This window comes from Candidatus Amarolinea aalborgensis, assembly GCF_900491745.1.
GTDB classification, from domain to species: domain Bacteria; phylum Chloroflexota; class Anaerolineae; order SSC4; family Amarolineaceae; genus Amarolinea; species Amarolinea aalborgensis.
In genome coordinates, this window is the sequence record NZ_UETR01000005.1 from 1 (window position 1) to 57,671 (window position 57,671).

Sequence of the window (57,671 nt, forward strand, 5' to 3'; positions counted from 1 at the left end):
TGTCGGCGCGCAGCCGGTCCGGATGTTGAAGCTGTTGAATGTGTTCCAGAGCTGGGAGCACGTCTTGCCCCGGTTGCGCAGGTTCTGCCAGAATTCCTCGTAGATATTGTCGGCGTGCGTTCCCTGGTTGTAGGCGCCAATCTCTATCGGGTGGTCGCCGTATCCATTCCTGATCTCATTGACCGTCAGTTGGATATCGTCATTCTCCGCCGGATTGACAGGATCGAACAGATCCCACAGCAACCCCGCCACCGAGCCTTCGACATTGGCGCCAAGAACCCAATTGTGGGGGTCCGTCTCCAGGTTGATGGAGAAACCGCCTCCTGAATTACTGTCTACATAATTGCCCTCATTCTGCACCATGGCCTGGTAGAAATCAGGCCAGCCCTCGGACCAGGCAAAATTGGGATCGATGACCCTATTCCAGGGATGTGCTCGGTAACATGGGGGAAGACCAGGGATTGGGATACCACACGGCCAATAGCCAAAGTCGCCCCACATCTTGGTGTGGGCATATTCGTGCAGGATCACATCGGGGTCATGCTGATCTTGCTCATCGCCTCCACGCAGCCACAAGGAGCAGCCGTAGGCATAGGGTTGGCTTATCAGACTGGGCCAGTAGATTGTCACATCCGTACAGCCAGGATCCCACTGCGTCTCTATCGTACGCATGATCATCCACGGGCCGGCATCCAAGACCGGGATCCGTAAGTCAACCGTTTGTTGAATACTGGTGGAAACGGTGTAATCATCCCCGTCTTTCGAATAGACCGATCCAAAGGGATCCGTGCCGATGGTCAGATGGTCGTTGCCGGTTTCGCCGCGCACATGAACCTGGCTGCCGGGCTGGAGAGATACGGCAGGAAAGACATAATGACCGTTGGCGTCGGACCAACCTGTCCGTAAGGTGCCGCCGGTGGCGTTGTCTATCAAGTAAACTTTGACATAAGGCACCCTGTAGGATACGCCGCCATCCAGGTAGGTGACATCTCCTGAAAACGTGATGGGCACCGGTGTGGGCGTGGGCGTTCTGCTCGGTGTGGGAGTGTTGGTGGGGACGGGCGTACGCGTCGGGGTGCGCGTGAACGTGGGCGTCCAGGTCGGTGTGGGGGTGTTGGTAGGGATGGGCTTACGCGTGGGGGTGCGCGTGAACGTGGGCGTCCAGGTCGCAGTGGGTGGGATGAGGGTTCGGGTATTGGTTGACGTTGGAGTAGGTGTAGGCGCCATCACATCCTTTTCGATATTGATGTTATCCATAAAAGGGCCATCGTCAACGATGGTGTTATCACTGTGAAAGAGCCACGCAACCCAAACCCTGCTCCTTCCCTGCCAATCAGGGTAGCTGATGATTTCTTGTCTCCAATCAACGCTCCCATCCCACCTCCATCCATAGAAGTTTGTGAAGTCATCAGACACCCCAAAGAAGAGATAATCATAGTCTGGTGCGATTTGGCGCCACAAGTGAAATGATGTCTTGGCATCCACGGCATCACTCAGATCGAATGGCCCGTAGATCATCCACGAGTCAACGTTATTGGGATAATACGTGTAGCGCGGATCCACACCATTGGCTCCGCCACTGGCCGGCCACCCTGACCAGGTACCGGCGCTTGCAATCCAGGTGGTTCTGCCCCAGAGGCGTTCGTTTCCATCGGGGCTGGCATCCCACAAGGTCCAACCAGAATTAGGAAATTCATCCTCGAAGCCCTCGGACTTGATCGTGTTCCAACCAACGATTGCGTCTGCGGCGGTCAAGGGACCCACAAGCACCTTCTCTTGACTCTCATTCTCTCCCGGGCCTCCCGTGAGCGGCTTTGGCGATTTTCTGATGACTTCGGGTAGGCGTTCGATGGCCGGGAATGCTTGATCGTCAGGCGATTCAAGGGTTGGAAAGCGGTCAGTAGTCGTGTACAAAATGCGCAATGAAACAGCGGCGGTACTTCCGACCAGGTCTGGCGTACGGGGAACCAGTTTGACCATCCAGGTACCTGGGGCCGCCAACCCATCGAACAGGTGGATGGTCTGGGCCGTGGCCATGAGGCCAAGCTTTTCCGCCGGTTGTGGGTCGGGAATGGTCTTGATGCCGACTTCGACGGTGATAGGGCGTAGCGGCACTTGCTGCCAGGGAGCGCCCGGTGCGGCCAGATAGACATCCAAGGCTGGTTCAACCATCGTCTCGACGCTGACCTTGAGGTCAATGCCGGCGACCAGGGCGTCACCGGTAACGTCAGTAACCAAAATCTGGCCTTCCGTACCTTCGGGTTGTAGAATCAGGCCGACGACTGCGCCCTGCGCCATGGCGGTCACAATCGGCCTCGGATCGTGCGGCGCAACCGCGGCCGCAGGCGGAGCCGGCGCCGCACCCGGCAGACTCTGATCAACGCTCTGTGCATAGGACGGCGCGGCCAAAGCCGAACGCCCCGCTTGTATACCAACCAGCACAATGACAACACCCCAACTCACGGCCATTGTGGCCGCACGTGCCCTCCGCAAGAACAAGATTGACATGGCAACTTCCTTTCAAGTACATTGTGAAGCATCAACGCACCAACGACGGCGAATATCAGGAACACAAGCATCATGCTTAGTCTAACCCTTTGCCGTTGTGCTTTCAAGCGGAAAAGTCTCATCTTAGTCTCATCTTAGTCTCACGCTTAGTCTCACGCTTACGTCTTGAAAACGGCTGATCCGCCTCCCCAGGGCATTTGCAGCGCATTTGCGTAAGCGGATTGGATACAGTAAAATGGTGCAACGTCATCTTTCTTGACGCCTGCGACGACGCGCCAAAACCAGAACGCATCATCCCATGAGGTGAATCCTGTGTCACCCGCCACCTTGATTCTCGATGCCGACGCTGTTCGCAACTTGCTCAACCATTTGTACGATTTTGCCTACCTGCGCCATCATCCGCTGGCAACTGCGATCCGGCCTCCAATCACGCAGACAACCGAGGCAGACCCTGGCCCTGGCCTGCACGCCTACCTGCTGGCTGTCCTTGAGCAGTTGCAGCCGGTCGGTGTGACAGCTGGCGTTGAAGCCGCCTGGCGCCGCTATCGCTTGCTGCGCCTGATCTATGTCGAACGTCAACCACCGTCCCAGGTCATGGCCAAACTCAACCTCAGTCGCAGCACCTTTTTCCGTGAGCAGCGCACCGCCCTGTCTCTGCTGGCCGCCCAGCTGGGCGATTCCGCAGCCGAGTCGAACGCGTGGACAATGCCCCCCACGGTCGGCAGCTCGATCCCGTACACGGCCGACCTGGTTGGACGCCAGCGCGAGTTACAGGCTTGCAGGACGCTCCTGGCGCAACAAGGCTTGCTGGCGATCACAGGGCTGGCCGGCGCAGGCAAAACGACCCTGGCCGCGGCGCTTGCGCAGCAGGCGACGGAGCAGATGCCCGTTCTGTGGCTGCAATTCCAACCGGGATACCCCACCAGCTTGAACAGCGTCCTGCACGAGTTCGCCGTACACCTGGCCAATCACGGCATCACGGACTTCCGTACGCTGCTTGCTGCCTCGGCTGCGCATGACGCGCCAAGATCAACCCCGTCTGGCTCGCATGCCTTCCTGACGCCACAGGTTCACTTTCTACTCCGCCGGTTGCAAACCAGGCCAACATTCATCGTGGTGGACAATAGTCACCTGGTAAATGATGCTTCTCTCAGTGGTTTCCTGGGGTTACTCTGCCGCCAGGCATCTCCAGACGGTGTACAAATCCTACTGGTTGGCCGCACGCAGCCAACCTGGGTGCAGCACGGCGTCAGTTTCCCGCTGCCGGGCCTGAGTTGCGAAGAAATGCAAAGCCTGCTCGAGCGCGCGGGCCTCACTGAATTGGACCCAGATCTTGGTCGCCGTCTGCACGCCAAGACCGACGGTAATCCCATGTTCCTCCGTTTTTTCATGGCCCAGGTCCAGTCCACGCAAGCCGCACCAGGGGCAGCACCATCGGTCGAGATGCTCATTGCGCATCTTGAGAAGACGCCCGATGTGCGCCACTACTTATTGGAAAACATCTTTCAGGAACTCACGCCCCCCGAACGTGCGCTGCTTGAGGTTGCGGCGATTTTCCGCACGCCCTTCGATGAGTATGACCATGATCTACAGCAACTTCTGGCGGCTGTGGGGGTGCTCGATGTGGGCGCAACACTCGACCGCCTGGTGACCCGTCACATCGTCACGCGGCTTTATCCTTCGGCTGACGTGCACATCCACCAGTTGTTGCGCGATGATGCTTTCAGCCGGCTGCAGGCGCGCCCGGCCGACCGCCAGCGCATTCATGCGGCCGCGGCCAGTTATTACGATCGGCGTCGTGATTACCTGGAAGCAGCCTATCATGACTGGCAGGCGGGTGCTTGTGAACATGCCGCCCAACGACTTGCAGAACAGATCGAGAGCGTGTTGAACAGGGGTCAAGCCATGGCGGCGCAGACGATGCTCGAGGATCTGTTGGAGACTGGCCTGTCGCCGGCGCGTCGCGGCCTGGCGTACCAGGCGCTCGGAGAAATTGCCCTGATACAAGGAAACTATGCGCCTGCGCTGGCTTACTTTCAGCGCGCCCTGGACCTGAATGGGACAGAGGCGCCGTCTGTTATTCTTTGTGTCAAAATGGGGCGCGTCTACCAGGAACAGGGTGAATTCAAGACGAGCCTGGAGTGGCTGCTAAGGGCGGAGCAGCACGTGAGGACCACAAACGATGTGCGTTTGCAGGCCCAGGTGACCAACGCCATCGCCTGGCTGTACCATCAACAGGGCGAGTACGATCGTGCGCAGCGCTGGGTTGAGTCCAGCCTGGCCGTTATCGAACATTCACCCTATGGACGTGAGCTGGCTGCGGCGCTCTCGATCCTGGCAGGAATCATGTTCATCCACGGTCAATGGGAAGAGGCGCGAACTCTCACGCAGCGGGTCCTTCACTTTCGTATGCAATCCGGCGACTTGATCGGTCAGGCGGCCGCGCGTGGCAACCTGGCCATCCTCGATTTCCACCTGGGCGACCTGATCGCCGCACGGGATGGTCACCTGGCGGCCCTGGAACTCGACGCGGCGTTGGGAAATCGGCCAGGGATGTGCGCGACGGAATTCAACCTGGGAGAAGTATTTTTTTACCTGGGAGAATGGACGCAAGCCCAAGCCCATTACGGCCAGGCGCTGACCCTTGCTCATGACACCGGCCAACGGGGGATGGCGGCGCGCAGTCATCTTGGCCTGGCCGAACTGCACCTGACCCTGGGAGACCGGGAAGCGGCGGGTGTCCATCTGCAGGCGTCACGGGCGTTGCAGGACGAACTCAACACAGCACGCTTGCAAAGCGATGCCTGTCGTATGCAGGCGGCGCTCTTGCTGGCGTTGGATCAAGCGCCTGCCGCGGCCGCCTGGATCGAGCATTCTTTGAGTGCAGCGCAGGCCACCGGGCAAACCATCGCCGGCCTGCGCGCCCGGCGCGTGGCCGCGCAGGTGGAGGCGGCGCGCGGAGATGGCGACGCAGCAGAGGCGCACCTGGAAAAGGCGTATACCCAGAGTAGGGCCCTGCGCAGTCGCCTGGAAGAGGCCGAAACCCTGCTCGTGCGCGCCAGAATCCAAGCGGCTCACGGGAATCTACCTGAGGCTGCGACGACGGCAGCGTCGGCGGCCACACTCTATCAGGGCATGGGCGCCGCCGCGCGCGCGGCAGTCTGCCGGCAAATGGCGACGGTGGCAGGCGATAGTAGAAGCAGAGGGCGGAATCAGATGGATCGAGGAGAGGGTGCGAACGGTCAGCTCAGTTATGTCAGAACGACGGAGTTGTCCGTGCCCTGCTGATTAGGCACGTACGCGTCTGCGCTCCAATCATTGTGCCAATCGGTGCCGTTCACCAGGTAGCGGAACTGGTACTGGCGGCCCACTTCCAGGTCGAGGGTAATTCGCCAGACTGCGTCACTGCGATCCTGGATCAAGAAATCAAGCTGTTTATTCCAATCGTTGAACTCGCCCACCAGGGCTACCTGCTCAGCCCAAACGGTTGAGGGTAGTTCAAAGGTGACACTGAGAAATCCAGGTTTGGAGGAAGGTGACTTTCGGATCATGATGGCGCTTCCACGAGTTTGATTTAACATGCACAGATCTGCTTTCATTATACAGGAACTTGACGAAAACCACAACCTCTTGTAGAATCGCGCCACTGTAGGCGCGAGGAGCTTCCGAAGTCCGTTGGGCTTCGGAAGTCTGTTGTATAAGCCAGGACGAACAGTGAGCTAAACTGTGTTCGAGACACTGACCGACAAGTTACAGGCCATTTTCGACAAACTGTCGAGCCAGGGCCGCCTGAGCGAAGCTGATGTAGACAAGGCGCTGCGCGAAGTGCGCATGGCCTTGCTCGAAGCTGACGTCAACTTCAAGGTGGTCAAGGCGTTCGTGGCGCGCATCCGCGAACGGGCCGTCGGCGTCGAGGTGATGCAGAGTCTGACCCCAGCGCAGCAGGTGGTCAAGATCGTGCATGAAGAGCTGATCACCATGCTGGGGGAACCTGGCAAGCTCACCATGGCCTCCAACCCGCCGACAGTGATCATGATGGTGGGTCTGCAAGGCTCCGGCAAGACGACCACGGCGGCCAAGCTGGCTCTGCGCCTGCGCAAGGCCGGCCAACGACCGCTGTTGGTGGCCGCAGACACCTACCGGCCGGCTGCCATCACACAGTTGGAAGTGCTGGGCAAGCAGTTGGACATCCCGGTGCACAGCGAGGGCAACAAGCTGCCCCCGCCTCAGATTTGCGCCAACGCCGTGCAACGCGCCAAAGAGGGCGCGTACAACGTCGTCATCCTCGACACCGCCGGTCGTCTGCAAATTGACGATACCATGATGGCGGAGTTAGAACAGGTCAAGGCGCGCACCAAGCCGAACGACATTTTGCTCGTGGTGGACGCCATGACCGGCCAGGAAGCGGTGCGCGTGGCGGAAGGGTTCCATACACGCGTTGGCATCACCGGCCTGATCTTGACCAAAGTAGACGGCGATGCACGCGGCGGCGCGGCCCTTTCGATCCGTGAAGTAACCGGCGTGCCGATCAAATTCCTGGGCATTGGCGAAAAAACGGATGCCCTGGAGCCGTACCATCCCGACCGCCTGGCCTCGCGCATCCTGGGCATGGGCGATGTGCTGACCCTCATCGAGAAGGCTGAATCGTCGCTTGACAAGACGAAGGCTGAGGCGATGGGCAAACGCCTGATGAAGGGCGACTTCGACCTGGAAGATTTCCTGGGCCAGATGCGTGAAATCAGGAAACTGGGACCGCTCAGCCAGTTGATGGACATGATTCCGGGCATGTCGCGCATGAGCAAGGAGATTGCCCCCGAAGTGACCGATGGTCAAATGAAATCCATCGAAGCCATGATTTGTTCGATGACCACAGCCGAGCGTCGAGATCCCGACATCATCAACGGGAGTCGCAAGCGGCGCATCGCGCGTGGGTCAGGGACGACCGTGGCCGAGTTGAACGATCTGCTCTCGCAATTCCGGCAGATGCAGCGCCTGATGAAACAGATGTCAAACCAACGACGCGGGCGCGGCGGATTGCAGGGGCTTTTGGGTATGTTGCGTTAAGCAGCACACACGCTGCTAAGGGTAGAAAAGGAGTCGGAAGAGTCACATGGTTCGTATTCGTATGCGCCGCATGGGCGCCAAAAGGCAGCCAACCTATCGTATTGTCGTCGCTGACAGTCGCTCACCACGCGATGGTCGCTTCATCGAATCCCTGGGCTATTTCAATCCGCGCACCGAGCCGGAAACCGTGGTGCTCGATAAGGAGCGCGCAAGCTATTGGATCGGCGTCGGCGCCCAGCCGTCAGAGGCAGTGGCGCGCGTCCTGTTTCGCCAGGGCGTGCTCGCCACGGCGCCGTGGGAAGCGTGACCACTACTGAACCAGGAGTCCCTGGCATGAAAGAACTGGTCGAGTACATTGCGCAAGGGTTGGTGGATGAGCCAGAGCAGGTGCGGGTGCGTGAACACGTAACTCCGCAGGAGATTGCCCTGGAGCTGCACGTGGCGCCGTCCGACATGGGCCGCATCATTGGCAAGAGTGGACGCGTGGTCAACGCGATGCGCATTCTGCTCCGAGTCGCGGCCGTACGCCGCGGTAAACGGGCTTCGTTGGAAGTGCACTAAGCAGGCAGCCGATACGGCGGCAGCAGGCTGTGCGCCTCTACGCCGCGCCGCAACTGCCCGCCGGCCAACAGGCTGCTTTTCATCGCCGCTTGAAACAAAGGACGAACCCGTTTGATTCGTCCTTTGTTTTTTGCCTATCGGTTCTGGCGCCCACCCATCATGTCAATATCATCATCACAGCAACCCGCCATCCCCGCGCCTGAGTATATCGTGATCGGGCGCGTGACCCGCGCGCACGGTTTGCGCGGGCAGGTCATCGTGGCCTACCAAACTCATTGGCCGGAGCGTTTTCTCAGCTTGCAGCGCGTCTTTGTGGGCGATGCCAATTTGCCGGTTGGGGTGGCCGCCGTGCGCCTGACGCCGCGCTACGCCCTGCTCAGCCTGATCGGCGTGGAGACGCGCAGCGACGCCGAAGCCCTGCGCGGGCTGTGGGTCAAGGTGCCGCGGGCCGAAGCGATGCGCCTGGGTGAGGGCGAGTTCTTCGTCCACCAGGTTGTGGGGCTGGCGGTGGTCACACAGGCCGGCGAGCTGATCGGACATGTCACCGACGTGCTGTTCACCGGCGCCAATGATGTCTACGTGGTCCAAACCGCGACCGGCGAGCTGCTGCTGCCGGCCGTCGAGGATGTCATCCATGCGGTTCTTGTGGACGACGGCCGGATGGTCGTCAGCGTGCCGCCTGGGCTGGAAGCCGCGTAACCGCGTGCCCAGCGCAGGCGCAGCAACATGAGGTGGTGGCGTGGGCGATTTGCGTTATTGGCTTGGCTTCAACAGTGTCAACGGCATTGGGCCGGCGCGCTTGCGTGCGCTGCTTGACTTTTTCGGCGACATCGAACGCGCCTGGCGCGGATCGTTCGACGACCTGCGCGAGGCTGGGCTGGATCGCCGTTCGCTGACCAACCTGGTGGAGGCGCGCCAGCATCTTGATCTCGATCAGCTGCTGCGGCGCCTGGAACAGAGCGGCGCGCACGCGTTGACCTGGGACGACGACGATTATCCCGCCAGCCTACGCACCGTCTATGACCCGCCGCCGGTGCTCTTCGTCAAAGGCGCCATCACGGAAGATGATGCCTGGAGCGTGGCCGTCGTCGGCACGCGCAACCCCACAGCCTACGGCCGCGAGGTGGCCCGCCAGTTGGCCGCGGACCTGGTGCGCAACCGCGTCACCGTGGTCAGCGGCCTGGCGCGGGGCGTGGATGCCCAGGCGCACCGCGCCGCGCTAGATGGCGGCGGACGGACGCTGGCGGTGCTCGGCTGCGGCGTGGATGTCATTTATCCGTATGAACACCGGCGCCTGGCGCAAGAAATCACCGAGGCCGGCGCGCTGATCTCCGACTATCCACTGGGTACGCTGCCAGAGGCGGGTAATTTTCCGCCGCGCAATCGCATCATCAGTGGGTTGTCGTTGGGCGTGGTGGTGGTTGAAGCAGGCGTCACCAGCGGCGCCTTGATCACGGCGCAGTTTGCCACCGAGCAGGGGCGCGAGGTGTTTGCCGTGCCTGGCTCCATTTTGCAGCGCAGCAGCGAAGGCACGAACCGCCTGATTCGCGACGGCGCGCGGCCCGTCTTGAGCGTCGAGGACATCCTGCAGGAGTTGAACCTGAAGCAGGTGGCGCAGCAGGCCGAGGCGCGCACGCTGTTCCCGGCCGATGAGACCGAGGCGCTGCTCGTGAGTCACCTGTCGAGCGAGCCGCGTCACATTGATGACGTGGCCCATGCGACCGGCCTGCCGATGGCGACGGTGGCAAGCACGCTGACGCTGATGGAACTGAAGGGACTCGTGCGCCAGGTTGGCGGCATGAGTTACGTCTTGAGCCGCGACACGCGTTTGCGTGACGGCTGAACCGGCCGCTGGCGGGCTGGGCATCATCTTTTCTATGGAGTTAGTTCGTCATGACCGACGATTCAGTCACGTCTCCCGCGCCCGTCGTTGAGGCATACTGTGTCAAATGCCGCACCAAACGCGAGATTCAGCATGCGCAGGCCGTTTTCAATGTGCGCGGCCAGCCTGTGACGCGCGGCGAATGCCCGGTGTGCAGCACCACGCTGTATCGGCTGGGAGAAACCGCCGGCCACGCCGGCTTGACGCGCCCGGCGCCGGTCAAGATCGAGAAGCCGGCCACGCCAACCGCGCCCAGCGGCCCCACCTCTGCGCCCGCCGGCCTGCCTGATGGCGCCAGCGCCTACTGCGTCAAGTGCAAAGAGCGGCGCCCGCTGAGCGAGGCGCAGGCGGTCTTCACGGCGCGTGGCGTGCCGGCCGTACGCGGCGTTTGCCCGGTGTGCGGCACTGCGCTCTTTCGCATGGGTGAAGCGCCCGGTCATGCCGGCCTGACGCGCCCCAGCGCGGCGCAGCTCAAGGCGGCGGCGCAGGCCAAGGCCGCGGCTGAACGCCAGGCAGCGCCAGCGCAAAAGCGCGGCGGCAAGCAGGCGGCGGCATTACAGGCCAAACCCGGCCCCGCCGCCCGTTCCGGCAACGGCAGCGCCGCCGGTCCGGCGACGCGCACGCGGCTGGTGATCGTGGAATCGCCGGCCAAGGCCAAAACCGTGGAACGCATCCTGGGGCGCGGTTACCGCGTGCGCGCCTCGGTCGGCCATGTGCGAGACCTGCTGCGCTCGCAGCTTTCGGTGGACACGGACCACGACTTCCGCCCCACCTATCGCGTGCCCAATGAAAAGAAAGAGGTCGTGAAGCAGATCAAGGCGGAGGCCGCGCAGGCCGCCCAGGTTTTCCTGGCGACCGACCCGGATCGAGAGGGCGAGGCCATTGCCTGGCACCTGATGGAAGCCGCAGCGATTGACCCGAGCCGCGCGCAGCGCGTGGTTTTCCACGAGATCACCCAAGATGCCGTACGCGCAGCCTTCGACCACGCGCGCACCGTGGACATGGACCTGGTCAACGCGCAGCAGACGCGGCGCATCCTGGATCGCCTGGTGGGCTACAAGATCAGCCCCTTGCTGTGGGATCGAGTGCGCAGCCGCACGTCGGCCGGACGGGTGCAATCCGTGGCCGTGCGCCTGGTAGTGGAGCGCGAGCGCGAGATTCAAGCCTTTGTGGCCGAAGAATACTGGTCCATCGAAGCGGAACTGGCGCAGAAGCTCGTCCAGGGTAAGCGCGCGCCCAAGGAACGGCCCAGTTTCAGGGCGCGGCTGGTGCGCATTCGCGGGGAAGAGGCCGATCTGCCGAACGAGGCGGACACGCTGGGCATCGTGGCCGCGCTGGAACAGTCCACCTACCAGGTGAGCAAGGTGAAGCTAGGGGAGCGACGCCGCAAACCCGCGCCGCCGTTTACCACCAGCACCTTGCAGCAGGAGGCCTCGCGGCGGTTGTCCTTCACGGCCCGCCAGACCATGGCCAACGCGCAAATCCTGTACGAAGGGGTGGAATTGGGCAGCGAGGGCAACGTAGGCCTGATTACCTACATGCGCACCGACAGCATGACGGTGGCCGAAGTGGCGCAGAACCAGGCGCGCGATTTCATTCGCCAGCGTTACGGGGCCGAATTCGTGCCGGAGACGCCGCCCCAGTACAAGACCCGCGCCAAGGGCGCGCAGGAGGCGCATGAGGCCATTCGCCCCACCTCCGTGCTGCGCACGCCCGACCAGGTGCGCCCGTATCTCAAGCGCGAGCTGTTTCGCCTCTACGAGATGATTTGGCAGCGCTTCGTCGCCAGCCAGATGGAGCCGGCCGTGATAGACACGATCAGCGTGGACATCGAAGCCGGGCCAACGGCCGACGAGCGCCCGTATCTGTTCCGCGCCACGGGCGCGCGTGTGCGCTTTGCCGGCTTCCTTGTGGTCTATGAAGAGACGCGCGACGAAGATGCCCTGGGCGATGGCGATGAACGCTGGCTGCCGGCGTTGCAGGAAGGCGAATGGCTCGATCTGCTGCGCCTGCTGCCCGAACAGCACTTCACGCAGCCGCCGCCGCGTTACACCGAAGCGACCCTGGTGCGCACCCTGGAAGAGAACGGCATTGGCCGTCCCAGCACCTATGCGCCGATCATCTCCACCATCCAGCAGCGCGGCTATGTCGAACGGCGGGAGAAACGCCTGTTCCCCACGGAGCTGGGCTTTGTGGTCAATGACCTCCTGGTCAAGCACTTCCCCGACATCATTGACGTTGGCTTCACGGCGCAGATGGAAGAGCATCTCGACCGCATCGCAGACGGCGAGGAGGCGTGGGTGCCGGTCCTGCGCCGCTTCTGGGAGCCGTTCGTCCACAGCTTGTCGCAGGCCGAGGCCAGCATGGAACAGGTCCAGGTGGACAACGAGCCGACCGGCGAGATGTGCGAGAAGTGCGGCCATGCCCTGGTGTTCAAGCACGGGCGCTTTGGCAAGTTCATCGCCTGCAGCAACTTCCCGGAATGTCGCAACACCAAACCGATCCTGCTCAAAGTAGGCGTGGCCTGTCCAGAGTGCGGCGGCGACCTGGTGGAGCGCAAGACGCGGCGTAATCGCATTTTTTACGGCTGCGTCAACTACCCCGACTGCAAGTTCAGCAGTTGGACGCGGCCGCTGCCCACGCCCTGTCCGCAGTGCGGCGGCCTGTTGACCGTGGCGAGCAAGACCACGGCCAAATGTATTCGCTGCGGCGCGGTGACGCCGATCAGCGAATAAGGCGCCGGGCGTCTGAACAGCGAGGGAGGTGCGCTGTCGCAATCGAGAGCGATTCACATCGCGCCTGAAGGGCGTTCCGCCGGGCGTCCACCGGCGTGGACGCAGTGCTGGTCGGCGTGGGCCGACCTTGCGGCGGAACGCCCTTTCGCCCCGAATTCATTCGGCGGCGGCAGACGCGGGATGCCTGAGCAGTCACCTACGGAGGGAGATCCATGTCCGACCGATTGACACGCATGCGCGCCGCGTTGACGGCGCACCAACTCGACGCTTGCCTGATCAGCGAAGGAGCGAACCGGCGCTATCTCAGCGGCTTCAGCGGATCGAATGGCTGGCTCTTCATCACCGCCGACGCGGCCACCCTCATCACCGACGGGCGCTACATCGAGCAGGCCAGTCGGGAATGTCCGGGGTTTGCCGTGCTCAAAATCGCGCGCGGGGAAGATGCCGAAGGTTTCCGGCGCCTGCTGGAGCCGTTGCGGCGCAAACGGATTGCGCTGGAGTCAGAGCAGGTCACGCTGGAGCAGTGGCGGCGCTGGTTCCAACCGTTGGACATGGATTGGGCCTTTACCACCGGCCTGGTGGAAGGGCTGCGCAGCCAGAAAGAAGCGGGCGAGTTGGCAGCCATCCAGGAAGCCGCGCAGTTGGCCGACGCCGCCATGGCCTATGCCTACACCGTGGCGCAGCCGGGCATGAGCGAAGCCGAGCTGGCCTGGCGCCTGGAGGTCTACCTGCGCCAGCATGGCGCGCGCGCGGTGGCCTTTGAAATCATCGTCGCCAGCGGGCCGAACAGCGCCTTGCCCCACGCCCGGCCGACCGAGCGCCCCATCGAGGCCGGCGAACCGCTGACGATTGACCTGGGCGCGCGCTTGCCCAACGGCTACCACTCTGATCTGACGCGCACCTTCTGCCTGGGCCAGCCGGCCAGCGAGACCTTCCACACGGTGTACCAGGCCGTGGCTGCAGCGCATCAACAGGCCGCGACCCATCTGCGGCCAGGGCTAACCGGTGCGGAGGCGGATCGGCTGGCGCGTGACGTCATCGAACAGGCTGGCTTTGGCGACAAGTTCGTCCATTCGTTGGGACATGGCGTGGGCCTGGCCGTACACGAAAAGCCGTCCCTGGGGCCGCAAAGCCAGGATGTCATCCAGGCCGGCAACGTCGTCACGGTGGAGCCGGGCATCTACCTGCCCGGCTGGGGCGGTGTGCGCATCGAAGACCTCTTCTTCATCCGGCCGGACGGCGCACAGTGGCTGAGCCATGTGCAGGAGATGGGCATCCTCAGCTTGTAAACGCTGAGTGCTGAGTACAAAGTGATGAGTGCAAAGTGATGAGTGCAAAATGCAGAGCGCGTGGGACATTCTGCGTTTTGTACTTTGTACTCAGCACTTTGCACTTTCTTAACTCAGCGCGCCAATGATGGTGAATACAGGCTGAGGGCCAGGGATTGACCTGCGTCGATGATCGGCTGTGATACCGAGTCAACCGATCCGATTTCCATTACGCCCGCTCGCACACCTCCTTGTCCACCGGCCGCGGCTTCTAGGGTCAGATAGAACGAATAGGTCTGCTGGCTTTTCATGGGCCCAGTCCAGTAGTACATGCCCTCTCCAGAACTGGAGAATTTGAGAACGGCCGTCAGGGTAGCGTCGGCCGCTTCCACGTGCGGCTCGCTCGATCGTAAGCCGCCGCTTGAGGCCGCCATGCCAACCGATGCGTGCTGCAAATCCACCAACGGCGTCACTTCGTAAATTACCGTCACCGGTTGGTTCAAGGCCAGCGTGCCCGACAGATACAGGCGGTTCTGAATCAACTCAGGTTGGAGCGGTGTTGCTCCCGGAACTTCTTGACCTGGTGACTCCCAATGATTGGGTGGCGGGTCATGGCTGGCCCACGTGTCTTCGCCTTCCACCAGGAGGTATAGCGCATCGAAACCGGTGAAAAAGCCCCCACTGGGATAATCCTTCCGGCCGATACCACTCAATTTGTAGTATCCGTTCTCTTGCACACGTGCGGTGGCGGTAAAAACGTAAGTCTGGTTCGAATTCATGTCGATTTGCCACTGTCCAGGCGCGCTGACCAGTCCCACCCCAGTCGGCAAAATGAAACTCACCGCGACGTCGGTCATGTCCATCGAGGTGCGCAGTTCCAGGCGCAGCACGAAAGGTTCACCCAGGGCGGGTCTTCCCTCCAGCGCTAACGTTCCCGTCAACGCCGAACTGCCCGCCGTACACGCAGCCAGCAACAGCACCGTACACAGCCCGACGGCCACTACCGCGGCCGTGATCCAATGTCGTACCTGCACGATCCGCAGGTCCTTGTTCCACAACGTTGTCATGAGATCCTCCTTGCATCGAACTCGCTTCCTTGTCCCTTTTCAGGTCTTTGAGTCACCCACGTTTCGGGGATTGCTTTATCAGCCGGCCACACCGCCGGGCGGTTGTGCGCCTGTCTTCCCCTTGCTACACGGGCAAGCGCGGCCGCTAAGGGCAAGAAATAGCATCAGGATTGACCTTGAACTGGTTGGCGGACACCCGGCAGAAGTAGAAGCCGGGGTGGTTGTCCATCTCCTGCGCCACATCCCCCCAGTTGCTCCACGCTCCCTGGGTCCACTGCAGTTCCTGGAACGTCGTCCCTGCCTGGTCGCACGTGTTGCGCGCACGGCCCACGGCCAGCGGGCGCAGATTCGTCAGGTTCAAGGTGGTGGCCGCTGCCGGCAGCCCGGCCACATCCACCCCATCTACCCGGTAATGCCACACACTGCTCTCTTTGACGATCTCGAAGCGCGGCATCGTTCCCGCCGCCAGCGCGGCGCCCACGTAGCTGTTGCTCGCCCCGTTTACCTGCCATTGCACCAAAATCTGCGGACTGCCGTTGCTCAGGCGCCGCCAGCCCAACTGCATCCCGTTGCTGTCGTCTTGACGCAGCCACAGCAGCCGCTGCAACTCACTCCCCGTCGTGATGACCTGGTCATTCTGGCGCACCAGGATGCGGCCCGCCACCCCGGTCACCTGGCTGATACTCGGGTCTTTCCCGGATACCACATAATCGCCCGCCACACACGCTGACGTGGCCGTCGGGGTGGCCGTTGGCGCCGCGGTCGGCGTGCGGGTTGTCGTCGCCGTTGCCGTTGGTGTACTGGTTGGCGCAGGTGTCGGCGTGCGGGTTGGCGTGGGCGTTGCGGTTGGTGTGCGCGTCCGCGTCGGTGTGGGTGTCCAGGTGCGAGTCGCCGTTGGCGTGGCCGTAGGCGCCATGGTCGGCGTGTTCGTTGGCGTCGGCGCGCAGCCGGTCTGGATATTGAAGCGGTTGAATGTGTTCCAGAGCTGGGAGCACGTCTTGCCCCGGTTGCGCAGATTCTGCCAGAATTCCTCATAGATGTTGTCGGTGTGCGCTCCCTGGTTGTAGGCGCCCGTCGCAATCAGGTCGCTGTATCCATTCCTGATCTCATTGACCGTCAGTTGGATATCGTCATTCTCCGCCGGATTGACAGGATCGAACAGATCCCACAGCAACCCCGCTACCGAGCCTTCGACATTGGTGCCAAGAACCCAATTGTGGGGGTCCGTCTCCAGGTTGATGGCGAAACCGCCTCCTGAACTACTGTCTACATAATTGCCCTCATTCTGCACCATGCCCTGATAGAAATCCGGCCAGCCCTCGAACCAGGCGAAATTGGGATCAGAGTAGACATTCCAGGGATGTTGTAAACGATAACAGAAACCGCCACACGGCCAATAGCCGTACTCAGGTCCCATTTTGGTATGCGCGTACTCATGCAGGATTACGTCGGGATCCCGCTGATCCTGATCGTCGCCTCCGCGCAGATGGATCGAGCACCCAATGGTTGAGGGGCCAAGCACACTAGGCCAGTAGACTGTCACACCCGTACAACCAGGATCCCAATGCGTCTCTAGCGTGCGCATGATCATCCATGAACCCGTGTCGTCTTCGGGCGTGTTGGGATTATCTTCAATCTTCAGGTGAACTGTCTGTTGAGGGTTTGCGGTAACCCCCTGCGTACGTCCGTCTTTCGAGTAGACCGATCCAAACGGATCCGCGCCGATGGTCAGATGGTCGTTGCTGGCTTTGCCATGTACATAAACATTGCCGCCAGGCTGGAGGGACACGGCAGGAAAGACGTAATGACCGTTGATGTCGGCCCACCCCGTCCGCAGGATGCCGTTGTTAGCCGCATCCTTCAGGAAGACTTCGACATAGGGCACCGGGTAGGATACGCCGCCATCCACATAGGTGACATCTCCTGAAAACGTGATCGTCACCGGCGTCGGCGTGGGCGTTCTGCTCGGTGTGGGGGTGTTGGTGGGGACGGGCGTGCGCGTGGGGGTGCGCGTGAACGTGGGCGTCCGGGTCGCAGTAGGTGGGATCGGGGTGCGCGTGGGGGTGGAAGTCGCTGTCGGTTCGGGCATCACGCGCCAGATGTGAACCTCATCCACCCAGGGACCGTCATAAACGACACTTGAATCGCTGTGGAAGCGCCAGGCCAGCCAGACCGTGCTATCTCCCACGTAATGGCTGAAGTAGATGTCCTGATAACCAAAGCCCGGATACCCGGGGTTAGTCCCGGTCCAGCGCTGCAGCTCGGTCCATGCCCCCCAGCCGTCTGGAGATACTTCCAGGGTCAGGTAATCCCAGCCGTTCTCGATCTGATATGACAGCTGGAAGTCCACATCGCCTTGGGTAGCGCCCAACAAGGAAAACGGGCCATAGATCATGCGTGTGTCCTGATTGTACAAATAATCGTCTTTGCCAAAGATTGGATCATAACCATTCGTTCCCTCATTCGTGGGCCAGGCCGCCCAGGAGCCAGCGTAGGAACGGTAATCGTCATCGTCCCAGCACGCATTGCCACAACCGGTGACGCTCCAGCCGGGACCAGGCCAGACGTACTCGAAGGTTTCGTACTCGATCAGGACTAAAGAGTCCGGCTTGGCCGGGGCGAGGCTTGCTGCAAGCGTGGGCGCCGCTTCGCCTGAGAGGGGAAGCGGCGCCGTGGGTTTGGGTGACTTGGTCTCCGCTGGCCTCGGCCCTGCCACCGAACTCGAGACCGCGCGTGTTGCCAAATCACTCGGCCCTGTGAATGGGTGGGTTGACGCGCTGGCGGTTTGCATGACCCCAGTCATTAGCGCGATCACACCAAGGGTGTAAGACAGTATGGTCGTGCAGAATCTCTGATACGAACAACGAGGGCGCATCATTTCCTCCTGTTGCACTGGTCTTGCGTTGGCGTTCAGCGCGCCAACGACGGCGAATATCACGAACACAGGCATCATACTTAGTCTAACCCTTTGCCGTTGTGATTTCAAGCGGAAAAGTCTCATCTTAGTCTCATCTTAGTCTCACGCTTACGTCTTGAAAACGGCTGATCCGCCTCCCCAGGGCGGCGCCCACATAGCTGTTGCTCGCTCCGTTTACCTGTCATTGCACCAAAATCTGCGGACTGCCGTTACGCAGGCGCCGCCGCCCCGGTGCATCCAGCCGCTGGCGTCCTGGCGCAGCGACGGGCTGGTTATCATCATCGAACAACAGCAGCCAGTCGTCAGCCAACGATGGCCCAAAGAAGGCATGAACGCAGAGTCTACATCAGGGCAGCGGGCGCACACTTGCTTTGTTCTTGGAGAGTCTCTTTTGACATTCTCCATCCTTCCTTGTACCATTAGCGCACGGCGCTGAAGCACGGCAGCGCGACGCCCAAACCGACAATTCCCATTCTTGAGGTGATCATGACAATGACGTCTACTTCACGCCTGCCGACCGCGATTGTGGCCGTAGGCGGCAACTCGCTGATTGCGGACACCAAGCACCAAAAGGTTGACGACCAGTGGGATGCGGTGCGCACGACCACGACGCACATCGCCGGCATGATCGAGCGCGGCTGGAACCTGATCGTAACGCACGGCAACGGCCCGCAGGTCGGCTTCATCCTGCGTCGCAACGAGCTGGCCAGCCACGAGGTTCACACCACCCCGCTTGATCTGATCGGCGCGGATACCCAAGGCTCCATCGGTTACATGCTGGCGCAGGCGCTGGACAACGAGTTTCACCGCCGCCAGATGCAACGCCAGTGCGTGGCCGTCGTCACCCAGGTCGTGGTAGACGCCAACGATCCGGGCTTCAAGAATCCCAGCAAAGGCATTGGCGGCTTCGCCGACGAAGCCAGCGCGCGCCAGTTCGAATCGGATGGCTGGGTTGTGCAAGAGGATGCCGGGCGCGGTTGGCGCCGCGTGATAGCCTCTCCCATCCCCCGGCGCATCGTGGAGTTGGATGCGATCCGCAGCCTGGTGGACATGGGCTACGTCGTGGTCAGCGTAGGCGGCGGCGGCATTCCGGTGTTCGAGAATCAAAAAGGTGAGCTGCGCGGCTGCGTGGGCGCGATGGGCGCGGTGATTGACAAGGACCGGGCCAGCGGCCTGCTGGCGGCTGAGCTGGGCGTTGACCTCTTCCTGATCTCGACCGGCGTGGAGAAGGTCGCGATCAACTTCAACAAGCCGAATCAGCAGTGGCTAGACCGCTTAACCCTGGCCGAGGCCAAGCGCTACTACGCGGAGGGGCATTTCCTCAAGGGCAGCATGGGCCCAAAGATCGAAGCGGCCATTGAGTACCTGGAAAAAACGCCGCACGGCCAGACCCTCATCACCAACCCGGAGAACATCGAACGGGCGCTGAATGGCGAAACCGGGACATGGATTGTAAACGAATAAGAAGAGAAGACTTCCGAATGCGTATCATCGTCGTGGGTGCGGCCTCCTGGCCGGACAACACCGTCACGCCGGAGTCGTGAACTACCAGCACGCACTCATTGTCGTGGGTGCGGCATCCGGGCCGGACAATGCCGTCACGTTGGCAAGGTCTTTGACCTGCAATGGTTCTGATGTTACAATGGCGTCCTCTCAGTCTGCAGAAGAATGAAAGGACGCCATTTCATGCCGCCAAACCAGTCTTTTGGTCGTTACCTTGTTACTCGTCGCCTGGGTCGCGGGGGAATGGCAGAGGTCTATGCAGCCAATGACCCACTGCTCAATCGCCAGGTCGCGATCAAAGTGATCTATGCGCACCTGGCGAGCCAGGAGGGCTTCGATCAGCGGTTCCGCCGCGAAGCACAGCTCGTCGCCTCGCTGCGCCATCCCCATATCGTGCAGCTCTACGACTTTGGCATCGAAAACGAGCAGCCGTTCATGGTCATGGAATACCTGAACGGCGGCACGCTGCAGGATCGCCTGGCGCAGTGGCGCAGCCGGGGGGCTGTCATGCCGCTGGCCGAAGCGTCGGGCCTGCTGACGAAGCTGGCCTCAGCCCTGGACTATGCGCACGAGCGTGACGCCATCCATCGCGACATCAAGTCGTCCAACATCATGTTTACGGCCGAGGGTGAGCCGGTTTTGACCGATTTCGGCATCGCCAAGATTCTGAGCGATGCGGCGCAGTTGAGCGCCACCGGCAGCGTGATGGGTTCGCCCGCGTACATGGCACCAGAGCAAGCCGCCGGTCAGCCAGTGGACGCACGCAGCGACCTGTACGCGCTGGGGATTGTGTTGTACGAGATGGTCTGCGGCCGCGTCCCATTTCAAGGAGATTCACCAACGGCGGTGATGATGCAGCATCTCACCCAGCCGCCGCCGCCGCCAAGCCAGTTCAACCCGCAGCTGCCGGCGGCCGCCGAAGCGGTCATTCAAAAGGCGCTGGCCAAAGACCCCGCGGCCCGCTTCAGCCGCGTCAGCGAGATGGCGGCCGCGTTCCAGGCGGCCGTGACCAGTTCGGAGACTACACTGGTGAACTCGATGGCCGCGTTCGATCCAGCGGCGACCCTGGTATCAGGCGAGCCAACGGCGCGGCCGGCCGCGGTCGCATCCACGGCGAGCAGAACAACCCCGGCGAGTCAAACGCCCGCCCCGGTTCCTGCCAGAGCTGCGCCCAGTTGGCTGGCGCCCGCGCTGGCGGCCGTGGCGTTGATCATCATCGTCGGCGCCTTTTTGGCGCTGCGCGGCCGTCAAGGGGGTGGGATGGCGATGCCAACGGACGACCTGTCCCTCGTACGCTTCAGCGACGGCGCATCGTTGTCCGATCAGGCCGAGGCGACGTTGACCGGCCTTCCCACGCCAGCGGCTGGGACACAGGTTGAGGTCTGGCTGTTGCGCGGCGATGAGCGCCGCCAGAGCATGGGCGTTGTCACGTTCAACAACGGCCAGGGCACTGTCAAATTCGCCGAGCCAAACAGCGGCATCCTGGTGGCTGATTTCGACGCCGCCGCGGTCACCCTGGAACCCGCGCCAGACAACAACCCGCTGCCGTCGGCGACGGTTCTGCTGCAAGGAGCGCTGCCGCCCCAAGCCTTGATGCACATCGGCCATCTGCTGGTGGCGCGAGAAGACACCCCGGATAATATCGGCTACGTGGTGGGCCTCCGCGGCCAGACCGAGCGCTTGCAGGAAACCGCGGCCGCGCAACTCGCCGCGCTGCAGGCGCAGGACCTGGGGCAGGTCAAACAGGCGGCTGAGGGGATCATCAACCTGATCGAGGGCAATGGCGGTGAGCATGCGGGCGATCTCGACGGCGACGGCGTGGTGTACAACCCTGGCGATGGCTTCGGCCTGTTTCCCAACGGTGTCCATGTTGGCTACATCCAGGGCACGCTGGAACATGCCGCTTTGGCTGCCGGCGCCCCGGATGCCACCCCTAACATCAAGCTCCATGCGGCGCATGTTCAAATCGCGGCCCGCAACGTGAGCGAGTGGGTCACCAGTTTGCGTGACTTATCGCTGAAGATTGCCCAGGCGTCGAACCTGAACGACGTGAACGCGCAGATACGCGAGGCCGCTTCGCTGGCGAAACGCGTTTTAGACGGTCAAGATGTCAATGGCAATGAGCAAATCGAGCCGATTCCAAACGAAGGCGCTGCGCAGATAGCCTATCTGCACGCCCAGTTCATGGCCGACATCATCCTGACCAAGCCATAGGCGGTCGGTGGACCAATCCTGGCTAAGGGCCAGTGAATGAAAGCACTTGATCGGCCAATCGCACAACGGCCAAAGCGACTTCGACGGGAGCAATCCATGATAGCACGACCTCTGTCTGACACCCATCGGACATAGAGCGCTTGCACTTGGCGTTAATGCGCAACGCACCATCGTGGCGCAAGGCGGAGATGGTGGGCCAAATGTTCGAGCCCATGAAACAGTTGGCTCTGAGCGGCTTGCGTCAACGCCATCCCCAGGCGGACGAGACCGAGTTGCGCCGTCGCCTGGCAGACCTGTTATTGGGATCGGAGCTAGCGTGCAAAGTCTATGGGCCACTGTCCGAGTTGGAGACAGAACAAGATTGAACCGATTACTTGGCTGGCGCTGCAGCGTGTGCGGCGCAACCTACGCGCCAGACGAAATCGAGTATGTCTGCCCGCGCCACGGTGATGCGGGCATCGTGGATGCCGTTTACGACTACGCCGGCATGGCGGCCGCCACACCGCGGGCCGCGCTGGCTGCCAGTGGCAACCTGTCCATGTGGCGCTACCGGCCGCTGCTGCCGATTGCCGCAGACGCGGCCGCGCCGCCGCTGCATGTCGGCGGCACGCCGCTCTACCAGGCGCAGGCGTTGGGCGCATGGCTCGGCCTGCCCAATCTGTTCGTCAAGGACGATGGTCGCAATCCCACGGCCTCGTTCAAGGATCGCGCCAGCGCGCTGGTCTTGATGAAAGCGCAAGAGCAAGGCGCGTCCATTGTGACCACAGCCAGCACCGGCAACGCCGGCGCCGCGCTGGCTGGTCTGGCGGCCAGCATCGGGCAGCCGACGGTGATTTTTGCGCCCAAAACCGCGCCCTCAGCCAAGGTGGCGCAGCTGTTGACCTACGGCGCGACCGTGCTCCTGGTGGATGGCAATTACGACGCCGCGTTCGAGCTCTGCCTGGCCGCGTCGAAGGAGTTCGGCTGGTACTGTCGCAACACCGGCTACAACCCTTATACCGTAGAAGGCAAGAAAACGGCTGCGTTCGAGATCTGCGAACAGCTGCAGTGGCGGGCGCCAGACGCTATTTTCGTCTCCGTGGGCGACGGCAATATCATCACCGGGCTGCACCGCGGCTTGCAGGACTTGCTGGCGCTGGGCTGGATTGACAGGCTGCCGAAGCTGATGGCCGTACAGGCCAGCGGCTCGTCGGCGATTTACAACGCGTGGGCCAGCGGCGCGGACGACATCACCCCGGTGCAGGCGACCACCGTAGCCGACAGCATTGCGGCGGACCTGCCGCGCGACGGCTTGCGCGCGCTGCGCGCCATCCGGCAGACGGGCGGCAAGGCCATCCAGGTAACGGACGCCGAAATCCTGGCCGCCATCCCGCTCTTGGCGCGGCTGACAGGCGTCTTTGCCGAGCCGGCCGGCGCCGCGGCATTGGCGGGGCTGCAGGCGGCGATGCGAGATCAGGGATCGGCCATCGCGCCGGAGGCGACCGTGGTGCTGATGATTACGGGCAATGGGTTGAAGGATATCGGCAGCGCGATGAAAGCCAGCGGGCAAGCAACCATCATCGAGCCGACGCTGGCCGCGGTGAAAAAAGCGCTCAAGACAATCCAGGTCAGGTGAGGGATGAACGAACCAGAGGAAATTGATCTTCTCCAAGGGCCAAGCGCTGAGCCAACGCCCACGCAGCGGGTGGCCGAACCTGCTCCGCACACGATTTACCGACTGGATGAACTGGAGCGCGAGATGGAGACCGTCACGGATCAGCTCGATGGCCTGATCAAGCGCTACGATCCGGCAGGTGGTTTGGTTGGCAACAAGGAGATGGTGCGCGCCTGGCAGCGGATGTATTCCCTGTGGAACCAGGCCGAATTGATGGACCAGTCGCTCAACGCCGGCAGCCGGTCATACTTGGAGACGTGGCAGCAGTACGTTGCTCTGTGGGAGTTCTGCATGCGCACCGCACCACCAGACGAATACGATCGGACACAAAAGATAAGAGAGTGGGAAACCTATCATGCGAATGTCCAAAAAGTAAACGCCCGAAGACGCGCACAGGGGGTCGGAAATGGAAGCACACCTTATTGCCCCACTGCGTAAAGCCGTTCAGTTCCTGGAAGGAGCGGGCCACCGTTACGCCATCATTGGCGGGATTGCGCTGGCCCAATGGGGCTTTGTGCGCGCCACGCGTGACGTTGACATTCGCGTCCTGGTGCCCGATACAGATTATGCAAGGACGCGTGCGGCCATCCGCGCCGCATTTCCTGAACCCGCCAGAGCGCATCTTAAGGCGCATCCGTTTGTCGTTGCGGTGGAGATTGATCAGGTTATTGTTGATTTCTTGTTGGCCGGACCCGGCTACGAGGAACAGATCGTTGAAAGAGCTGTGCGCAAGGACATGGGCGGATGGTCGGCGTGGGTTTGCTCAGCCGACGACCTGTTGATTCAGAAAGTCTACAGCCAACGAGAGAAGGATTGGCTCGACATCGAGGCCTTGCTCATCGAACAAGGGAGTCAACTGGATCAGGACTACATTCGCTTTTGGATCGAGCAATTTGCCGAAGCCCTGGAAGTCCCTGAAATTCTGGAACGTTATCAGAAACTGGTGGCGAAAGTCGGACGACTGCCACGCACGACCAAATAAGACCCAAAGAAAGACCAGGCAAACCGCTTCATGACGAACAAATCAATGATCACCGGCCCCACCTTCGACGAAATGCTGCACCCTGACACCATTGCGCCGGCGACGCGCGCGCGCGCGCTGCGCATGAAGACCGAGGACCCGCTCGATCCAATCAATTTGTTCAACATCACCTGGAAGGATGCGGCCAATACGCCCTACTACCAGGTGCTGCCCAAGGCCCTGACCGGCGTGGACGCGAACATCGTGGTCCTGTATGGCAAGGAGTTCCCCACCGGCGCGCACAAAGTGGGCGCGGCCTACTCAGTGCTGGTGGAGAAGGAGTTGTTCGGCGAGGTGGACCCCAGCCAGCACACGCTGGTCTGGCCCAGCACGGGCAATTACGGCATTGGCGGCGCGTGGGTGGGCTGCCGCATGGGCTTCGATGGCATCGTGGTGCTGCCAGCCGAGATGAGCCAGGAGCGCTTCGACCGCATCAAGAGCTACGGCGCGCGCGTCATCGCCACGCCCGGCTCGGAATCGAATGTCAAGGAAATCTACGACAAGACCTGGGAGCTGCGCCGCGATCCCAAGGTGCGCGTGCTCAACCAGTTCGAGGTGATGGGCAACTACCGTTTCCACTATTATGTCACTGGCAATACGATTGTGGAGTTGGCCGCGCTCCTGCACAGCCAGGGCATCGGCAACGGGAAGGTGGCCGCGTACTGTTCGGCCATGGGCTCGGCCGGCACGATTGCCGCGGGCGATCGGCTCAAGCAGGTGTGGCCCGATCATCGCATCATCGGCCTGGAACCGGTGCAGTGCCCCACGATGTACGACAACGGTTACGGCAGCCACGACATTCAGGGCATCGGCGACAAGCACGTCACCTGGATTCACAACGTCCTCAACATGGACGCGATCATGTGCATAGATGACATCGAGTGCAAAAAGGGATTGCAGCTGCTGACCGAGCCGGCCGGCTGGGAAACCCTTAGCGGGCGCTACGGCATCCCGGCAGAAACCGTGCAGAATCTCTCGACGATCTTTGGCATCAGCGGCGTGTGCAACGTGCTGGGTGCGATCAAAACGGCCAAGTTCTACGGTCTGGGCAGTCAGGAGACGGTGGTGACCATCTGCACCGACGCGATTGACCGCTATTACTCCGTCATGTCTTCGATGACCGAATGTTACGGGCGCATGGATGAAACCGAGGCGGCCGTGCGCGTCGAGTCCATCTTCCACGGTCAAAAGACCGATTGGATCCGCGAGGGCACGCAGCACGCCCGCGCCTGCTGGCACAACCTGAAGTATTACACCTGGGTGGAACAGCAGGGCAAGACCGTGCAAGAACTGGATGCGCAGAGGGACCCGGCCTGGTGGCTTGCGCATCAGGCGATGGTCGCCGACATTGATGCCAGGATTCGCGCCGCGCGGGGATGATATCAGATCAAGACCTCTGAATCGTACCGATGGAATTTTCAGGCTGAAGATTAGGAGGACACTCCTTGATGAAAAGCGCACTCATGAACCTCACCTACGAGGTCGAGCTGGAACCGGGCGAGCAACTGACTTTGCCAGAGTGGCTGATTGACAGCGTTGGATCCGGACGTTGGGTATTGATCATCAAGCCACTCGACGCCCCTCTGGAATCGCCGCCGATTCGTGATCACGCTGCGTTTCTGAACGCCTACGCGCCAGAAGACGAGGGGCTTTATGATGACTATGCGCCCCGGTGAATTCTGGATCGCCGACATTCCCTTTACCAACGCCAGGGCATCCAAGAGGCGTCCCACTCTGATCTTGTGGCTCGATGCCGAGGACGCCATTGTGGCCCTGGTCACATCGGCAAGCCCGCGTTCCTCAACTGACGTGGGTCTGCAGGAATGGAGCACCAGTGGACTGCGAGTTCCTTCCACGGTGCGCTTGTCACGTCTCGATTGCCTTGAGCAATCTCTATTCCTGTTCCCGTTGGGAGTCATGGTAGAGGCCGATGACTCCGTCTCAAGAAGGTTTGGGCATCAGACATCAGGCTTCAGTTTTGAGCCGCGAATTTTCCTGAAGAATGAGGATATTTATCCATGCAGGTTCGTGATTCCGACGCGCAGTTCCGTGCGCACGAGGCGGCGGGGGCGTATGTCGCCGTCAACGGGGAACGCATTTTCTACCGCACCGAAGGCGACCGCGGGGACGGCAGCCCGGTGGTCATGCTGCACGGCGTGCCGACCAGTTCGTACCTCTACCGGAAGCTGATCTCCTTGACCGTCGGGCGTCATTTTGTGCTGGCGCCTGATTTCCCTGGGCTGGGACTTTCGGCCAAGCCGGCGGATCGCGACTACACGTGGCACGCGCTGGCTCAATTCGTGAGCGATTTCGTGGCCGCCATGAAGCTCCAACCGGTTCACCTAGTCATGCACGACATCGGCGGGCCGATTGGCCTGGAGTTCGCGATTCGCAACCCCGACAAGGTCGCCAGCCTCACGCTGCTGAACGCGCCGACACAGGTCAGCGCGTTCAAAAAACCGTTCGTCATGCAGATGCTGGCAACCGGCGGTTTGAACAGCCTGGCCTTTGCCATGCTGCAGCCGCGGCTGATGCTTTCGACCTGGCAAAGCATGGGCACCACCGGCAAGTACAGCGTCAGCCTGACCGACATGCAGGTTTACCGGCGCCTGCTGGTGCACAACAACGGGCAGCAGAGCTTCTTCAAAATCATGCAGGGCTTCGAGACAACCGTCGAAAAGGAGCGCTTCCTGGACGAGGGCCTGCGCCAGCTCCACAAACCGGCGCTGGTAATTTGGGGTAGGCACGACCCGGCCATCGCCGTCGCGCATGGCGAGTGGTTTGCGCAGCGCGTTCCAGGCACGCAGATGCATCTGCTCGAGGCCAAGCATTTCTTGATGGAAGACCATGCTGAGGAAATGGCTGGTCTGATGACGCCGTTTTGGGATCAGGTGGACGGCGTGCAGAGCGAGAGCAAAATCGCCCGCGACCGCCTGGGCGAACGTCCAGAGATGAGAGGCTGGCACAAACAAGAGGGCTAATGAGGTTCACCGTGCAAACACTGATTACGAACGGCGCCGTCATCACGCTGGGCGCGGCCAATCAAATCATCGAGCAGGGCGCCGTCCTGGTGGAAGGCGACGAAATCAAGGCCGTGGGGCAGGCGCGTGATCTGGAAGCGGCAAACCCGGACGCGCCGCGCCTCGACGCCCACGGCCAGCTCATCATGCCGGGGCAAATCTGCGCACACACGCACTTCTACGGCGCGTTTGCGCGCGGCCTCTACATTCCCGGCGAGCCGCCCAAGGACTTCCCCGAGATTCTGCGCCGCCTGTGGTGGACGCTGGATAAGGCGCTGGACGCGGACGGTGTGACCTTCAGTGCGTTGGTTTGCCTGGTGGACGCCATTCGGCATGGCACCACGACCCTGATTGACCATCACGCCAGCCCCAATGTCATCGCCGGCTCGCTCGACCTGATCGCCGACGCGGTGACTCAATCTGGCCTGCGCGCCTGCCTCTGCTACGAAGTGACGGATCGGGACGGCCAAGAGAAGGCGCAGGCTGGTATCGCAGAGAATGTACGTTTCCTAGGTAGGATCAGAGACCAGAGATCAGAGACTAGAGATCAGAGACCTGAGATCAGAGATCAGGAGACGGCGCGAGATGCGTCTTCCCTAGGTTCGATCTCCAATCTCCAATCTCCAAACTCCTTCTCCTCCCGCCTGGCCGCCACTTTTGGGCTGCATGCCTCGCTCACCTTGTCGGACGAGACCCTGGCGGCGTGCGTGGACGCGGCCGCAGGGCTGGACACCGGCTTTCACATCCACGCCGCGGAAGGAATGGCCGATCAGAATGACAGCCTGAGCAAATACGGTCAGCGCACGATTGACCGCCTCGCCAGCCGCGGCATCCTGGGACTGCGGACGATTGTGGCGCATGCCATCGCCGTGGACGCGTGGGAGATGGCGCTGCTGCGTGAGACCGGCGCCTGGGTTTCACACCAGCCGCGGTCGAACATGAACAACGCGGTGGGCGTAGCCGATGTGCCAGCCATGCTGCGCGGCGGCATGAAGGTCGTTCTGGGCAACGATGGCTTTTCCAATAATATGTTCACCGAGATGAAAACCGCGTACCTGCTGCACAAAGCCTGGCGCGGCGATCCGCGCGTCGCCACCGGCAGTGAGATTGCGCAGATGGCGTGGACGAACAACGCAGCCCTGGCGCGCCAGTTCTTCCCCAAGCCGATTGGGGAACTGACGCCCGGCGCCTATGCCGACATCATCTTGCTCGATTACGTGCCGATCACCCCGCTAACCCCGGCCAACCTGCCCTGGCACGTCCTCTTTGGCGCGGACGGCAGTCACGTCACCACCACGATGGTCGCCGGCCAGGTGCTGATGCGCGACCGCAAGCTGCTCTTCCTGGACGAACAAGCCATTGGCGCGGCCAGCCGTGAGGTTGCAAGCCAGACGTGGCAGCGTTTCTGGGCGCTGTCCTGACAGCATGAAGGAGATCAGCGTGCCCAACCAACAACCGTCCAGCCCGCCTGTGTGGGCAGCCTGGATGGCGAGCTTGACCAACGGCCTGGTGGGCGACCATCTGCATGCCAGCCAGAATGGTCTGGCGATTGACATGGCTTTCTACCACCTGGGCCGGCCGCTGCCGTTGACGGCCGAGGCCGTTCTGACCGCGCACCCGCAGCCGACAAGCAGACTTTGCATCCTGGTGCATGGCCTGAGCTGCCACGAAGGCATCTGGCTCTATCCTGACCCCGCCAACCCTGGGCATGACACCTCCTACGGCGCTTTGCTGCAGCAGGATTTTGGCTATACGCCGTTTTTTGTGCGCTACAACACCGGGCTGGCGCTGGCAGACAACGGCGCGCGCCTGGCAGCTCTGCTGGACGACCTGATGGCGTGCTATCCGATGCCTGTGGAAGACATTCTGCTCATCGGGCACAGTATGGGCGGCCTGATTCTGCGCAGCGCCTGCCATATCGGCGCCCAACAACGGGCAGCCTGGGTCATGCGCGTGAGCCAGGTCTTCTATCTTGGCACGCCGCACGAAGGCGCCCGCCTGGCCCGCCTGGGTCAGGCAACGACCGCGGTTCTGCACGCCGTGCCTCATCCGATTACCCGGCTTCTGGGCAACGTGCTCGATGTCTGGAGCCAGGGCGTCAAAGACCTGCGCCTGACCCAGCCGCTGACCACGGAAGCAGGCAGCGGCGACGCAGCCGAGAAAGGGCCGATGCCCTGGCTTCCCCATGCCCGGCATCATCTGATCGTCGGCGCATTGACCGAGGATCCGCGGCAGTTAGCCACCCGTGTGTTAGGCGATGGCTTGGTAGCCGTGCCGGCTGTTCACCCGCGACGACAAGCAGCGGACGCATCTGCGCCCGCGACCGATGACAGCCTTACGGTTTTACCCCACACCCATCACCTGCAGCTAACGCGCGATCCGGCAGTCTATGCCCAGATCAAGCAATGCTGCGCGGATGGCGTGGGGCAAAAGGATGAAAAGGCGTAACGATGGATCAGCAAACCCTGCAACAATTGCACGGCGCCAGCGACCTTACGACCGAGGCGGTTGATGTAACCGTCGCTGCGATTGGCGAGACGCATCAAGCCCTGGCGCAGCAGCCATATGCTGTATTAACTGCGATGAAGAGCGTCGTAGGCGACGTCACCGCGGTTGAGCAGTTACAGCGCACAATCACCACGGGCGTCTATCGGACCATTCGAGCGGTCAACCAGGTCGCCGGCCGCCTTGCGACCTACCTGTGGAATCATCTGGAGAAATAGCATGAGCGCCTATCTGACGCCGCTGCGCAGCGACATCCAAGCTGGCTTGAGAGTACGGATCATAGAAAAGCAAAATCAGCGCAGCGGCGCGCTGACCGAAGGCGTCGTGGCCCGCATCCTGACCAGCAGTTCGACTCATCCGCATGGCATCAAAGTGATGCTGGAGGACGGCCGGGTCGGACGAGTGCAGGCGATCGTGACGACCAATGTCTGATATCGCCAGCGGAATTCTGAGCCGCGGCCGCGGCGGCGTACGCCTGGTCAATGCGGTGCAGCCAGCCGCGGGCGATGTCCTGGTGCCCGCGGCGCTGGTGCAAGAACACGCCCTGGTTGAGGGGGCCTCCGTCACCGGGCCGGTGAAGCAGGGCCGCGCAGGTCGCGAGTTAGCGGCTGTCACCGCGGTCTGCGGCGTGTCGCCCGCAGCTTTCCGGGCGCGCATCCCCTTCACGCAGTTGACGGCGGTGGATCCCAACGAACGCTTCAACCTCGGCGCGGGCGGCGACATTGCCATGCGCGCAGTGGATTTGCTGGCGCCGATCGGCCGAGGTACGCGCGGCCTGATTGTCGCCCCACCCCAGGCCGGCAAAACCACGCTGCTGGAGCAGATTGCGCGCGCCATCCGCGCCGAACGACCGGCCGCGCGCATCGTCGTCCTGCTCATTGACGAGCGTCCCGAGGAACTGACCTACTTCCGGCGCGCGGTGGCGGCCGAGGTGTTTGCCAGTTCCAGCGATCAAAGCCCGGCCGAACACACAGCCCTGGCCGAGCTGCTGCTGGCGCACATCCGCACCGAGTTGGAATGTGGCAACGATATCGTTGTGCTGCTCGACAGCCTGACACGCCTGGCGCGCGCCTTCAACCTGCGCAGCAGCGGCAGGGGGCGCAGCCTCTCCGGCGGCATGGACGCCGCGGCCCTGGAGATTCCGCGGCGATTTTTCGGCCTGGCGCGCAACATCGAACACGGCGGCTCAGTCACGCTCCTGGCGACAGCCCTGATCGAAACCGGCTCGCGCATGGATCAGCTCATCTACGAGGAATTCAAGAGCACCGGCAACAGTGAGATTGTGCTGGACCGCAGCCTGGCCCAAGAACAGTTGTATCCGGCGATTGATGTTCACCGCACCAGCACGCGCAAGGAAGAACGGCTGGTCAGCGCGACGGACATGGCACACCTGGCCACGCTGCGACGCACCCTGGCCGACTACCCGCCCCGGCAGGCGCTCACTCATCTTCTGAAACTCCTGGAGCAGTATCCAACCAACGCCGAGCTGTTGCAGCATTTTCCAGCCGCCAGGTTTTGATCTTCTATTGACTTCCGGCTAGTTCACGGCTACAATAGCGCCGCGTTCAGTGCTACCTGGCCCACGACCGGACTAACTCCCTGACGCGAACCTTGTCTCCCGTCCATTTTTCAGATCGCAGGTGAATCGTGAGTGACCTTTTCAACCAAACCATCGCCGTGCTCGGCGGCACCGGCGCGGAAGGCTCCGGCCTGGCCATGCGCTGGGCGCGAGCCGGACTCAAGGTGATCATCGGCTCGCGCCTGGCGGCCAAGGGCGCCGCGGCTGCGGACGCGTTCAACGAGCGCATCGGCGCGGTACCGCATCCGCTCAGCGGGACGGACAATCACAGCGCCGCGCAAGCCGCGGACATCGCCGTGCTGACGGTGCCCTACGCTGCGCACCTGGCCACCCTGGGCGACGTCAAAGACGCGCTGCAAGGCAAAATCCTGCTTGACGTGACCGTGCCCCTCGTGCCGCCCAAGGTCAGCACCGTGCAACTGCCCGCGGCCGGCTCGGCCTGCATGGAAGCGCAGAACTTCCTGGGAGACGCCGTGCAGGTGGTGGCCGCGTTCCAGAACATCTCAGCCGAACACCTGGGCGATCCGGATCATGACCTGGACTGCGATGTGCTGGTGGCTGGCAACAGCAAGGAGGCCAAGCAGGTCGCCATCGAACTGGCCCGCCTGGCCGGCCTGGACGCGTTCGACGCCGGGCCGCTGGCCAACGCCGGCGTCATCGAAGGCATGACCTCGGTGCTGATCGGCATCAACATCCGTCATAAGGTTAAAGGCGCCGGCATCCGCCTCACCGGCGTCCTGCGGGGCTAAGTAGGTTCGGGCATAGGTGTCATGAGAGCAGCAGTTCAAGAAAGCCTTTTCGCAACCGATCAGCCAGTCGCTGAGGACGAGGCGCCGCGCATTCCGGCCAAGCGCACCTCGCCGCCGCCGATCTCTGGCCTCACAACACGCAAGGTGATCGCGTTTGGCTGGTACGGCGGCAAATTCTCGCACTTAGAATGGCTGTTGCCGCTTTTGCCGACGTGTCACCATTACTGCGAACCATTCGCCGGTTCTGGCGCGGTGCTATTGAACCGGCCCCCATCGCCCGTGGAAACCTACAATGACCTGGATGGCGAGGTCGTCAACTTCTTTCGTGTTCTGCGCCAAGAGAAGGATCGCTTGATCGAAGCGATTGGATTGACCCCTTTCTCGCGTGAAGAATTCATGCTTGCCTGCCAGTTGGATCCCGCTCAACCCCCGCTGGAGCGAGCGCGGCGCTTCTACGTGCGTGCACGCCAGGTGCGCACCGGCCTGGCGCAGACGGCGAGCGTCGGTCGTTGGGCCAACTGCCGCAATACCAGTCGCAGCGGCATGAGCGGCGTTGTGAGTCGTTGGTTGGGTGGCGTTGATGATCTGCCGCTCATTGCCGAAAGACTACTGCGCGTACAGATTGAGAACCGCCCGGCCGCTGATGTGATACCACTTTACGACACGCCCGACACGCTGTTCTACTGCGACCCGCCTTATGTCCACCTGACCCGCAGCGACACCAGCGCTTACGGCTATGAGATGACCGACGACGAGCACCGGACATTAGCCGCCGTCCTGAATCAGGTCAAAGGCATGGTCGCCATCTCAAACTATCAGTGTGACTTGATGGAAGAGCTGTACCCGGCGCCCAAGTGGATCAAACACGTTGCTGCGGCCAAGACTATCCATTCAACCAAGGGGACACGTGTGGAAGCTCTCTGGACCAACTATGACCTTGCTACTAAGCAGAAACATTCGTGGCGCAAGAGACCGGAGCGGGCATGAGTGACTTGCAGCAAGTTCTTGAAGTCAGCTTACAACGTGCAGAGCAAAGCTTGTATAAATCGTTTCTGGACAATCCAAGCGTTGCCGAACAAATTGAATACGTCTGTCGTTGTCTGCGCAACCGGGCTGGAACGCGCTTGCTCATGGCGTGTATGCTGGCCAAAATGGATCGGCCTGACATAGACCCTCGAAAGCCCTACACCGAAATCGGGACACCGGATTCATTCTCTGGGCGGTCATATGATGAAGGTTACATTTCTCATTTCATCAATCTGCATCGCCTCCCCTGTAATTCAACCACCGCATTTCTTACGCCCGCTTTTCGGAACATTAACCGCCCACTGACAACTGACATGATCATTATCGGGCGCCCTCGCAGACTCTATGTCGAAACCCTACAACTTCTGGAGGATGTTCATAACCAACAGGTGACCGCCGACGACTTGTTGACTGAGATCATCCGACTTCTGCTAATCATGCGAAATGAGAAAGAAGACCGGATGCAGGCCCTACTAAGAGGACTTGGTCAATCAGAGGATGCCCTTCCACTCTCGTCTGAACAAATCATTTTACTGATCGAACAGCACCTTAACTGCAAGAACTCCAGCCGACTCCCGGTGCTTATCATTGTCGCAGCCTATCAGGCCGCGGGAGTAAAATTTGGCGAGCGAGTCTTGCCCTTGCACAGGCACACAGCGGCTGACGAACAGACTGGCGCGCTTGGCGATATTGAGGTGTGCCTCACGAACGACGATCGCATTGTCACCGCCTACGAGATGAAAATGAAGCGCGTCACACTTGACGATGTGGATCGTGCGCTACACAAAATTGCCCTGGCCGAGTCGAAACTTCACAACTACATTTTTGTTACAACCGAGACGATTGATGAACACGTCCGCAACTACGCGAACGAAGCTTATGCGCGCACGGGTGGTATTGAAATTGCTATCCTAAATTGCAGTGGTTTCCTCCGCCATTTCCTGCATCTATTTCACCGTGTGCGCCTCAATTTTCTAAATGCTTATCAAGAACTTGTACTTATCGAACCTGACAGCGCGGTCAGTCAACCCCTAAAAGAGGCCTTCCTGGCGCTTCGCCAGGCCGCGGAAGCGGATACCTGAACGAGTGGTCCTTTGAATCAAACACAACTTGTGCTTACCGCACTGCGCGATATTCCCTTGATCCATCCCGGCGATGACCTGGCCGCCATCATCCTGGCGGGGCTGGCGCGCGCGGAACTGACCCTGCAAGACCGCGATGTGCTTGTCATCGCGCAGAAGATCGTCTCCAAGGCCGAAGGGCGCCTGGTGCATTGGCGCGACTTGACCCCTTCGCCGCAGGCGTTCGAACTGGCCGCGCTGACAGGCAAGCACCCCGGCCATGTGCAGGCCATCCTCAATGACAGCCGCAGCATCGTGCGCGCGGCCCATGGCGTGCTCATCACCGAGCAGCGCGCCGGCTGGATTTGCGCCAACACCGGCGTGGATCATTCCAACGTGGATGGCGAAAGCGATGACTGCCTGGCCCTGCTGCCGGAAGACGCCGACGGCTCCGCGCGGCGCCTGCGTCAACAGTTGAAGGAGGCGACCGGCGCCGACATTGCCATTGTCATCAACGACACCCACGGCCGCGCCTGGCGCATGGGCGCGGTTGGCGTGGCGATTGGCGTCGCCGGCATCAAGCCGGTCACCGACCTGCGCGGGCATCCCGACCTCTTCGGCATGACCCTGCGCAGTTCCGAGGTGGGCACGGCCGATGAGATTGCCTCGGCCGCGTCGCTGCTCATGGGTCAAACGGACGAAGGCCGCCCCATCGTGCACCTGCGCGGCGTCCCGTTTCTGGCCGGCGAAGGTCGCGCCGCGGAGATGGTGCGCCCCGCACAGCTCGACCTGTTCCGCTAGGCCGGTCGCGTCGAAAGGAGAGGCTGATGCCGTATCTGTTTGCTGGCATGGATCCGTATCTCGAAGGCTACCTGTGGCCAGACGTGCATCTGGCCCTGGCCGCACAAATACGCCGCCAACTGGAACCCTTTCTGCGGCCCAGATACGTGGCGCGCCTGGCCATTCGCATAGTGGGAGACGCAACCGAAAGCCTTGAAATCACGCCCGCCAATGGCGACAGGCCGAAATCGGGCAGCCAACCGGACATCGAGGTGGTCAAACGGCCTCCGCCCACGCGTCCAACTTCATGGTCCGTTCCAAGCGCCCAAAGCGCCACGCCCATATCACCGCCAACTGCGGTCGTAGCGCTGCCGGAGCCGATTCAACGCCGCCTCGTAACCATCGAGGTGCGTGATGCTGCTTCGAATGAACTGGTCACCGCCATTGAGCTGATTTCGCCGACGAACAAGCGCATGCCAGACTTGAATCGCTATCGCACCAAACGCCGGGCGTTGCTGGAAGCCGGCAAGAACTTACTCGAAATTGACCTTATTCGCCGAGGCGCACGTCCGTTTGCGTTTGTTGGGATGCCAACTTCGACCTATGCGATGGCCCTGACGCGCAGCGCCAACCCGAATCAGATGGAGATTTGGGCGCTCAATATGCCCGATGTGTTGCCCGTCTTACCCGTTCCTTTGCTCCCGCCAGACCCTGACGTGGCGCTCGACCTGGGAGGCGCCCTACGCACCGTGTATGAAGAGGCAGACTACGATTTGAGTCTTGACTACACGCAGGCGCCCCCACCGCCGCCGTTGACCGAGGCGGATGCGTCATGGCTGGCGGCCCTTCTGCAGGGAGCAGGCCTGCGTTGAGGTCGAGAGTCGTTTCGGTCTGGCGTCATCGCTCCACGCACGATGAACGCTTGACCGTATTCCTCGGCCTGGCCCCGGCCGCGATCGTCGGCCTGGTCTTCGTCGTCATCCCGCTTGTCATTTCGCTCTATGTGAGCCTCTGGGAATGGCCGCTGCTGCGCCCCGGTCGTGAATTCCTCGGCCTGGGCAATTACGCCCGCCTCGTGCAAACGCCTGAGTTTTGGCGCGCCTTACGCGTGACCATCCTGTACGCGGTCGGTGTCGTGGCGCTGGGCACGCCGTTGGCCCTCGGGCTGGCGCTGCTTCTACATCAGGTGCGCCGCGGGCAAACCCTTTACCGCACCGCCATCTTCTTGCCTGTTGCCATCACCACCGTGGTAGCGGCTATCTTTTGGCGCTGGCTCTACCAACCCTACGTCGGGCCGCTGGCCCTGCTTTGGCAGGCCTTCGGTTGGCGCCCCATCGCCTGGCTCACTGATCCCGCCTGGGCCTTGCCCGCGTTGATCCTGATGGCGCTCTGGAAACAGACCGGCTATTACGTGCTCGTTTACCTGGCGGGCTTGCGCGCGCTGCCGGCTGAGGTGAGCGAAGCTGCGCGCCTGGACGGCGCGGGCGGGCTGGCCGAAACCTGGTACGTCACCCTGCCGCTGCTGCGGCCAACGACGGCGTTCGTTCTCATCACCGGCGGCATTTTCGCCCTGGAGAGTTTTGGCCCGGTCTACGTTCTTACCGGCGGCGGCCCGGCCGGCGCGACCACCACCCTGGTGCTTTACCTGTACGAGCGGGCCTTCGCCTTCTCTGAACTCGGCTATGCCGCGGCGCTTGGGTGGGCGCTCTTCATTCTGCTCTTTCCCTTGATCTGGCTCCACTTCCGCACCTGGGGTCGCGCCGAGGTGCTGGCATGAAGCGCCGTCTCTCGGCAACCGCTTTTCTGCTGCATGTCAGCCTCTCTGTCGTCGCACTCGCCGCGCTGCTGCCCTTCGCCTGGATGCTGCTGCTTTCTGTGCTGGATGCGCCTGACAGTCAGGCTGCGCCCAGCCTGCATTGGCCCTGGCTGCTCACGCTCAGTAATTATGTCAATGCCTGGCGCGTGATTCCCCTGGCGCACTATTACGCCAACAGCCTCCTGGTTGCCAGCAGCGTTATGCTGGGTCAGGTGAGCACTGCGATGTTGGCGGGCTATGTCTTTGCCCGTTTGCAGTTCCGCGGCCGCGACCTGCTTTTCCTGCTTTTCCTGGGCACCTTGCTCGTACCCACGGAAGTCACCCTGGTGCCGAGCTTCCTGCTCATGCGTTGGCTGGGCTGGGTTGACCGCTTGCCCGCGCTGACCGTGCCTTTCCTGGCGCACCCCACGGCGATCTTCTTGCTGCGCCAATATCTGCTGACGATCCCCAGCGCGCTGGAAGATGCGGCGCGCATGGATGGTTGTTCGCGGCTGCAAGTCTTGTGGCACGTATTCATCCCGCTGGCCCTACCTGCGGCCGGCGTGGTGGGCGCCTTCAGCTTCCTGTGGACGTGGAAAGCGTTCGTTTGGCCCCTGATCATCATCCAGACTCCAACGCGCTACACGATTCCAGTCGGCCTGGCCATGCTGCAAAGTGAGCTTGGCACAAACTGGCCTCTGCTCATGGCAGCCACGGCGCTTGCCACCCTGCCCGTCCTGTTGATTTACGCGCTCGTTCAGCGCCGGACGTATGTGCTCGATTTTGGCTTCTGAAAAATGTCACGGCTTTCGCCGTTGCCTGGATGCGGCAGGAGCAAGCACCTGCCAGATACTAGCGGTTGGGAGGAATGTTCACCACGATTGCCTGCGTGGAGCAGGCAATCGTCATGTCGGACTCGGTCGAACCAGCGCGCACACCCCGTGCGCCCAGAGAAGCAATAGGAGATCGTATGCCTGCAATGACCAGGCGGCCGCGCCGCCTGCTTTTGATCATATTCCTGGCTGTTCTTCTGACAGCCTGCGTTCCTGCATCACCCACACCTGGTGGATCAGCCGCTCCATCGGGCGCGCCAACCACAACCCCGCCCGCGTCAGCGACTGCGGCCGGCGCGCCGGCCAGCGTCACGCGTCTTACCCTGTGGCATGCCTATGGAGGCGCCCTCGGCCAATCGTTCGAGGCGCTGGTGCAGCAGTTCAACCAAACCCATTCCGCCATTCAGATTGAGCCGAGCTATGGCGGCACGCTCTTCACGATGCGTGAAAAACTCGTCACCGCGCTCGCCGCGCAATCCGGGCCAGACATCGCCCAAATTGATCAATTCTGGTCGTCGGAACTGGCCGATGCCGGCGCGCTCGTCAGCCTGGACGATTTCCTGGCCCAAGACGCCACCTTGAACCGCAGCGACATCTGGGACAAAGCCTGGCAGACGGCCAGTTACCAGGGCAAGCTCTGGTCCATGCCCTTTGCGCTGAGCAACATCGCGCTCTACTACAACAAGGCGCTCTTCCAGCAGGCCGGCCTTGACCCCAACCAGCCGCCGGCCACGTGGGAAATGCTGGCCGCAACTGCGCAACAGCTCACCCGCGACGCCGACGCCAACGGTACGCCGGAGCAGTGGGGCCTCACCATGCCGCTCAAGGCTAACGAAGGTAATGTCTACTACTGGTTGGCATTTTTGTGGCAAAACAACGGCGCGCTCTTCAGCGATGACTTCAAAGCGGTGCGCTTCAACGAGCCGGCCGGCGTCGAGGCGCTGCAATTCTGGATTGACCTGGCGAAGAAGGAACGCGCGCTGCCCGTGGCGCCGCCAGACAACGGCTTCGAAGGCGGCAAGGTGGGCATGACCATCGCCTCAACTGCGCGCTTGAGCGCGCTGCGCAAGGCCGTGGGCGCGGACAACCTGGGCATGGCGCCTCTGCCCGCGCATAAACGCGCCGCCACCGGCGTGGGCGGCGCCAACCTGGCGATCCTCAGCGGCGCCAAAGACCAGGCCGCGGCCTGGGAATTCATCCGCTGGATGACCAGCCCAGAAATCAACCTAGCGTGGAGCACCGCCAGCGGCTATCTGCCGTTGCGACAATCCGTGGTGCAATCGGCCGCCTACCAGGATTACCTCAAGCAAACCCCACAGGCGCAGGTCATCCTGGACCAAATGGCGGTCGCGGTCGTGCGGCCCAATGTGCCGGCCTACACTGCGGTTTCGCGCGAGGTCGGCCTTGCCATCGAAGCGGTCTTCTTCACTGATGTCAGCGCGCAAGACGCGCTCGATGCCGCCGCGGCCGCGTCTGCGTCCGCGTTGAAATAGGGTCACGGCCACGGTTTAGCGGCAATTAGAGACTGCCGCTAAACCATGGCCGCTATGATAGAAAGCATTTGACAACCAGCAGACGACAATTACAATAGGCGTATGAACTTCGAGTGGGACGTTCCGAAGAACAAAGCCAACCTCCTCAAACACGGGATCGCGTTTGAAGACGTAACTTCGCTTTTCGAGGAAGGCGCTCGCCTACTCATTGATTACGATGACCGAGAAGAATATGGCGAAGACCGTTGGATCGGCATTGGAGCGTTGCGACAACACGTTGTAGTTGTCGTTTTCACTGAGCCTGGCCCTAACACTGTCCGTCTCATTTCTGCCCGTAGAGCAAACCGCGATGAAAGAACAAAATACTTCAACACCTTTGAAAACCGACTGGGAACGCCTGGATCGCATGACTGACGATGATATTGATTATGCAGATATCCCGCCACTGGGAGACGAGTTCTTTGCACAGGCGCGCCTGTACATTCCGCCCTCAAAACGAGCGAACTTCGTTGAATTGGACTCTGATGTCATGACCTGGTTCCAGCAACGTGACCAGCACTATCCGAACTTGATCAACGTTGTCCTGAGAAAGTATATCGAGATACAGCAGGAAATCGCCAGATAAGCAACAAACGAAATCCACGGCTCTCAACCGTGGGTTTCGCTCTCTTGGCCTACCCATCTGACAGCGCTGCGATCTGCGTAGCCAGGCTTATGCGTTTGTTCGACCTATCCTGGGGCAACCCCGCGCCTTCAGCCGCCGGACGCTCGCTGCCACCAACGCAGGACCCGCAGGGCGCGCAGGGTGTTCCAGCGGCCGGGCTGCCCCACGGCGTCCATTTCGAAGAAGACGCGGCCGGCCCAATTTTGTCCCTGCTTCCAGCGACCGTCGGCCGTGCGTTTGCTCAGCAGAAGCTCAATGGCATCCGTCATGCGTTCGTCTGCGGGCGCGTTGATCCACTGGAAGTAGTCGAGGGCGCGCAGGAAATCGTAGCGCCAGCGCGGCGGGAAGTATATCCGTGCCATGGCCGGATCAGCCACTTTGCCGGTGCGGTGCGAACGATAGAGACGATGCTGCCAGAGAAACTCGTGCGCCCGGTCAACCGCCGCCTGCACCTTGTCGGCCTCAGAGGGCGCCAGGAGCGTGTATTCGTGCAAACCTTCCAGCGCCGACAGCGTGGTGTGGAACGAGCTGTGCGTGGCGCCGTGCGGCCGTTCGCAGTTCCAGCCGCCGTCGTCCATTTGCTGGCCGAGCAGATGCGTAACGATCTGCGGCACGCGGTCATCCTGGCTGCGAAAGTAGCTGAGCAGCGCCAACACCATGCCGGTGACGCACGTTTCGCTGTACTTGTACGACTTGAAGAAGTTGATGCCGCCATCGTGGTAGAACCCTTTGTTCAGCAGCAGTGCGCAGCCGGCCTGCGCCTGCGCGTTGTCCGGAGGCAGGTCCAGGTGACGCAGCGTCAACAGGGTGTAGGTGGTCGAAATCCACTTCGGCGAGTAAAGCCCGCCGCCCCACGTGCCGGTCGGGTCTTGGCAAGCCAGCAGCTGCGCGCCCCAGCCGGTCAGCGCAACCTGCGCCCGGTCGGCCTCCCAGCGGGCAGGCGATTCATCCAACAAATCACGGCGGGTTTGCCAGCGAATGGCCGGGTCGCCCGCCAACAACCAGGCAATCGTCATCTCATCCATCGTTGTCATCAGGCCTCCTAGTCCGCTCGTATAGTTGTTGGCATCCGCATACCGATTCTACTCCATCGTTACGCATTTCCTCAAACGGTCGCCCGCGCCAGGTGCATTTCAAACTGGGGGCGGGTCGGACGCCGGGCGATTGAGATCGCTGCAGCCACTGCTAAGCCCAACCGGCGTGGGCTGCGCCCCGAAATTGAGATGCATCCCCCGCGCCCACGCGCGACAGGATCACGCCGCAAACGCAAGTCAACGGCTGTTGGTTGTTCTTTATTTGCAGGCGTTTTCGCCCACAACCCGCGCGCCCTGGGTAATTGATCCGCGCGGCGCCCGGCGATAAGACAAAGGAGAACTGATGCTCACACGCTGCGCATGGGCGGCGGCGTCCAACCCGCTTTACCTGGCCTATCATGATGAGGAATGGGGTGTGCCCCTGCATGACGACCGCGGGCTCTTCGAGATGCTGATCCTTGAAGGCATGCAGGCGGGGTTGAGTTGGTCAACCATTCTCAACAAGCGGACCAACTTCCGGCTGGCCTTCGCGGGCTTCCACGCTGCCAAAATCGCAGCCTACGATGTTGACGACGTGGCCGCGCTCTTAGCCAACCCTGGCATTGTGCGCAACCGGCTCAAAATCGCCGCCGCCATCAACAATGCCCAGGCCTTCCTGGCCCTGCAGGCGGAATTCGGCAGCTTCGACGCCTACATATGGCAGTTCGTGGGCGGCCAGCCGGTGCGCAATGCCTGGCAAGCGCTGCGCGACCTTCCCGCGCACACGCCCATCTCGGATGCGATGAGCAAAGATCTGCGGCGGCGCGGCTTCAAGTTCGTCGGCTCCACCATCTGCTACGCCTTCATGCAGGCAACCGGCATGGTCAACGACCATGTGGTCAGCTGCTTCCGCTATGACCAGGTTTGAACGGAAACAGGCCACCAACCGGGGCTTTTTGGCGCCCTGGTTCATGGCCTGTATCGCTATCCGGCAGATTGCCGCCCTGTCATGGGCTAGAGGATCAGCTCTGCTTTGACCATGGCATCCCCAGGCGTCTCGGTCAGCGTGAAGCCCAACTTCTGGCTAATGCTGCGCATCAAGTAATTGCTCGGCGCAAATTCGGCCTGGATGCGGCCCATGCCCTCAGCCCGACCCACCTCGATCAAGCGTTGCAGCAGTTCCTTGCCCAGGCCCTGCCCCTGGTAGCGGTCGTTGATCAAGAGATTGAAGCTGCCGGCGTCGGAGCCAAATACCTTCTGCAGGCGCGCAACGCCAAAGATGGCCCGCTCGCCAGTGTCTGGATCTTCGCCACGCGCCACCAACGCCATCTCACGATCGTAATCTATGAAGCACAGGCGTGAGAGGCGTTCGTGCGCCACGCGTTCGCCCAACAACATGGGGCTGAGGTAACGCATGTTGACGCTGCTCTCGGACAGCGTTTGGTGGAATTTCACCAGCATCGGCTCGTCTTCAGGCCGGATGGGCCGGATGATAGCCTTCTGGCCGTTTTTCAAGGTCCACCAGGCTGCATACTGACTCGGATAAGGGCGCACAGCCAGCCGCGGAAGCGCCTTGGCCGGCACGTCGGCGCCGTAGACTACCACGCGCGCATCGAGTGCGATCAACGACGCGCGGCCATCCGCCCTCGGCTCCATCGCCAGCAGGGGATTGATGTCAAGCTCCTTGATCCAGGGCTGCTCCACAATCAACTGACTGAAATTGACCAGGATCTGCTCCAGCGCGGCCATGTCCACTGCCTTGCGCCCGCGTACCCCTTTCAATGCCCGGCTGATCACTGTCTGTTCCACCATGCGTCGCGCCAGCGTGGTGTTGAGGGGCGGCAGTCCCAGCGAACGGTCTTTGAAGACCTCCACCAGCGGCCCACCGGAGCCGAAGAGCAGCACCGGTCCAAACTGCGGGTCCACGCTCGAACCGATGATCAGTTCATACGCGCCTTCCAGCTTGATCATCGGCTGCACGGTAACGCCCTGGAAATGCTCGGCCCCTACCCGCTCACGCACCGCCCGTTCGATCGCCCGATACGCGTAACCCACATCGTCTGCGTTTTGCAGGTTGAGGCGCACACCGCCGACGTCGGTCTTGTGTGTGATTGTTTCCGAATAGATCTTCAGCACGACGGGGTAGCCGAACTTGTCGGCCCAGGCCACGGCGTCCGCCTCACTGGTCGCAATTTCCGTAGGCACGATGGGGATATCGTACAGCGCCAGCAACTGCTTGGATTCGGTCTCAGTCATGATCGTACGGCCGGATGCGCGCACGGCATCCACCAACTGCGCTGCGTGGGCGCGATTTTGGCCGCCGGTCTCCACATCGGTGCGCAGCACAGGCGTTTCGTAGAGGCCGCGCAGGTTGTAGCTGTAACGCCACATGTAGTTGAACATGCGCGTGGCGGTGTCAGGGTAGTTGAAGGTGGGGATTGTGCCCTGATTGAGGATCGCCTCTCCCTTTTCTACGTCCGCCCCGCCCATCCAACTGGCCAGCACCGGCTTACCCGTCGTCTGGGCAAACGGCACGAGCGCCTCGGCCGTGCGCGTGGCATCCGTCATGGCCTGGGGCGTGAGGATGACGAGCAGCCCATCGCTGTTGGCGTCGCGGGCCGCAATTTCGAGCGCCTGCGCGTATCGCTGCGGGCTGGCGTCGCCCAACACATCCACCGGATTGTTGTGACTCCACGCGGATGGCAGGATCTTGTTCAGTTCCTCGTACGTGGCCTGGGACAGTTCGGCCAGCTCACCGCCGCCCATGAGCAGGGCATCGGTTGCCAGCACGCCCGGCCCGCCGGCGTTGGTGACGATCGTCAGGCGTCCCCCCGTGGGTCGCGGCTGCTTGGAAAGCACCTCGGACATATAAAAAAGATCGGAAATGCTGTTCACGCGCAGGACGCCGCTGCGCCGGAAAGCCGATTCGAGCACTTCGTCGCTGCCAGTCAACGAACCGGTATGCGAAGCGGCGGCCTTGGCTGCCCCTTCGGTGCGCCCGGGCTTGATGACAATAATCGGCTTGGTCAGCGCGATTTCACGGGCGGCCGAGAGAAACGCCCGTGCATCGCCGATCGTTTCCATGTAGATGACAATGCTCTCGGTGCGTGGATCATCGCCCAGGTAATGGATCAAATCGCCCCAGCCGACATCCAACATAGAACCGATGGAGACAAAGGCAGTGAAACCCACATTTTGCTTGAAGCTCCAGTCAAGAACGGCCGTGCACAGCGCGCCGCTTTGACTGATGAAGCCAACCTTGCCGGGGCGCGCAATGGCGTTGGCAAAGGTGGCGTTCATGCCGCTCAAGCAGTTCATCACACCCAGGCAGTTGGGGCCGATGATGCGCATCTTGTTGCGCGCCTGCGCCATGATCTGCGTCTCCAGCGCGACACCCTCCGGACCGGTCTCCTTGAAGCCGGCCGAGATGATGATCGCGCCGCGCACGCCAGATTCGACGCACTCGCCGATGATGTCGGGCACCGTGGGCGCAGGCGTCACGATCACCGCCAGGTCAATCGGGTCAGGCACCTCACGGATGCTTGGATACGCTTTGATGCCCAACACGTTGGGCCGTTTGGGGTTGATGGGGAAGATGGTGCCCCCGAAGGGACTGCTGATCAGATTCCAAAGAATGGTGCGCCCCACACTGCCTACTTTTTCGGTGGCGCCGATCAGCGCGATCGTCTGCGGGTTGAAGATGGCATGGAGCGGCTGCTGATCGTAACGGAGGTAATCGTGTGCCGGATCAATGCCCGGCGTTCGTGATGTTTGGGTCATCTTTCCATCCAGTTCTTGTTCTGTGATTTTACAGCTTATCCACGGCGTGCAGCGTGCGCTGCCGGCCACGAAACGTTGCCAACCAACGGATGCCCACGCGGCGCGTCATCCCCAGAGCCACATCGAATCCGGCCGCCAGGTCAGCGGGACGGTGGCTGTCCGAACCGAAGGTAATCCATTGATTAGTGCACTCGCTTGAGAATGATTGTAACACACGTCGTGTCGTGGTACAATACCTGCAAGCATTCTGTTACAAAATGGTCTTGTCCGATGAGCATTCTACCCATCAACCTGGATGATCTGATCAACGCCCGTTCGGTTGAGTCGGTGCGCCGCGAATTCAAAGGAACCTGGTCTGCTCCCATCCTGGATCAAACGATTCGCACGATCGGCGCCTTTGCCAACGATTTTTTCAACCTCAACGGCGGCTACATCGTGATCGGAGTGGATGAACATAACGGTTTACCGGTCTTGCCGCCGCGCGGCCTCGAAGGTTTCAATCTTGATGAGATTCAGAAACAGATTCGAGGAAACTGTAAGAAGATTGATCCTGAGTACCAACCAGTGATTGCGCCTGAGGTATACCAGGGAAAACAGATTCTGGTCATATGGGCTCCGGCCGGCGATGTGCGACCCTACCTGGCGCCAGAGGCGACCCGCGGCGGCGAGCGAAGGTATTTCGTCAGGCAAGGCGCTGAAACGGTCGAGGCCAGAAGTGAAATTCTGACCCAGCTCATGGCTATGACTGCCAAAGTTCCCTTCGACGACCGTCGCAGCCTGGGGCATACGATTGACGTGATTTCACCGGCGCTGGTTCGCAACTTCTTATCCGACATCAAGAGCGATCTCGTGTCACCGGGCGTCCAGATTGCAGATCAAGATTTGTATCGGTACCTACGAATTTCGGCCCAAGTGAACGGTTTCGATGCGCCCAGGAATGTCGCCCTCCTTTTCTTCGTCAATGAACCGGAGATCTACTTCCCAGGCGCAAGAATCGAAGTGGTGCAATTTGGAGATGGGGCCGGCGGCGACCTCATCGAAGAGAAGCTGTTCCGCGGGCCGTTGTCAGCGCAGGTGCGGCAAGCGTTGGACTATTTGGATGCCTTGAGCACTACGATGATTCGGAAGATTCCCCGGCAGGCCGAAGCCCACAAAACGGTCGCTTTTCCATACGAAGCGATGGAAGAAGCCCTGGTGAACGCAGTGTATCATCGCAGCTACGAAGGAGTGCAGGAGCCGGTAAAGGTCTACCTCTATCCTGACCGGATGGAAATCATCAGCTACCCTGGTCCGGTGCCAGGCATCGAAATGCGGCATTTCGAGGTGGGCGCGACCGTGCCTCCGGTGCCGAGTCGCAATAGGCGTATAGGTGAATTCTTGAAAGAACTTCGCCTGGCTGAAGGGCGCGGGACAGGCATTCCCAAAATCTACCGCAAGATGAATGAAAACGGTTCGCCGCGACCGATTTTTGAGTTTGATGAGAGCCGAACTTACTTTCGCGTTATTCTCCCGGCCCATCCCCAATATGTGGTCATCCACGCACTACGCGAAAGCGCCCATTTGTGGGCCGCAGGTGAGCGTCAACGGGCTATTGAGAACCTGGAAGAGGCGGCGAGTCGCGCAGCGAACTCCGGCGCGCTCGTGGCGCAGATGATTGAATATCACGCTTTCTTGGGTAATGCTCGCGCAGCTGAGAGGCTTTTTGCCAGCGTTCGCTCCGACGCGACGATGATGGATGCACATCTACCCTTCATTGCCATGGCGAGATATTACCTCGACATCGGCGAGCCCTTGAAGGCAGCAGACCTGCTTTCTCAAATTCCGTCGCCGACGAGAATTGATGACCTCATCGAGCTTGCTGTTTTGTACAAAAGGTCTGGCCGCTTTGCCGATGCACACAGCGTGTTCGCGTCAAATTACGACATGATCAAAGACAGCGCCAAAGCTGTACATGAATATGCTCAGACGAAGCTCAGGCTGTCTATGTCTTCAGCATCAAGAGACAGAGCGACGAAGCGGCGGCTGACGCGAGACGCGATTGAGTTGCTGCGACGCGCTATTCAGTTGTCTGACGATCGTGTTCGCAACGCATGGTGCTACTTCGACCTGGCCAAGGCGCTGACCTGGCTAAAAGCCCCAGATACTGAGATACGCCAGGCCTATGAAAAGGCGCTGGAGCTGCAGCCAAACGAACCACGATTCAGTGAGTCGTTCGAGGATTGGGAGCGAAAATGACAAGAATTACTACCCACACCAGAGAAATGACAGCGGCCGGCATAGTGGCTTTTCCCTAGAATCAAGGATTGATCCCATGATTTCAACCAGTTATCAGATCCCGGGCCTTGTCTTAACCGACCATGACTTCAGCGTGCCGCTCGATCATGCGCAGCCGCACGGCGAGCAGATCAGCGTTTTTGCGCGGGAGGTCGTTGCGGTTGACAAGACCCATGCGAACCTGCCCTGGCTCGTCTTTTTTCAGGGCGGCCCTGGCTATGCCTCGCCCCGCCCTGACAGCAACGGCGGTTGGCTCAAACGCGCGCTGCGAGATTACCGGGTCCTCCTGCTTGATCAGCGCGGCACCGGCCGCAGCACGCCGCTGACGTTCCAGACCCTGGCGCGCTTGCCGTCGCCCCAGGCCCAGGCCGACTATGTGAAAAACTTTCGCGCCGACGCCATCGTGCGCGATGCCGAGGCGATTCGCCAGACCCTGGCCGGCGCGGAAACGCCGTGGACTGCGCTTGGGCAGAGCTTCGGCGGTTTCTGCCTGTTGACCTATCTCTCGCTGGCCCCTCAAGGCCTGGCCGCGGCGCTCATCACCGGCGGTCTGGCCTCCCTGACCCGCCCCGTGGATGATGTCTATCGCGCCACCTATCGCCGGGTGCTGAGCCGGAATCAGCGCTTCTACGAACGCTATCCGCAGGATGTGGCGCGGGGCCAACGCATCGTGGACTACCTGCTGACGCACGATGTTCGCTTGCCGAGCGGCGGACGCCTGACTGCGCGCCGCTTCCAGCAGGTGGGCATGGGCTTTGGCGCCAGCAACGGCTTCGAAGAGGTGCATTACCTGCTGGAAAACGCCTTTGTCGCTGGCGCCCATGGCCCGGAAATCAACTTTGTCTTTCTGCGCGCGCTCGAGTCCATGCAGCCCTTTGACACCAACCCCATCTATGCCTTGCTGCACGAGCCGTGCTACTGCCAGGGCGCCGCCGCCAACTGGTCGGCGGCGCGCGTGCAAGCCGAATTCCCTGCGTTCGATCTGCACGCAGCCGCAAACGGCCAGACGCCAGTCTACTTGATGGGCGAAATGATCTTCCCGTGGATGTTCGAAGATTATGCCTACCTGCAGCCGCTGCAAGCCGCCGCGGAAATCCTGGCCGCGTACGACGGCTGGCCGCGGCTGTATGATGTGGACGTTCTGCGCGCCAACCGCGTGCCGGTGGCAGCCCTTTCCTACTACGATGATATGTATGTCGAAATGGCATTCGCAGAGGAGACAGCGCACACCGTGCGCGGCCTCAAGCTGTGGGTGACCAATGAATACGACCATAATGGCCTGCGCGCCGACGGCGAGCGTGTGCTGGGCCGCCTGTTGGACATGCTGCACGGCGCAGTCTAAACTGATCACGCCGGTCCACGCAATCGCGTGCAGCCGTTGGCCGGCAAGAACGACAAGGGGACTTAGATGGGATTTTTCGATACGCTCAAATCCGTCTTCAAGGGCGGCGGCGATCGCAAGCCGCCGGATGCCAGCGCCTGGTACTACGTGCGCTGCCAGCGCTGCGGCGAAGTCATCAGGGCGCGGGTGGACATGCGCAATGATCCGAGCGAAGATGACGACGGACAGTACATCGTACGAAAAACGCTGGTCGGGGGCGCGCGCCGCTGCTTTGCCCGCCTGGAAATGACCCTGACCTTGGACGCCGGCCGCCGCCTGCAAAGCCAGGAGGTGACAGGCGGCGAGTTCGTCACAGAGGCCGATTACACGGCGTCCCTGGCGTAGGGCAGGCCCGGCTGCGCCAGCGTGTGCCACACGCTACGATCCAGACGCCGCAGGTGGAGATGCACTGACCGCCGGCAGCGCCTCGACCGCGGCCTCGCGATCGAGCTGCGTATCTTCCCAAGACACCGGGTCTTCCAATGGCTCCAGGTGCGTCACGATGGTGACGCCCGTCAGCGCCTCGCGCACCTCGCGTTCAATCTGCTCCAGCAGTTGATGGCCTTGCTGCACCGTCCACTGGCCAGGCACCAGGATGTGAACCGACATGAAGCGCCGCGAAGCCGATTGGCGCGTGCGCAAAGCATGGAACTGCAGACCATGCACGCGATACTTGTCCAGGATATTGGTCACAATGCCGCGTTCAGGGACGGGCCAGGCTGTATCGAGCAGCCCAAGCGCCGAGCGCCGCACGAGCTGCACGCCCGACCAAACGATGTTGAGCGCAACGGCAATGGCAATCAGCGGATCCAGGCGCTCCCAGCCGGTCAATGCCACGGCCCCGATGCCGGCCACCACCCCGACCGAGGTCCAGACGTCGGTCATCAAATGCTGCGAGTCCGCCTCCAGCGTGATCGAGCCGAAGCGCTTGCCCGCGCGCCGCAGCACCAGGGCCACGCCCAGGTTGATGAGCGAGGCCAGCACGGAAATGCCCAGGCCCAGGCCAACCGCTTCTAACGGCTGCGGGTGCAGGAGGCGATTCCACGCCGCAACGCCGATGCTGATGGCCGCCACCAGGATCAACGCGCCTTCCACGCCGCTGCTGAAATACTCGGCCTTGTCATGCCCATAGACATGATCCTCGTCGGGCGGCCGCGCGGCCACGGTCAACATCGCCAGCGCCATCAGGGCGGCCGCCAGGTTGACCACCGATTCGAGGGCATCGGACAAGAGGCCAACCGAACCGGTGACGAAATAGGCGGCCGTCTTCAGGCCGATGGTCAAGATGGCCGCGGCAATCGAAAGCCAGGCGAAACGCGTCAACGAAGGTCGGTGCATGATCTATCCTTTCAATGACTGATCGTCTTGGTCAGTGATTTGTTGCACACATAGCATGTGGGGCGAAGTGAGGTATCGGTCAGTGTTTGGCAGACGGCGCACGGGTTGAGCTGACCACTGCGCAGGGGAACTTTCACACGTCGGCCGAGTTGGGTCGGGTCAACCGCGGCGCCGTACGTGATTGCAGCTTCGGGGCAAGCCGCCGCACAGATACCGCAGTCCACGCAGTCAGCGGCAATGAAACTAAGGTCAAACGCAGTCAAGGGCGCAGCATCTGGCGTGGAAGCCGCTTGCTCTTGCGTTGTCCAGCGAATCGCCGCCGTGGGGCAGAACCGCGCGCAGAGGCTGCACGCGCTGCATTCTGCACTGACTTCAACGGTAGCCCACGGCAGATCGCTGACATCAAGCGCCGGCGCGGAAGGCTGACCGAGTCGAGACAAAGCCGCCGTCAGGTGGCGGCGTTGATAGGGCACTTCATCGCCGCGCTGCAGTGGCGGCACGATGGTCATGTCAGGCGGCGCTAACGGATCAACAGCCACCGCGGAGACCACCTGCGCGGTCGTGCGCCGCAAGAAGGTCAGGAATTCGCGGCGTGAATAGGACGGCTGCTGACCGGAAAAGAGATCCACGCGATGCGATGCAACCAGCGCGCCTGGCTCGGTGAGCTGCGTACGCAGTTTCACCGCATGACCCCAGACTGCCAGCAAGCGATCAGCATGCGCCGCCGTCTCGCGAATCAGGGGCGCGGCCTTGCCGAGTGGACACCCGGCGCAGCCGCTGTCATTCAGCCACAGGTTGCGCTGCCGTGGTCTTGCCAGGTCCAGTAGCTCACCCAGGGAGAGCGCCGCCAGGCAGCGGCCGGTCTGTAACACCGCCTCCACGGGCGCGGCGGTTTTGTCGGCATGCCCATTGGCCGGGCACGTCAGTTCCAGCGCGCGCGCGGTGAGCGGCGCTGCGGCATCCAACAGCTTCTGATCATCCTGCATTTGCCTGGGAGTTGAAAAGACGCCCGTTGGACATTCCTTGAGGCAAACTCCGCACTGCACGCAGGCCTCCGGCTCGATCTGCACGTTCGGTCCGTAAACCGAGATTGCGGCGACCGGACACGCCTGCGCGCAAAGATCGCAGTTGGCCGCCTTGAATCGGCGATTGAGGCACAGGCCGTCATTGACAGCCGGCGTCTCGGCGCTGAATGTGGCGAAAAGTTTGGTCAGGAGCGTGAGATCAGGCATCTGGCAATCTACTCATCAGAGATAAAGGCCTGGCCGAAAAGCGCCATGTGGTCGCGACGCCCTTTCTAGCCAGTCTCCAGAGCAACAGGCAGTCGCTCAGCGCTGGTCAAGTATTGCATGCGCTGTTTCGATTGTATCACAGGGTCATGGGCAGGTCAAAGCACCGCACGGCAGATTGACAAACGGCGCTTCCTGTGCTAACATATGAATGGTTATTCATATGTTAGCGAATGAACGGCGGATTTGATGGATCCCAGTGTGATCAACATGGTAGATGAACATCCCTTGCAACAGGCTGTTCCGTTGCTGGCGCCTGAGCAAGCTGCGCGTCTGGCTGATCTTTTCAAGTCGCTGAGCGATCCAACACGCGTGCGTCTGATGTCGGCGCTGGCGCAGACGCCAGAACTGTGCGTCAGCGATCTCAGCACGCTCTTGGGCATGGGGCAGTCGGCGGTTTCGCACCAACTGGCCTACCTGCGTGAGATGAGCCTGGTGCGCATGCGCCGCGCCGGACGCCACATCTTCTACGCCCTGGACGATGATCATATTCAACGCCTGTTCGAGCAAGGTCTCGATCACGTGCGACATGGGTGATTCTGTGCAAAAGATCAAACTTGACCTGCCGGTCATTTTACCTGCAAACGGGGATTGCCAGCCCTGCACCGAACGTCTGTTGGAGACCTTGCGCCAGCGCGGCGGCCTCTTCGAGGCCCATCTCGATCACAACGGCGGCCAGGCGGCTCAACTATGCCTCCACTATGACCCCAGCCTGGTGACGATGGCCATGGTGGAGCAGCATGCGCGCGAGGCTGGCATCAGCGTGCAGCAGCGCTATCGTCACCGTGAGTTGACCATCGAAGGCATGGACTGCGCCGATTGCGCCCTGAAGCTGGAGCGCGGGGTGGGCCAGCTGAACGGGGTGCTGAACGCTGCGGTCAACTTCACGGCCGGCAAGATGTGGGTTGAGTATGACACCGATGCCGTGGACCAGAGCGTCATCGCCGGACGCATCCATCGGCTGGGCTATGCGGTGAAGGAAGAAGGCGCAGAAACCACGGGCGCGCAAGAAACAGCGCCAGCCTTCGTGCGCTTCCTCACGGCGCACCCGCGAGATGTCTCCACGCTGCTGGCGGGGCTGCTGCTGGCGGCGGCTGGCGCGCTGACGCTGGCTGGCGCGGCCGGCTGGATGGTCAATGCCGTGGCTGTGCTCGCAACCGCCACAGGCGGCTGGTTCGTGGCGCGACGGGGACTCAGCGCGCTGTGGATCAATCGCGAGCTGGACATGAACTTCCTCATGACGCTGGCAGCCGTCGGCGCGCTGGTCATCGGGGAGGTGCAGGAAGCCGCGCTGGTCATGTTCCTCTTCAGCCTGGGCGAAACGCTTGAAGCCTACACGATGGATCGTGCGCGCCAGAGCATCCGCAGCCTGTTGACGCTGGCGCCGGCCACGGCCACCCGCCTGACGGGCTGTCTGGACTGCGAGGAGCATCTGGGACAGGATGGCTACAGCGGCGGGATTTGCCCCTTCTGCGCGCAGCATGAGACGCGCGTGCCCGTGGCTGAACTGCGCGTGGGCGACCTGATCCTGGTCAAAGCGGGCGAACGCATCGCCATGGATGGAATCGTCACGGCTGGCAGCTCCACGGTCAATCAGGCTTCTGTCACCGGCGAAAGCGCGCCGGTAGACAAAGCCGTGCACGCCGAGGTCTTTGCCGGCACGCTCAATGGCAGCGGCGCGCTCGAAGTGCAGGTCACGCACCTGGCGGCCGATAACACGATCAGCCGTTTGATTCACCTGGTAGAACAGGCGCAGGCGCAGAAGGCGCCCACGCAGCGCTGGGTTGACCGCTTTGCGCGCATCTACACTCCCGCCGTGGTGGTGGGCGCGCTGTTCATCGCCCTGGCGCCTCCGCTCCTGGCCGGCCAGCCTTTCTGGAATCTGCCCGACGGAGCGCACGGCTGGCTCTACCGGGCGCTGACCATGCTGGTGATCGCGTGCCCCTGCGCGCTGGTCATCTCCACGCCGGTCAGCATTGTCAGCGCCATCAGCCGCGCGGCGCAGCAGGGCATTTTGATCAAAGGCGGCGCCTATCTGGAGGCGGTTGGTCGCTTGCGCGTCGTCGCCTTTGACAAGACCGGCACGTTGACGGAGGGCGAACCGGCCCTGACCGACCTGACGCCCAACCCAGACGCTGGGATGACAGCCAACGAGGTGCTGGCCGTGGCCGCAGCCGTCGAAAGCCGCTCCGAGCATCCGTTGGCGCAGGCTGTGGTGCGCGCGGCGCTTGAAAGAGGTCTCACGGTGATACCCGCGCTGGAGGTGCAGGCCTTGAGCGGTCGTGGCGCGCGCGGGCTGGTGGCGGGAAGCGATATCCTGGTAGGCAGCGTGGCCTTGTTTGAAGAGTTCGGGCAGATCCTGACGCCTGGCCTGACCCAGGCTGTGGCCGATTTGGAGGCAGCCGGGAAGACGGTCATGCTGGTGGGAAGAGCGACTGGGCCGGTGCTCGGTCTACTGGCCGTGGCTGACCGCGTGCGGCCGGATGCGCGCGAGGCGCTGGTCAGCCTTAAGCGTGCGGGCATCACCCACACCGTCATGCTGACTGGCGACAATGAGCGCACCGCACAGGCCATTGCCCGGCAAGCTGGCGTGGATGAGGTGCGTGCGAGCCTGCGGCCGGCGCAGAAAGTGGCCGCGGTGGAAGCGCTGCTGGCGACGTATGGCGCGGCGGCGATGGTGGGCGACGGCGTCAACGACGCGCCCGCCCTCGCCCGCGCATCAGTCGGCGTGGCCATGGGTGGCGCGGGCAGCGACCAGGCGCTGGAGACGGCCGATGTCGTGTTGATGGGGGATGATTTGCGCAAGCTGCCAACGCTGATCGCCTTGAGCCGTCGCGCCTGGCGCATCGTTCAGCAAAATATCCTTCTCAGTCTGAGCATCAAGGCGGTGTTCATGACGTTGGCCCTGTTTGGCGCCGCCACCCTCTGGATGGCGGTTTTCGCCGACATGGGCGCCTCGCTGATCGTCATCTTCAACGGCATGCGGCTGTTGCGCCGCGCCGCGAGCGAATGAGGACTGTCATCAGTCAGAAGCCGGCAGGCAAACCCATCGGGCGCGCCTGCCCAAATTAAAAGGGGGTTCGAGTATGTATTCCGTTATTGGATTTATCGTTCTGCTGCTGTTCGTTCTGGCCTCATCGGCCATCAAGATCGTACAGGAGTACGAGCGCGGCGTCATTTTCCGCCTGGGGCGGCTGATTGGCGCCAAGGGACCGGGTCTCTTCCTGATCATCCCGTTTGTGGATCGCTTCGTCAAGGTGGATCTGCGCACGATCACGCTCGATGTGCCGGCACAGGAAGCGATCACCAAGGATAATATCACCGTCAAAGTGAACGCGGTCGTCTACTTCCGGGTGGTGGATCCATCGGCCTCGGTTGTCAACGTGGAGGACTATCGCCGGGCGACGTGGAACATTGCGCAGACAACGCTGCGTAACGTGCTGGGCCAGTCGGAACTGGACGAGCTGCTGCAGCATCGCGAAAGCATCAACTCCAAGCTGCAGCGTATCATTGACGAAGCCACCGAACCGTGGGGCGTCAAGGTCTCCATCGTGGAAGTGAAGGACGTGGAACTGCCGCAAACGATGCAGCGCGCGATGGCGCGGCAGGCCGAAGCCGAGCGTGAGAAGCGCGCCAAGATCATTCATGCCGAAGGTGAATTCCAGGCTGCGGTGCAGCTGCGCAACGCCGCCAAGACCATGTCGGACGAGCCGATCGCCATTCAACTCCGCTACCTGCAGACGCTAACCGAAATCGCCGTGGAGAAGAACTCGACGATCATCTTCCCCCTGCCCATTGACCTCTTGACCATCTTACGCAGCATGGTTACGTCTCTGCCAATGGTGTCCACACCCGAAGCAAGCGTCCCGGCCTTGACCACGCCCGCGACCAGCGCCCCCGACGTGGCCGTGGGCTAGGGATGTATGTGAGTTTTGGGGCGTAGCCCACCTTCTTGGGCTACGTCGAGGTTGCCGCGATTCCAATCGCCCGGCGCGTCAGGCGTCGGGCGATTGTCATTTGGCGCAAAGTCCGGGTGAATGTATTACCAGCCGCGCGCGAAATCAGAGCCGGTGCGTGCGTTAGGCGCTTCTGAAGGCTCCATGCCTCATTCCACCGGCGGACGGCGCCTATGAACGACTGGATGCAGCGCAACTTCAAGACCCTGGCCCTGACTCTGCTTTGGCTGCTCAGCCTGGGCGGCGTTGCGCTGTTCGTGCGCCGTCCAACGCCTACCCCCATCGAGATCATTCCGCCGCCCACGGCCACGGCGACGCCGCTGCCCACAGTCACGCCGACGCCGTCTCCGTTGCGCGTTTACGTCAGCGGGGCCGTATCCAAGCCAGACGTTTATGTCCTCACGCCAGGCGCGATCGTCAAGGATGCAATCAGCGCGGCTGGGGGCTTTGGGCCAAACGCCGACCGCGCCAACATCAATCTGGCCCAGCCGCTGTACGACGGCGCGCAGGTGCATGTAGCGAGCGAGGTGGCGCAGGCGACATCGCCGCCGGTCGGAGTCAGCGGACCAGTGGCAACGCCCACCGTCGCGCCCACCAACCTCTCGAACCTGCCGCCAGCCAAAGCCACCCTCGCGCCCGGGACCAAGATCAACATCAACACCGCCAGCCTCAGCGAGCTGCAGCAGCTGCCCGGCATCGGGCCAGCCATGGCGCAGCGCATCGTGGAAGGTCGGCCCTATCGAAGCCCGCAGGATCTGAAAAAAGTCAAGGGCATTGGCGATGTGACGTACGGCAAACTGGCGCCGTTGATTACGGTGCAGTAAAGTGAGCCGGAGCGTCAACCCCGATCTGACTCGCTGCGTAGGACATGAAAAACCCCGCAGCGCCCCTTCTGCTATCGGTCATCTCCCTATCCTCATTTTCAATCAGGCCATGGCGTGGTATAATCCGCACGTCAGATTAACGAAGGAGGCCTGACAGCCCATGACCATTCTGAATCGCATCAACCGCATGGTGTTAGAGCACGGACGTGTGGTCAACGATTCTATCCTGAGTGTGGACACCCTGCTCAATCACCGCATTGACTATGCGTTCAGCGCCTACTGCGGCGACGCGCTGGCGCATCTGGTCAAAGGCCAGCCAGTTGATGTCATTCTCACGGCCGAAGCCAGCGGCATCAGCGTGGCCGTCTTCATGGCGATCGTCCTCAACAACGAGCAGTGGCCGCACCCGGCGGCCGTTGTTTTTGCCAAGAAGAGCCGCCCGGTCACGCTGGCTGAGGATGGCTTCTATGTGATCAACAGTTACAGCCGCACCAAAGAGCGACCAGTGCAGCTTTTCCTGGGTAAACATGTCATTGCGCCTGGCGCGCGCGTCTTCATCGTGGATGACTTCATGGCGCGCGGCACCACCATGTCCGCGCTCGGCGACCTGGTCCTGCAAGCCGGCGCGCAGATCGTCGGCTTCGGCGCTGTCATCGAGAAGGTGTTCGAAAACGGTCGCCAAGAACTACAGCGGTTTGGCGCGCCGGTTCATGCGCTCGTGCAGGTCACATCGCTGGCGGGCGGTCGCATTCACCTGGCCGCCATCCCTGAGGCGGCCGCGTGACTCCCTGCGACCTCTTTGTCACGTGCTTGATTGACCTATTCTACCCTGACACCGGCGAGTCCGCGGTAGCGGTGTTAGAAAAACACGGCGGCCAGGTCAACTTTCGACCGACGCAGGAGTGCTGCGGCCGCTTTGCGCTCGAAGCCGGCTACGTCAACGACGCCATCCAGCAGGCGCAGCATTTCTGTGATCTCTTTGCCGATGCCGAGAACATCGTTGTGCCCTCCGCGGCCTGCGCGGCGATGATCAAGCTCGAGTACCCGCGCCTTCTGCCCAACGATCCACGGGCGGCGACGCTGGCCGGCCGCACGTGGGAATTCAGCCAGTTCTTGGTTGATATCCTGCACGTCAGCGATCCGGAGGTGGCCTACGCAGGGAAGATCGCCTACCAACCGGCCTGCCATCTCCTGCACGATCTGCACAGCGCAGGCCAGGCGCCTGCGCTCCTCAACGCCGTACAGGGCGCCGCGTTGGTGTCCTGGCGCGAATCCGATGAATGCTGCGGCTTTGGCGGCCCCTTTGCACTCAATCTGCCGGAGATAGCGGACTCGATTCTCGAAAGTCATGTTCGCCATATCGAAGCCAGCGGCGCTGATCTTGTGGTCACCTGTGACCCCGGCTGCCTGCTGCACCTCAAGAGCGGGCTGACTCGCGAGGGGTGTCGAGCGCCAGCCGTGCACCTGGCGGACCTGTTGGCCGGCCAGGTCACGCCGCCGGTGCGCCCACCGCCGGCCAAGCCGGTCAAACCGAAGCTGCGTCCGCGCCCCTGGTAGACTGCCGCCCATTTGGAGACAGAATCGTGACCGTTCACCCTTCGTCCTGGCAGTATCCCGATCCATCGCCTCCCGACAGCCGCCGCGACTGGCTGCTGCTCGGCCTGGCCGTGATCGCCATCATCGGCATCACGCTGCTGGCGCCGGGCGGGCTGCTCGACAAAGCCGACAAAGTGGGCTATGCGGTTTGCCATCGCATCACCGTACGTTCCTTCTTGATCGGTGAGCGGCAGATGCCGCTCTGTGCGCGCTGCACCGGCCAGTACCTGGGCGCGGTCGCCGGCCTGCTCTATCTCTTGATCCGCAGGCGCGGGCGCGCCAGCGAGCTGCCAGCCACGCCGGTGCTGGGCGTACTCTTTC

Annotated in this window: 52 protein-coding genes (1 of these 52 running past the window's edge); 43 read left to right on the forward strand and 9 right to left on the reverse strand. The window is 61.8% G+C overall.

Annotated features, from left to right (window positions below):
* Positions 1-2,508: carboxypeptidase-like regulatory domain-containing protein (locus ACPQ6D_RS08185; protein ID WP_423223824.1), on the reverse strand; the 2,508-nt coding region annotated here is incomplete at its 3' end.
* 312 nt (positions 2,509-2,820) lie between these two features.
* Here ACPQ6D_RS08185 and ACPQ6D_RS08190 point away from each other — a divergent pair.
* Positions 2,821-5,796 (forward strand): tetratricopeptide repeat protein, encoded by a 2,976-nt coding sequence (locus ACPQ6D_RS08190; RefSeq protein WP_423223825.1) that lies wholly within the window; start codon positions 2,821-2,823, stop codon positions 5,794-5,796.
* Here the strand turns inward: ACPQ6D_RS08190 and ACPQ6D_RS08195 are convergent.
* Entirely contained in the window at positions 5,760-6,059 is a 300-nt protein-coding gene (locus tag ACPQ6D_RS08195) for an isoamylase early set domain-containing protein (protein ID WP_423223826.1), read from the reverse strand. The two genes, ACPQ6D_RS08190 and ACPQ6D_RS08195, sit on opposite strands and share 37 nt — an antisense overlap.
* 175 nt (positions 6,060-6,234) lie before the next feature.
* Here ACPQ6D_RS08195 and ffh point away from each other — a divergent pair, with 175 nt between their 5' ends.
* The 7 genes from ffh (at position 6,235) to ACPQ6D_RS08230 (ending at position 14,039) form a co-directional block, all read left to right on the forward strand.
* On the forward strand, positions 6,235-7,572 hold the full coding sequence (ffh, locus tag ACPQ6D_RS08200; protein ID WP_423223827.1) for a signal recognition particle protein: 1,338 nt from the start codon (positions 6,235-6,237) through the stop codon (positions 7,570-7,572).
* A 46-nt stretch (positions 7,573-7,618) separates the two neighbouring features.
* Entirely contained in the window at positions 7,619-7,879 is a 261-nt protein-coding gene (gene rpsP / locus ACPQ6D_RS08205; RefSeq protein ID WP_423223828.1) for a 30S ribosomal protein S16, read from the forward strand.
* A gap of 26 nt (positions 7,880-7,905) precedes the next feature.
* Entirely contained in the window at positions 7,906-8,133 is a 228-nt protein-coding gene (locus ACPQ6D_RS08210; protein ID WP_423223829.1) for a KH domain-containing protein, read from the forward strand.
* Positions 8,134-8,292: 159 nt separating this feature from the next.
* Positions 8,293-8,832, forward strand: a complete 540-nt coding sequence (gene rimM, locus ACPQ6D_RS08215) for a ribosome maturation factor RimM (RefSeq protein WP_423223830.1) — start codon at positions 8,293-8,295, stop codon at positions 8,830-8,832.
* A 40-nt stretch (positions 8,833-8,872) separates the two neighbouring features.
* Positions 8,873-9,976, forward strand: coding sequence for a DNA-processing protein DprA (gene dprA, locus ACPQ6D_RS08220; protein WP_423223831.1), 1,104 nt, complete (start codon positions 8,873-8,875; stop codon positions 9,974-9,976).
* A gap of 50 nt (positions 9,977-10,026) precedes the next feature.
* On the forward strand, positions 10,027-12,750 hold the full coding sequence (gene topA, locus ACPQ6D_RS08225; protein WP_423223832.1) for a type I DNA topoisomerase: 2,724 nt from the start codon (positions 10,027-10,029) through the stop codon (positions 12,748-12,750).
* A gap of 212 nt (positions 12,751-12,962) precedes the next feature.
* Positions 12,963-14,039 (forward strand): M24 family metallopeptidase, encoded by a 1,077-nt coding sequence (locus ACPQ6D_RS08230; RefSeq protein ID WP_423223833.1) that lies wholly within the window; start codon positions 12,963-12,965, stop codon positions 14,037-14,039.
* Between the two features lie 113 nt (positions 14,040-14,152).
* Here ACPQ6D_RS08230 and ACPQ6D_RS08235 read toward each other — a convergent pair whose 3' ends face one another.
* Complete coding sequence (locus tag ACPQ6D_RS08235; RefSeq protein WP_423223834.1) at positions 14,153-15,085, reverse strand: hypothetical protein; 933 nt, start codon at positions 15,083-15,085, stop codon at positions 14,153-14,155.
* Between the two features lie 145 nt (positions 15,086-15,230).
* The gene (locus ACPQ6D_RS08240) at positions 15,231-17,876 is read right to left on the reverse strand and encodes a hypothetical protein (protein WP_423223835.1); all 2,646 of its coding nucleotides are present in this window, start codon (positions 17,874-17,876) and stop codon (positions 15,231-15,233) included.
* Between the two features lie 618 nt (positions 17,877-18,494).
* On the opposite strand from ACPQ6D_RS08240, the gene ACPQ6D_RS08245 reads away from it, so the two are divergent.
* The 24 genes from ACPQ6D_RS08245 to ACPQ6D_RS08360 all read left to right on the forward strand — a co-directional run bounded on the left by ACPQ6D_RS08245 (position 18,495) and on the right by ACPQ6D_RS08360 (position 39,860).
* A complete protein-coding gene (locus tag ACPQ6D_RS08245) occupies positions 18,495-19,466 on the forward strand; it encodes a carbamate kinase (protein WP_423224129.1) in 972 nt (323 codons plus the stop codon).
* Between the two features lie 222 nt (positions 19,467-19,688).
* The gene (locus ACPQ6D_RS08250; RefSeq protein ID WP_423223836.1) at positions 19,689-21,719 is read left to right on the forward strand and encodes a serine/threonine-protein kinase; all 2,031 of its coding nucleotides are present in this window, start codon (positions 19,689-19,691) and stop codon (positions 21,717-21,719) included.
* Between the two features lie 200 nt (positions 21,720-21,919).
* Complete coding sequence (locus ACPQ6D_RS08255; RefSeq protein WP_423223837.1) at positions 21,920-22,084, forward strand: hypothetical protein; 165 nt, start codon at positions 21,920-21,922, stop codon at positions 22,082-22,084.
* Positions 22,081-23,334: a threonine synthase gene (gene thrC / locus ACPQ6D_RS08260; protein WP_423223838.1), complete on the forward strand. Its 1,254-nt coding sequence runs from the start codon at positions 22,081-22,083 to the stop codon at positions 23,332-23,334. The genes ACPQ6D_RS08255 and thrC overlap by 4 nt, the downstream gene beginning before the upstream one ends.
* Positions 23,335-23,337: 3 nt before the next feature.
* Complete coding sequence (locus ACPQ6D_RS08265) at positions 23,338-23,811, forward strand: hypothetical protein (RefSeq protein ID WP_423223839.1); 474 nt, start codon at positions 23,338-23,340, stop codon at positions 23,809-23,811.
* The gene (locus ACPQ6D_RS08270; RefSeq protein ID WP_423223840.1) at positions 23,780-24,355 is read left to right on the forward strand and encodes a nucleotidyltransferase; all 576 of its coding nucleotides are present in this window, start codon (positions 23,780-23,782) and stop codon (positions 24,353-24,355) included. Before ACPQ6D_RS08265 ends, ACPQ6D_RS08270 begins: the two co-directional genes overlap by 32 nt.
* 30 nt (positions 24,356-24,385) lie before the next feature.
* Positions 24,386-25,774 carry a PLP-dependent cysteine synthase family protein gene (locus ACPQ6D_RS08275; protein WP_423223841.1) on the forward strand — a complete coding sequence of 463 codons (1,389 nt, stop codon included), beginning with the start codon at positions 24,386-24,388 and terminating at the stop codon, positions 25,772-25,774.
* 68 nt (positions 25,775-25,842) lie between these two features.
* A complete protein-coding gene (locus tag ACPQ6D_RS08280) occupies positions 25,843-26,070 on the forward strand; it encodes a hypothetical protein (RefSeq protein WP_423223842.1) in 228 nt (75 codons plus the stop codon).
* A 342-nt stretch (positions 26,071-26,412) separates the two neighbouring features.
* Complete coding sequence (locus ACPQ6D_RS08285; protein WP_423223843.1) at positions 26,413-27,375, forward strand: alpha/beta fold hydrolase; 963 nt, start codon at positions 26,413-26,415, stop codon at positions 27,373-27,375.
* An 11-nt stretch (positions 27,376-27,386) separates the two neighbouring features.
* Positions 27,387-28,835: a putative aminohydrolase SsnA gene (ssnA, locus tag ACPQ6D_RS08290; protein ID WP_423223844.1), complete on the forward strand. Its 1,449-nt coding sequence runs from the start codon at positions 27,387-27,389 to the stop codon at positions 28,833-28,835.
* 19 nt (positions 28,836-28,854) lie between these two features.
* Entirely contained in the window at positions 28,855-29,862 is a 1,008-nt protein-coding gene (locus tag ACPQ6D_RS08295; protein ID WP_423223845.1) for an esterase/lipase family protein, read from the forward strand.
* 2 nt (positions 29,863-29,864) lie between these two features.
* Positions 29,865-30,137 (forward strand): hypothetical protein, encoded by a 273-nt coding sequence (locus ACPQ6D_RS08300; RefSeq protein ID WP_423223846.1) that lies wholly within the window; start codon positions 29,865-29,867, stop codon positions 30,135-30,137.
* Position 30,138: 1 nt separating this feature from the next.
* Positions 30,139-30,351, forward strand: coding sequence for a YwbE family protein (locus tag ACPQ6D_RS08305; protein ID WP_423223847.1), 213 nt, complete (start codon positions 30,139-30,141; stop codon positions 30,349-30,351).
* Entirely contained in the window at positions 30,344-31,438 is a 1,095-nt protein-coding gene (gene rho, locus ACPQ6D_RS08310; protein ID WP_423223848.1) for a transcription termination factor Rho, read from the forward strand. The genes ACPQ6D_RS08305 and rho overlap by 8 nt, the downstream gene beginning before the upstream one ends.
* A gap of 128 nt (positions 31,439-31,566) precedes the next feature.
* Positions 31,567-32,247, forward strand: a complete 681-nt coding sequence (gene npdG, locus ACPQ6D_RS08315; RefSeq protein ID WP_423223849.1) for an NADPH-dependent F420 reductase — start codon at positions 31,567-31,569, stop codon at positions 32,245-32,247.
* Between the two features lie 21 nt (positions 32,248-32,268).
* Positions 32,269-33,234 (forward strand): DNA adenine methylase, encoded by a 966-nt coding sequence (locus ACPQ6D_RS08320; RefSeq protein WP_423223850.1) that lies wholly within the window; start codon positions 32,269-32,271, stop codon positions 33,232-33,234.
* On the forward strand, positions 33,231-34,355 hold the full coding sequence (locus tag ACPQ6D_RS08325; protein WP_423223851.1) for a DNA methyltransferase: 1,125 nt from the start codon (positions 33,231-33,233) through the stop codon (positions 34,353-34,355). The genes ACPQ6D_RS08320 and ACPQ6D_RS08325 overlap by 4 nt, the downstream gene beginning before the upstream one ends.
* Positions 34,356-34,367: 12 nt before the next feature.
* Positions 34,368-35,135, forward strand: a complete 768-nt coding sequence (gene cofE / locus ACPQ6D_RS08330) for a coenzyme F420-0:L-glutamate ligase (RefSeq protein WP_423223852.1) — start codon at positions 34,368-34,370, stop codon at positions 35,133-35,135.
* Between the two features lie 26 nt (positions 35,136-35,161).
* Entirely contained in the window at positions 35,162-35,986 is an 825-nt protein-coding gene (locus ACPQ6D_RS08335) for a DUF4058 family protein (RefSeq protein WP_423223853.1), read from the forward strand.
* Complete coding sequence (locus ACPQ6D_RS08340) at positions 35,983-36,891, forward strand: carbohydrate ABC transporter permease (protein WP_423223854.1); 909 nt, start codon at positions 35,983-35,985, stop codon at positions 36,889-36,891. Before ACPQ6D_RS08335 ends, ACPQ6D_RS08340 begins: the two co-directional genes overlap by 4 nt.
* Positions 36,888-37,703, forward strand: coding sequence for a carbohydrate ABC transporter permease (locus tag ACPQ6D_RS08345; protein ID WP_423223855.1), 816 nt, complete (start codon positions 36,888-36,890; stop codon positions 37,701-37,703). Before ACPQ6D_RS08340 ends, ACPQ6D_RS08345 begins: the two co-directional genes overlap by 4 nt.
* Before the next feature lie 176 nt (positions 37,704-37,879).
* Positions 37,880-39,235 (forward strand): ABC transporter substrate-binding protein, encoded by a 1,356-nt coding sequence (locus tag ACPQ6D_RS08350; RefSeq protein ID WP_423223856.1) that lies wholly within the window; start codon positions 37,880-37,882, stop codon positions 39,233-39,235.
* Positions 39,236-39,337: 102 nt separating this feature from the next.
* A complete protein-coding gene (locus ACPQ6D_RS08355) occupies positions 39,338-39,649 on the forward strand; it encodes a BrnT family toxin (protein WP_423223857.1) in 312 nt (103 codons plus the stop codon).
* Positions 39,585-39,860, forward strand: a complete 276-nt coding sequence (locus ACPQ6D_RS08360) for a hypothetical protein (RefSeq protein WP_423224137.1) — start codon at positions 39,585-39,587, stop codon at positions 39,858-39,860. The genes ACPQ6D_RS08355 and ACPQ6D_RS08360 overlap by 65 nt, the downstream gene beginning before the upstream one ends.
* Positions 39,861-39,988: 128 nt before the next feature.
* On the opposite strand, the gene ACPQ6D_RS08365 is transcribed toward ACPQ6D_RS08360, so the two are convergent.
* Entirely contained in the window at positions 39,989-40,933 is a 945-nt protein-coding gene (locus ACPQ6D_RS08365; protein ID WP_423223858.1) for a prenyltransferase/squalene oxidase repeat-containing protein, read from the reverse strand.
* Positions 40,934-41,276: 343 nt separating this feature from the next.
* Here ACPQ6D_RS08365 and ACPQ6D_RS08370 point away from each other — a divergent pair, with 343 nt between their 5' ends.
* On the forward strand, positions 41,277-41,840 hold the full coding sequence (locus ACPQ6D_RS08370; protein WP_423223859.1) for a DNA-3-methyladenine glycosylase I: 564 nt from the start codon (positions 41,277-41,279) through the stop codon (positions 41,838-41,840).
* Between the two features lie 86 nt (positions 41,841-41,926).
* Here ACPQ6D_RS08370 and ACPQ6D_RS08375 read toward each other — a convergent pair whose 3' ends face one another.
* Together ACPQ6D_RS08375 and ACPQ6D_RS08380 are read right to left on the reverse strand one after the other, a co-directional pair.
* A complete protein-coding gene (locus ACPQ6D_RS08375) occupies positions 41,927-44,692 on the reverse strand; it encodes a bifunctional acetate--CoA ligase family protein/GNAT family N-acetyltransferase (protein ID WP_423223860.1) in 2,766 nt (921 codons plus the stop codon).
* 28 nt (positions 44,693-44,720) lie between these two features.
* On the reverse strand, positions 44,721-44,906 hold the full coding sequence (locus ACPQ6D_RS08380) for a hypothetical protein (protein ID WP_423223861.1): 186 nt from the start codon (positions 44,904-44,906) through the stop codon (positions 44,721-44,723).
* A gap of 56 nt (positions 44,907-44,962) precedes the next feature.
* Here ACPQ6D_RS08380 and ACPQ6D_RS08385 point away from each other — a divergent pair, with 56 nt between their 5' ends.
* The 3 genes from ACPQ6D_RS08385 (at position 44,963) to ACPQ6D_RS08395 (ending at position 48,692) form a co-directional block, all read left to right on the forward strand.
* Positions 44,963-46,927, forward strand: a complete 1,965-nt coding sequence (locus ACPQ6D_RS08385) for an ATP-binding protein (protein WP_423223862.1) — start codon at positions 44,963-44,965, stop codon at positions 46,925-46,927.
* 76 nt (positions 46,928-47,003) lie between these two features.
* Complete coding sequence (locus ACPQ6D_RS08390) at positions 47,004-48,308, forward strand: alpha/beta fold hydrolase (RefSeq protein ID WP_423223863.1); 1,305 nt, start codon at positions 47,004-47,006, stop codon at positions 48,306-48,308.
* A gap of 66 nt (positions 48,309-48,374) precedes the next feature.
* Complete coding sequence (locus ACPQ6D_RS08395) at positions 48,375-48,692, forward strand: hypothetical protein (RefSeq protein WP_423223864.1); 318 nt, start codon at positions 48,375-48,377, stop codon at positions 48,690-48,692.
* A 33-nt stretch (positions 48,693-48,725) separates the two neighbouring features.
* Here ACPQ6D_RS08395 and ACPQ6D_RS08400 read toward each other — a convergent pair whose 3' ends face one another.
* Complete coding sequence (locus ACPQ6D_RS08400) at positions 48,726-49,685, reverse strand: cation diffusion facilitator family transporter (protein WP_423223865.1); 960 nt, start codon at positions 49,683-49,685, stop codon at positions 48,726-48,728.
* A gap of 11 nt (positions 49,686-49,696) precedes the next feature.
* Positions 49,697-50,917, reverse strand: a complete 1,221-nt coding sequence (locus ACPQ6D_RS08405) for a 4Fe-4S binding protein (protein ID WP_423223866.1) — start codon at positions 50,915-50,917, stop codon at positions 49,697-49,699.
* A gap of 246 nt (positions 50,918-51,163) precedes the next feature.
* Between ACPQ6D_RS08405 and ACPQ6D_RS08410 the strand changes: the two genes are divergently transcribed.
* From ACPQ6D_RS08410 to ACPQ6D_RS08440, 7 genes are all read left to right on the forward strand, one after another.
* On the forward strand, positions 51,164-51,511 hold the full coding sequence (locus tag ACPQ6D_RS08410; protein WP_423223867.1) for an ArsR/SmtB family transcription factor: 348 nt from the start codon (positions 51,164-51,166) through the stop codon (positions 51,509-51,511).
* A gap of 4 nt (positions 51,512-51,515) precedes the next feature.
* Positions 51,516-53,987 (forward strand): heavy metal translocating P-type ATPase, encoded by a 2,472-nt coding sequence (locus ACPQ6D_RS08415; protein ID WP_423223868.1) that lies wholly within the window; start codon positions 51,516-51,518, stop codon positions 53,985-53,987.
* A 73-nt stretch (positions 53,988-54,060) separates the two neighbouring features.
* A complete protein-coding gene (locus ACPQ6D_RS08420; protein WP_423223869.1) occupies positions 54,061-54,891 on the forward strand; it encodes a slipin family protein in 831 nt (276 codons plus the stop codon).
* A 212-nt stretch (positions 54,892-55,103) separates the two neighbouring features.
* Positions 55,104-55,754 carry a ComEA family DNA-binding protein gene (locus tag ACPQ6D_RS08425; protein WP_423223870.1) on the forward strand — a complete coding sequence of 217 codons (651 nt, stop codon included), beginning with the start codon at positions 55,104-55,106 and terminating at the stop codon, positions 55,752-55,754.
* A 160-nt stretch (positions 55,755-55,914) separates the two neighbouring features.
* Complete coding sequence (locus tag ACPQ6D_RS08430) at positions 55,915-56,538, forward strand: phosphoribosyltransferase family protein (RefSeq protein ID WP_423223871.1); 624 nt, start codon at positions 55,915-55,917, stop codon at positions 56,536-56,538.
* Positions 56,535-57,311 carry a (Fe-S)-binding protein gene (locus ACPQ6D_RS08435; protein WP_423223872.1) on the forward strand — a complete coding sequence of 259 codons (777 nt, stop codon included), beginning with the start codon at positions 56,535-56,537 and terminating at the stop codon, positions 57,309-57,311. Before ACPQ6D_RS08430 ends, ACPQ6D_RS08435 begins: the two co-directional genes overlap by 4 nt.
* Before the next feature lie 26 nt (positions 57,312-57,337).
* Positions 57,338-57,671, forward strand: the 5' end (the start) of a protein-coding gene (locus ACPQ6D_RS08440; RefSeq protein WP_423223873.1) for a DUF2085 domain-containing protein. 497 nt of this gene lie beyond the right edge of the window; the window shows 334 of its 831 coding nt (coding positions 1-334); the start codon lies at positions 57,338-57,340; its stop codon lies beyond the right edge, outside the window.

Coding starts and splice junctions, on each gene's coding strand:
- ACPQ6D_RS08240 (WP_423223835.1), bottom strand. CDS start 17,876: ATGCAAACCGCCAGCGCGTCAACCCACCCATTCACAGGGCCGAGTGAT.
- ACPQ6D_RS08425 (WP_423223870.1), top strand. CDS start 55,104: ATGAACGACTGGATGCAGCGCAACTTCAAGACCCTGGCCCTGACTCTG.
- ACPQ6D_RS08235 (WP_423223834.1), bottom strand. CDS start 15,085: ATGACAACGTTGTGGAACAAGGACCTGCGGATCGTGCAGGTACGACAT.
- rpsP (WP_423223828.1), top strand. CDS start 7,619: ATGGTTCGTATTCGTATGCGCCGCATGGGCGCCAAAAGGCAGCCAACC.
- ACPQ6D_RS08280 (WP_423223842.1), top strand. CDS start 25,843: ATGAAAAGCGCACTCATGAACCTCACCTACGAGGTCGAGCTGGAACCG.
- ACPQ6D_RS08300 (WP_423223846.1), top strand. CDS start 29,865: ATGGATCAGCAAACCCTGCAACAATTGCACGGCGCCAGCGACCTTACG.
- ACPQ6D_RS08270 (WP_423223840.1), top strand. CDS start 23,780: ATGGAAGCACACCTTATTGCCCCACTGCGTAAAGCCGTTCAGTTCCTG.
- ACPQ6D_RS08375 (WP_423223860.1), bottom strand. CDS start 44,692: ATGACCCAAACATCACGAACGCCGGGCATTGATCCGGCACACGATTAC.
- ACPQ6D_RS08405 (WP_423223866.1), bottom strand. CDS start 50,917: ATGCCTGATCTCACGCTCCTGACCAAACTTTTCGCCACATTCAGCGCC.
- ACPQ6D_RS08410 (WP_423223867.1), top strand. CDS start 51,164: ATGGATCCCAGTGTGATCAACATGGTAGATGAACATCCCTTGCAACAG.
- ACPQ6D_RS08195 (WP_423223826.1), bottom strand. CDS start 6,059: ATGATCCGAAAGTCACCTTCCTCCAAACCTGGATTTCTCAGTGTCACC.
- ACPQ6D_RS08345 (WP_423223855.1), top strand. CDS start 36,888: ATGAAGCGCCGTCTCTCGGCAACCGCTTTTCTGCTGCATGTCAGCCTC.
- ACPQ6D_RS08395 (WP_423223864.1), top strand. CDS start 48,375: ATGGGATTTTTCGATACGCTCAAATCCGTCTTCAAGGGCGGCGGCGAT.
- ACPQ6D_RS08265 (WP_423223839.1), top strand. CDS start 23,338: ATGAACGAACCAGAGGAAATTGATCTTCTCCAAGGGCCAAGCGCTGAG.
- ACPQ6D_RS08420 (WP_423223869.1), top strand. CDS start 54,061: ATGTATTCCGTTATTGGATTTATCGTTCTGCTGCTGTTCGTTCTGGCC.
- ACPQ6D_RS08370 (WP_423223859.1), top strand. CDS start 41,277: ATGCTCACACGCTGCGCATGGGCGGCGGCGTCCAACCCGCTTTACCTG.
- rimM (WP_423223830.1), top strand. CDS start 8,293: ATGTCAATATCATCATCACAGCAACCCGCCATCCCCGCGCCTGAGTAT.
- ACPQ6D_RS08385 (WP_423223862.1), top strand. CDS start 44,963: ATGAGCATTCTACCCATCAACCTGGATGATCTGATCAACGCCCGTTCG.
- ACPQ6D_RS08335 (WP_423223853.1), top strand. CDS start 35,162: ATGCCGTATCTGTTTGCTGGCATGGATCCGTATCTCGAAGGCTACCTG.
- ACPQ6D_RS08245 (WP_423224129.1), top strand. CDS start 18,495: ATGACGTCTACTTCACGCCTGCCGACCGCGATTGTGGCCGTAGGCGGC.
- ACPQ6D_RS08320 (WP_423223850.1), top strand. CDS start 32,269: ATGAGAGCAGCAGTTCAAGAAAGCCTTTTCGCAACCGATCAGCCAGTC.
- ACPQ6D_RS08255 (WP_423223837.1), top strand. CDS start 21,920: ATGTTCGAGCCCATGAAACAGTTGGCTCTGAGCGGCTTGCGTCAACGC.
- ACPQ6D_RS08305 (WP_423223847.1), top strand. CDS start 30,139: ATGAGCGCCTATCTGACGCCGCTGCGCAGCGACATCCAAGCTGGCTTG.
- ACPQ6D_RS08365 (WP_423223858.1), bottom strand. CDS start 40,933: ATGACAACGATGGATGAGATGACGATTGCCTGGTTGTTGGCGGGCGAC.
- ACPQ6D_RS08400 (WP_423223865.1), bottom strand. CDS start 49,685: ATGCACCGACCTTCGTTGACGCGTTTCGCCTGGCTTTCGATTGCCGCG.
- ACPQ6D_RS08275 (WP_423223841.1), top strand. CDS start 24,386: ATGACGAACAAATCAATGATCACCGGCCCCACCTTCGACGAAATGCTG.
- ACPQ6D_RS08325 (WP_423223851.1), top strand. CDS start 33,231: ATGAGTGACTTGCAGCAAGTTCTTGAAGTCAGCTTACAACGTGCAGAG.
- ACPQ6D_RS08355 (WP_423223857.1), top strand. CDS start 39,338: ATGAACTTCGAGTGGGACGTTCCGAAGAACAAAGCCAACCTCCTCAAA.
- ACPQ6D_RS08430 (WP_423223871.1), top strand. CDS start 55,915: ATGACCATTCTGAATCGCATCAACCGCATGGTGTTAGAGCACGGACGT.
- ACPQ6D_RS08350 (WP_423223856.1), top strand. CDS start 37,880: ATGCCTGCAATGACCAGGCGGCCGCGCCGCCTGCTTTTGATCATATTC.
- topA (WP_423223832.1), top strand. CDS start 10,027: ATGACCGACGATTCAGTCACGTCTCCCGCGCCCGTCGTTGAGGCATAC.
- ACPQ6D_RS08230 (WP_423223833.1), top strand. CDS start 12,963: ATGTCCGACCGATTGACACGCATGCGCGCCGCGTTGACGGCGCACCAA.
- ACPQ6D_RS08360 (WP_423224137.1), top strand. CDS start 39,585: ATGAAAGAACAAAATACTTCAACACCTTTGAAAACCGACTGGGAACGC.
- rho (WP_423223848.1), top strand. CDS start 30,344: ATGTCTGATATCGCCAGCGGAATTCTGAGCCGCGGCCGCGGCGGCGTA.
- ACPQ6D_RS08210 (WP_423223829.1), top strand. CDS start 7,906: ATGAAAGAACTGGTCGAGTACATTGCGCAAGGGTTGGTGGATGAGCCA.
- ACPQ6D_RS08250 (WP_423223836.1), top strand. CDS start 19,689: ATGCCGCCAAACCAGTCTTTTGGTCGTTACCTTGTTACTCGTCGCCTG.
- ACPQ6D_RS08285 (WP_423223843.1), top strand. CDS start 26,413: ATGCAGGTTCGTGATTCCGACGCGCAGTTCCGTGCGCACGAGGCGGCG.
- ACPQ6D_RS08390 (WP_423223863.1), top strand. CDS start 47,004: ATGATTTCAACCAGTTATCAGATCCCGGGCCTTGTCTTAACCGACCAT.